Annotated in this window: 42 protein-coding genes and 1 pseudogene (2 of these 43 cut by a window edge); 24 read left to right on the top strand and 19 right to left on the bottom strand. The window is 40.2% G+C overall.

Going from position 1 to position 57,671, the window contains the following annotated elements:
• Positions 1–245 carry the 5' portion of a helix-turn-helix domain-containing protein gene (locus BLS35_RS07915; protein ID WP_090779551.1) on the bottom strand. The gene continues 1 nt to the left of window position 1, outside the view, so 245 of the gene's 246 nt are visible here — the first part of the coding sequence; the start codon lies at positions 243–245; its stop codon straddles the left edge of the window (only 2 of its three bases are visible, at positions 1–2).
• 127 nt (positions 246–372) lie between these two features.
• On the opposite strand from BLS35_RS07915, the gene BLS35_RS07910 reads away from it, so the two are divergent.
• The 3 genes from BLS35_RS07910 (at position 373) to BLS35_RS07900 (ending at position 2,932) form a co-directional block, all read left to right on the top strand.
• Entirely contained in the window at positions 373–681 is a 309-nt protein-coding gene (locus BLS35_RS07910) for a hypothetical protein (RefSeq protein WP_090779548.1), read from the top strand.
• A 262-nt stretch (positions 682–943) separates the two neighbouring features.
• The gene (purB, locus tag BLS35_RS07905; RefSeq protein ID WP_090779545.1) at positions 944–2,290 is read left to right on the top strand and encodes an adenylosuccinate lyase; all 1,347 of its coding nucleotides are present in this window, start codon (positions 944–946) and stop codon (positions 2,288–2,290) included.
• Positions 2,291–2,380: 90 nt separating this feature from the next.
• Entirely contained in the window at positions 2,381–2,932 is a 552-nt protein-coding gene (locus BLS35_RS07900) for a NifU family protein (RefSeq protein WP_090779542.1), read from the top strand.
• Between the two features lie 50 nt (positions 2,933–2,982).
• On the opposite strand, the gene BLS35_RS07895 is transcribed toward BLS35_RS07900, so the two are convergent.
• The 4 genes from BLS35_RS07895 to BLS35_RS07880 form a co-directional block, all read right to left on the bottom strand.
• The gene (locus BLS35_RS07895; RefSeq protein WP_090779540.1) at positions 2,983–3,777 is read right to left on the bottom strand and encodes an inositol monophosphatase family protein; all 795 of its coding nucleotides are present in this window, start codon (positions 3,775–3,777) and stop codon (positions 2,983–2,985) included.
• Positions 3,778–3,789: 12 nt separating this feature from the next.
• Complete coding sequence (locus BLS35_RS07890; RefSeq protein WP_090779537.1) at positions 3,790–4,944, bottom strand: prolipoprotein diacylglyceryl transferase; 1,155 nt, start codon at positions 4,942–4,944, stop codon at positions 3,790–3,792.
• Positions 4,945–4,976: 32 nt separating this feature from the next.
• Entirely contained in the window at positions 4,977–6,296 is a 1,320-nt protein-coding gene (gene mtaB, locus BLS35_RS07885) for a tRNA (N(6)-L-threonylcarbamoyladenosine(37)-C(2))-methylthiotransferase MtaB (protein ID WP_090779535.1), read from the bottom strand.
• Between the two features lie 67 nt (positions 6,297–6,363).
• Positions 6,364–6,930 carry a UbiX family flavin prenyltransferase gene (locus BLS35_RS07880; RefSeq protein WP_090779532.1) on the bottom strand — a complete coding sequence of 189 codons (567 nt, stop codon included), beginning with the start codon at positions 6,928–6,930 and terminating at the stop codon, positions 6,364–6,366.
• A gap of 342 nt (positions 6,931–7,272) precedes the next feature.
• Between BLS35_RS07880 and BLS35_RS07875 the strand changes: the two genes are divergently transcribed.
• Positions 7,273–8,142 (top strand): AraC family transcriptional regulator, encoded by an 870-nt coding sequence (locus BLS35_RS07875; protein WP_090779529.1) that lies wholly within the window; start codon positions 7,273–7,275, stop codon positions 8,140–8,142.
• Between the two features lie 3 nt (positions 8,143–8,145).
• Here BLS35_RS07875 and BLS35_RS07870 read toward each other — a convergent pair whose 3' ends face one another.
• The 5 genes from BLS35_RS07870 to BLS35_RS07850 form a co-directional block, all read right to left on the bottom strand.
• Positions 8,146–9,243, bottom strand: a complete 1,098-nt coding sequence (locus tag BLS35_RS07870) for an SGNH/GDSL hydrolase family protein (protein WP_090779527.1) — start codon at positions 9,241–9,243, stop codon at positions 8,146–8,148.
• 91 nt (positions 9,244–9,334) lie between these two features.
• A complete protein-coding gene (locus BLS35_RS07865; RefSeq protein ID WP_175459581.1) occupies positions 9,335–10,099 on the bottom strand; it encodes an SDR family NAD(P)-dependent oxidoreductase in 765 nt (254 codons plus the stop codon).
• 24 nt (positions 10,100–10,123) lie between these two features.
• On the bottom strand, positions 10,124–11,251 hold the full coding sequence (locus BLS35_RS07860) for a DUF4861 family protein (RefSeq protein WP_090779522.1): 1,128 nt from the start codon (positions 11,249–11,251) through the stop codon (positions 10,124–10,126).
• Between the two features lie 18 nt (positions 11,252–11,269).
• Entirely contained in the window at positions 11,270–12,112 is an 843-nt protein-coding gene (gene kduI, locus BLS35_RS07855; RefSeq protein WP_090779521.1) for a 5-dehydro-4-deoxy-D-glucuronate isomerase, read from the bottom strand.
• Between the two features lie 54 nt (positions 12,113–12,166).
• Positions 12,167–13,252 carry a LacI family DNA-binding transcriptional regulator gene (locus BLS35_RS07850; RefSeq protein ID WP_254778737.1) on the bottom strand — a complete coding sequence of 362 codons (1,086 nt, stop codon included), beginning with the start codon at positions 13,250–13,252 and terminating at the stop codon, positions 12,167–12,169.
• A 104-nt stretch (positions 13,253–13,356) separates the two neighbouring features.
• Between BLS35_RS07850 and BLS35_RS07845 the strand changes: the two genes are divergently transcribed.
• Genes BLS35_RS07845 through BLS35_RS07835 form a run of 3 tightly spaced genes read left to right on the top strand, consistent with a single transcriptional unit; the run spans position 13,357 to position 16,076 of the window.
• Positions 13,357–14,091 carry a (Fe-S)-binding protein gene (locus tag BLS35_RS07845; RefSeq protein ID WP_090779519.1) on the top strand — a complete coding sequence of 245 codons (735 nt, stop codon included), beginning with the start codon at positions 13,357–13,359 and terminating at the stop codon, positions 14,089–14,091.
• Between the two features lie 31 nt (positions 14,092–14,122).
• Positions 14,123–15,502 (top strand): lactate utilization protein B, encoded by a 1,380-nt coding sequence (locus tag BLS35_RS07840; RefSeq protein WP_090779518.1) that lies wholly within the window; start codon positions 14,123–14,125, stop codon positions 15,500–15,502.
• On the top strand, positions 15,495–16,076 hold the full coding sequence (locus BLS35_RS07835) for a LutC/YkgG family protein (protein ID WP_090779516.1): 582 nt from the start codon (positions 15,495–15,497) through the stop codon (positions 16,074–16,076). The genes BLS35_RS07840 and BLS35_RS07835 overlap by 8 nt, the downstream gene beginning before the upstream one ends.
• A 2-nt stretch (positions 16,077–16,078) precedes the next feature.
• Here the strand turns inward: BLS35_RS07835 and BLS35_RS07830 are convergent, their stop codons facing one another.
• On the bottom strand, positions 16,079–17,320 hold the full coding sequence (locus BLS35_RS07830; RefSeq protein ID WP_090779514.1) for an MFS transporter: 1,242 nt from the start codon (positions 17,318–17,320) through the stop codon (positions 16,079–16,081).
• A 205-nt stretch (positions 17,321–17,525) separates the two neighbouring features.
• Between BLS35_RS07830 and BLS35_RS07825 the strand changes: the two genes are divergently transcribed.
• Positions 17,526–19,055 (top strand): choice-of-anchor I family protein, encoded by a 1,530-nt coding sequence (locus BLS35_RS07825; protein WP_090779512.1) that lies wholly within the window; start codon positions 17,526–17,528, stop codon positions 19,053–19,055.
• 159 nt (positions 19,056–19,214) lie between these two features.
• Here BLS35_RS07825 and BLS35_RS07820 read toward each other — a convergent pair whose 3' ends face one another.
• The 3 genes from BLS35_RS07820 to budA form a co-directional block, all read right to left on the bottom strand.
• The gene (locus tag BLS35_RS07820) at positions 19,215–20,597 is read right to left on the bottom strand and encodes an amidohydrolase family protein (protein WP_090779510.1); all 1,383 of its coding nucleotides are present in this window, start codon (positions 20,595–20,597) and stop codon (positions 19,215–19,217) included.
• A gap of 75 nt (positions 20,598–20,672) precedes the next feature.
• Positions 20,673–21,212 carry a helix-turn-helix domain-containing protein gene (locus BLS35_RS07815; RefSeq protein WP_090779508.1) on the bottom strand — a complete coding sequence of 180 codons (540 nt, stop codon included), beginning with the start codon at positions 21,210–21,212 and terminating at the stop codon, positions 20,673–20,675.
• Between the two features lie 120 nt (positions 21,213–21,332).
• Complete coding sequence (gene budA, locus BLS35_RS07810) at positions 21,333–22,133, bottom strand: acetolactate decarboxylase (protein ID WP_090779506.1); 801 nt, start codon at positions 22,131–22,133, stop codon at positions 21,333–21,335.
• A 223-nt stretch (positions 22,134–22,356) separates the two neighbouring features.
• On the opposite strand from budA, the gene yiaK reads away from it, so the two are divergent.
• The 14 genes from yiaK to BLS35_RS07740 all read left to right on the top strand — a co-directional run bounded on the left by yiaK (position 22,357) and on the right by BLS35_RS07740 (position 43,804).
• Positions 22,357–23,340: a 3-dehydro-L-gulonate 2-dehydrogenase gene (gene yiaK / locus BLS35_RS07805; RefSeq protein WP_090779504.1), complete on the top strand. Its 984-nt coding sequence runs from the start codon at positions 22,357–22,359 to the stop codon at positions 23,338–23,340.
• 67 nt (positions 23,341–23,407) lie between these two features.
• Complete coding sequence (locus BLS35_RS07800; RefSeq protein ID WP_090779501.1) at positions 23,408–24,148, top strand: FadR/GntR family transcriptional regulator; 741 nt, start codon at positions 23,408–23,410, stop codon at positions 24,146–24,148.
• Between the two features lie 31 nt (positions 24,149–24,179).
• Entirely contained in the window at positions 24,180–26,315 is a 2,136-nt protein-coding gene (locus BLS35_RS07795) for a heparinase II/III domain-containing protein (RefSeq protein WP_090779500.1), read from the top strand.
• A 6-nt stretch (positions 26,316–26,321) separates the two neighbouring features.
• Entirely contained in the window at positions 26,322–26,657 is a 336-nt protein-coding gene (locus BLS35_RS07790; RefSeq protein WP_090779499.1) for a cupin domain-containing protein, read from the top strand.
• A gap of 25 nt (positions 26,658–26,682) precedes the next feature.
• Complete coding sequence (locus BLS35_RS07785) at positions 26,683–27,564, top strand: alpha/beta hydrolase (RefSeq protein ID WP_090779498.1); 882 nt, start codon at positions 26,683–26,685, stop codon at positions 27,562–27,564.
• Positions 27,565–27,577: 13 nt separating this feature from the next.
• Entirely contained in the window at positions 27,578–28,861 is a 1,284-nt protein-coding gene (locus tag BLS35_RS07780) for an MFS transporter (protein WP_090779497.1), read from the top strand.
• A gap of 13 nt (positions 28,862–28,874) precedes the next feature.
• Positions 28,875–29,627 (top strand): SDR family NAD(P)-dependent oxidoreductase, encoded by a 753-nt coding sequence (locus BLS35_RS07775; RefSeq protein WP_090779496.1) that lies wholly within the window; start codon positions 28,875–28,877, stop codon positions 29,625–29,627.
• Positions 29,628–29,782: 155 nt separating this feature from the next.
• Positions 29,783–32,830 (top strand): SusC/RagA family TonB-linked outer membrane protein, encoded by a 3,048-nt coding sequence (locus tag BLS35_RS07770; RefSeq protein ID WP_090779495.1) that lies wholly within the window; start codon positions 29,783–29,785, stop codon positions 32,828–32,830.
• Positions 32,831–32,840: 10 nt separating this feature from the next.
• On the top strand, positions 32,841–34,235 hold the full coding sequence (locus tag BLS35_RS07765; RefSeq protein ID WP_165973202.1) for a RagB/SusD family nutrient uptake outer membrane protein: 1,395 nt from the start codon (positions 32,841–32,843) through the stop codon (positions 34,233–34,235).
• Positions 34,236–34,277: 42 nt separating this feature from the next.
• Positions 34,278–37,481 (top strand): SusC/RagA family TonB-linked outer membrane protein, encoded by a 3,204-nt coding sequence (locus tag BLS35_RS07760; RefSeq protein ID WP_090779492.1) that lies wholly within the window; start codon positions 34,278–34,280, stop codon positions 37,479–37,481.
• A gap of 3 nt (positions 37,482–37,484) precedes the next feature.
• The gene (locus BLS35_RS07755; RefSeq protein ID WP_254778735.1) at positions 37,485–39,086 is read left to right on the top strand and encodes a RagB/SusD family nutrient uptake outer membrane protein; all 1,602 of its coding nucleotides are present in this window, start codon (positions 37,485–37,487) and stop codon (positions 39,084–39,086) included.
• A 24-nt stretch (positions 39,087–39,110) separates the two neighbouring features.
• Positions 39,111–40,694 (top strand): hypothetical protein, encoded by a 1,584-nt coding sequence (locus tag BLS35_RS07750; protein ID WP_090779490.1) that lies wholly within the window; start codon positions 39,111–39,113, stop codon positions 40,692–40,694.
• Between the two features lie 11 nt (positions 40,695–40,705).
• The gene (locus BLS35_RS07745) at positions 40,706–43,027 is read left to right on the top strand and encodes a chondroitinase-B domain-containing protein (protein ID WP_090779488.1); all 2,322 of its coding nucleotides are present in this window, start codon (positions 40,706–40,708) and stop codon (positions 43,025–43,027) included.
• A gap of 6 nt (positions 43,028–43,033) precedes the next feature.
• Complete coding sequence (locus tag BLS35_RS07740; RefSeq protein WP_090779486.1) at positions 43,034–43,804, top strand: polysaccharide lyase family 7 protein; 771 nt, start codon at positions 43,034–43,036, stop codon at positions 43,802–43,804.
• 3 nt (positions 43,805–43,807) lie between these two features.
• Here the strand turns inward: BLS35_RS07740 and BLS35_RS07735 are convergent, their stop codons facing one another.
• Positions 43,808–44,131 (bottom strand): hypothetical protein, encoded by a 324-nt coding sequence (locus BLS35_RS07735; protein ID WP_090779484.1) that lies wholly within the window; start codon positions 44,129–44,131, stop codon positions 43,808–43,810.
• 175 nt (positions 44,132–44,306) lie between these two features.
• Here BLS35_RS07735 and BLS35_RS07730 point away from each other — a divergent pair, with 175 nt between their 5' ends.
• Complete coding sequence (locus tag BLS35_RS07730) at positions 44,307–45,527, top strand: dicarboxylate/amino acid:cation symporter (protein WP_090779482.1); 1,221 nt, start codon at positions 44,307–44,309, stop codon at positions 45,525–45,527.
• Here BLS35_RS07730 and BLS35_RS07725 read toward each other — a convergent pair.
• Complete coding sequence (locus tag BLS35_RS07725; RefSeq protein ID WP_165973203.1) at positions 45,524–47,659, bottom strand: ATP-binding protein; 2,136 nt, start codon at positions 47,657–47,659, stop codon at positions 45,524–45,526. The two genes, BLS35_RS07730 and BLS35_RS07725, sit on opposite strands and share 4 nt — an antisense overlap.
• Positions 47,660–47,998: 339 nt before the next feature.
• On the opposite strand from BLS35_RS07725, the gene BLS35_RS07720 reads away from it, so the two are divergent.
• Positions 47,999–48,970, top strand: coding sequence for a c-type cytochrome (locus BLS35_RS07720; protein ID WP_090779476.1), 972 nt, complete (start codon positions 47,999–48,001; stop codon positions 48,968–48,970).
• A gap of 22 nt (positions 48,971–48,992) precedes the next feature.
• On the opposite strand, the gene BLS35_RS07715 is transcribed toward BLS35_RS07720, so the two are convergent.
• From BLS35_RS07715 to BLS35_RS07710, 3 genes and pseudogenes are all read right to left on the bottom strand, one after another.
• The gene (locus BLS35_RS07715) at positions 48,993–50,666 is read right to left on the bottom strand and encodes an MBG domain-containing protein (protein ID WP_090779474.1); all 1,674 of its coding nucleotides are present in this window, start codon (positions 50,664–50,666) and stop codon (positions 48,993–48,995) included.
• A 45-nt stretch (positions 50,667–50,711) separates the two neighbouring features.
• Positions 50,712–50,774: pseudogene (locus BLS35_RS28365) on the bottom strand (MBG domain-containing protein); the annotation flags it as partial.
• An 11-nt stretch (positions 50,775–50,785) separates the two neighbouring features.
• Positions 50,786–57,671, bottom strand: partial view of an MBG domain-containing protein gene (locus BLS35_RS07710; RefSeq protein WP_090779472.1) — the 3' portion only. 1,952 nt of this gene lie beyond the right edge of the window; 6,886 of the gene's 8,838 nt are visible here — the last part of the coding sequence; its start codon lies off the right edge, out of view; its stop codon occupies positions 50,786–50,788.

The following is a 57,671-nucleotide window of genomic DNA, read 5'->3' as shown; positions in this document are numbered from 1 at the left end:
TATTTTTTTGCATTTATTTCAGAAAAATCAAAAAGCCCCATCAAGTCCATACCAAAAGCTTTCGCTATTTTATTAAGCGTACTGAGCTTTAAATCAACTCTTCCCTTTTCAATATTGATAAGCTGAGGATGCTCTATGTCAGCAAGTAAAGCAAATTGTCTAATGCTCAATTCGCTTTTCTCACGTAATCCTTTAATTCGTTCACCAAGCTTGCCTTTCAATAATTCTAGATCACTCGTATTCATCGATGAAAGATCAGCTTTGTAAAAAACATTTATGGTATACTTGGATATACCACTTTAACTCGAGATATTGCGTCTGTGAATTGATTTATACATTATTAAAACACAACTAATTAAAGGAGATCGAAATATGGAACCGCAAATCTTATCATTAGAAAACGATAAAATCATGAAAAAATTAGATTACCAACCAACTGGTTTAACCAATGCTGACTTGGAAAATCCCTTTGGTTTAATTGCTGACTTTTATGACAACAACAAGCTACATGAGACTAGAGAAAAACTTTGGCAATTATACAGAAGCTGGGTCGGTCATTCTACAGGTTTCGCCGAGGGAGAAGAAAATGCAGATATGTTATACTTCTATACACAACTAATCGATCTGATGAACGCCTGTTATATCTACACCGAAAAGAAAAAACTGTCCCCTAACTTCTGAAAAGTTCCCTCATAGTTAACTATACGTTAACTGTTTGAAACCGCCATATTCCCGGACATTACCCCGAGGTTACTCGGACATTACTCGGACACTACCTGGCTGGAGCCGAGTAGTGTCCGGTTAATGTCCGTTAATACACTGTGAATTAAATTGCTTTATAATAGAGTCAGAGCAAACCCAACCCCTTTTATCGTATGCTAATGCCTTTGCATACGGAATAATAAATAATGTTACCTTTGTGCTCGTAAAAACAGTTACATTCATGAATTTATCTCCACTTCAAGCTATTTCTCCGGTTGATGGACGTTATAGAAATACAACCTACGGCCTTTCTAAATATTTTTCAGAATCTGCATTAATTAAATACAGAGTCTATGTAGAAATTGAATATTTCATTTCATTATGTGAAGCAGGATTACCTGGACTAGATCAGTTTGACAAAGCGAACTATCCTAAGCTTCGTTTAATTCACGAACAATTCAATGATGAACATGCGCAGGAAGTAAAAGAAACTGAAAAAGTGACTAATCATGATGTGAAAGCTGTCGAATATTTCATTAAAAAACAGTTTGACCAGCTTGGATTTGAAAACTACAAAGAGTTTATCCATTTTGGCTTAACTTCTCAGGACATCAACAATACAGCGATCCCTTATACTTTTAAATTAGCCCTAAACGAAGTTTATTACCCAAGTATTGGCCAATTAATTGGTAAAATAAAGGAATTGGCTGTCGAATGGAAAGAGGTACCATTGTTGGCGCATACGCACGGACAACCAGCCTCTCCTACTAAATTAGGTAAGGAATTCCTTGTTTTTGCTGAGCGTTTGGAAATTCAGTTGCATAACCTGAAAGCCATTCCAAACAGTGCTAAATTTGGCGGTGCAACTGGAAACTTCAATGCACACCACATTGCTTATCCGAAAATTGATTGGGTACATTTCTCTAATCGCTTTGTAAATGAAGCTTTAGGCTTAACCCGCGCACAACACACTACTCAAATTGAACATTACGATCAGTTTGCAGCACAATGTGATGCTTTGAAAAGGATCAACAACATCATTATTGATATGGACAGAGACATCTGGGCTTATATCTCTAAAAATTACTTTAAGCAAAAAATTAAAGAAGGTGAAGTCGGTTCATCGGCTATGCCACATAAGGTTAACCCAATTGATTTTGAAAATGCAGAAGGTAACGCAGGTATCGCTAATGCTTTATTTGAATTCTTTGCTTCAAAATTACCTATTTCCCGTCTACAGAGAGATCTAACAGACTCTACCGTACTTAGAAATATTGGTGTGCCTATGGCTCATACTGTAATCGCTATGGCCTCTACTTTAAAAGGCTTAAATAAGATTATTTTAAACAATGAAGCTATCGCTGCCGACCTTGAAAATAACTGGGCAGTAGTTGCTGAAGCCATCCAAACCGTACTTAGAAGAGAAGCTTATCCAAACCCTTACGAGGCCTTAAAAGATTTAACCCGTACCAACCAAAAAATCACTGCTACAACTATGGCTGACTTTATTGACGGCTTAAATGTAAGTGATGAATTAAAAGAAGAGTTAAAACAAATCACGCCATTTAACTACACAGGAGTGTTTTAAGGATGATTTAAGATATAATGACCTAAAACAGACACCTGCGAAGGGAATTGCATCTATGAATTATTTATTTTTGTATAAAAAATTAAGACAATGACTATCAACGTATATACAGAACAAACACCAAATCCTGCTACAATGAAATTCATGGTCAATAAATTATTGATCAATGGCAGCGAAGATTTTGCAACTAAAGAGAGTGCTGAGCATTCTCCTTTCGCAAAGGAACTGTTTAAATTCAATTTTGTGAATGGTGTTTTTTTTGCAAGTAACTTTGTAACGATCACCAAAACAGAAGATGCAGAATGGGGAGATATTGAGCCTATTTTGAAGGAATTTGTAAAAGGAGCAGTTGAATCTGAATACAAAATAAAAGAAGATGCTAATGCAGAAGCACCGGCTTTTGAGGGAACTGACCTGGAAATCAAAATTCAGCAAATCCTACACGATTATGTTCGCCCTGCGGTTGAACAGGATGGTGGAGCAATTAGCTATAAATCATTTGATGAAGGTGTAGTAACTGTAGAGCTGAGAGGTTCTTGCAGTGGATGCCCTTCTTCTACCATCACGTTAAAGTCTGGAATTCAGAACTTGTTACAACGTATGGTTCCTGAAGTAAAAGAAGTAGTTTCGGAAGCTTTGTAGAAAGCAATAACGCATAAAAAAAGCGGTTCATTTAGCATGAACCGCTTTTTTTATGCGTTAAAATGTTTATTCATCAGCTCCAACAGCTCTTCATCCAGAAAAGCATTGGTCGCCAAAATTTCTCGTTTCTCAATAAATTCATCACCCCCACTGAAGTTCATGATATGTCCACCAGCCTGCTGTACAAGGTACGCTCCGGCTGCAACGTCCCATGAGTTGAGGTTGTATTCAAAATAAGCATCAAAGCGACCACAGGCCAGGTAAGCAAGATCTACTGCCGCAGAACCAATTCTTCTTAAGCCATGACACCTACGCATCGTTTCGGCCAAAAGTTGCATATACTGCTCCTGCTTATCAAACTCATAATAAGGAAAACCTGTCGCCAGTAGACAGTCTGATAGTTTAGGTCGTGAAGAAACAGTGATAGGCTTGTTATTCAAATAAGCAACACCGCCTTTATAAGTATAAAACATCTCCCCTCTGGTAATTTCATAAACTACACCTATTACAGGCTGATCAGCTTCATATAAAGCGATACTGATGGAATAAGTCGGCAAGCCATGAATAAAGTTAGTGGTGCCATCCAATGGATCAATAATCCAATTGTATACCGCCCCCTTAGTGCTGGCTGTCTTTTCTTCGGTAGTAAAACCCGCCTCTGGAAGGATTTTAGCCAAATTCCTAACCAATTGCTTTTCTGCAGTCTTATCCACATAAGACACCAAATCATTCAGTCCCTTCAACTCGATAGCCTTAGCATCAAAGTTCATAGACTCTTTTCTAATGAAATTACCTGTAAGTCGGGCTATAGCAATAACCTTTGAGCACAATGTTTCGTAATCCAAATCGGGTAGATTTTAATAGTTGGCTAATTTATCCTTATTCTTTACTGCGTTTAGCACAAGAAGCAAGCCAGACAAGAACATAATACAAGATAAAAATTCCGCCTGTGTAAACTGAATACCCGCCACATTGTATTTAGTATTTACTCTGATCAATTCGATGAAGAAACGCTCTACACCATTCATCATCAGATAAATTCCAAACATCATGCCCGGCAATTTAATACGATCGCGAATTTTCCATAAGATCAGGAACAAGATAAAACAAACGATAACCTCATAAAGTGGTGTTGGGTATGCCGGTTGAGCCAGCTCGTGACAAAACTTACCAACGCATCCAGGGATAGGTATACCTTCGTTAGCTACGTTATTTGGATATTTGTAAGCCCATAACCAGTCTGGAAGCCATGAGAATGGCTTAGGGTTTAAATTAGTGATCCCCCAATCTCCATCGCCTGACATATGACAACCAATACGACCAACACTATAAGCAAGCATCATACCTGGCCCACCAATATCTAGCATATGCAGTACTTTAACACCGTTTTTACGGGCAATGTACAGTACCGCTGCACCACCACAAATCAATCCACCATAAAAAGTTAAGCCACTAAAAGAAAGCAGGCTATTTATAGGATCTGCGACAAACGAGTCCCAGTGCTCCAGGTTATCAAATATCTTAGCGCCTAAAAAGCCCCATACCGCAGCCCAAACAATCAATGAGCCCATTAGCTCGTAAGGATGCTGAGTTACTTCAACCGTTTTTGGCTTATCTAATTTTACTTTATTTTTTTCCTGGTAATCCCAGTAAGCAAACAAACCAGCAAAAAATAAACCTCCCAGAATATTTCCCTTGCTAGAAAGCAATACCGTTTGGGCATCGGCTACAAAAAGTTTATAGTTTAATAGTGCATAAACCAATTTATAGCCAATAAGAAAGCCAAAAATAGCATTCGAAGCCATTTCGATAGCACTGGCAGGTTTGCCAATCGTAACTAATTTTTTTATAGGATGCAGAATTCCAAGCGCTTCTTTGCGCTTAAATTCTTGAGTAAAAGCCCAGTAACCAGCAACAAATGCTAAGGCAACAAAAACGCCAAATGTATTAAAGGGAAGGGGAACCTGTATACCAAAAAGGTATTCTATAAAATGAGATACGGTTGGAAACATAAGCTACGAAAAAGTTTTATGCGAATATAAGATTAATGCGCTAATACTTCCTGTGTTTCTTCAACTTCCACCTCACCGTCAGCAGTAAGTTCTACGAGTTTAACCGTTTTGATTTCATTAACCATTACCGGATCGTACTTCGCTTTTACTTTCACATAGTTTTTGGTAAAACCATGCATAAATCCGTTCTTCTGATCGTCTTCAAACAACACTTCACCAATCGTATTTAACTGCGATTGATAGAAGGCTCTACGCTTTTTATCCGATAAGATGTGGAGCATTTTACTGCGATCCGCACGGGTGCTTCCTGCAACACGGCCTTTCATTTCTGCGGCTTCCGTTTGCTCACGTTCCGAGTAGGTAAATACGTGCAGGTACGAAATATCAAGCTCATTCAGGAACTGGTAGGTATCCAGAAAGTCTTCGTGTGTTTCACCAGGAAAGCCCACAATTACGTCAACACCAATACAACAGTTTGGCATTACGGCTTTTATTTTGGCAACGCGTTCGGTATACAATTCACGTTGGTAACGTCTTTTCATCAGTCCCAATATCTTATTGGAACCAGATTGCAATGGAATATGAAAATGAGGGACAAACCTTTTGGAGGTTGATACAAATTCAATGATTTCATTGCTCAACAAATTCGGTTCAATAGAAGAGATTCTGATCCTTTCAATACCTTCAACTTCATCCAGTGCTTTTACCAGGTCGAAAAACTTATCCTCCCGCTGTCCATCACGAATCCCAAAATCGCCAAGGTTTACACCTGTCAATACAATTTCTTTAACACCACTCTCTGCAATTTGCTTAGCGCGATTCACTACATTTTCGATGGTATCACTCCTACTGCCACCGCGGGCCAATGGGATGGTACAATAGGTGCAAGGATAATCACAACCATCCTGTACTTTTAAAAAAGTACGGGTCCGATCGCCAATAGAATAAGCGGCAATAAAATTATGATTTACTTTTTCTATGTTTTGTTGGTGGATGACCGCTTTTGGCTGCTTGGTTAGATCAGAGATAAATTCTACAATTCTAAATTTTTCTGCAGCGCCCAATACCATATCCACACCTTCAATCTCAGCAATCTCTGTTGGCTTTAGCTGTGCATAACAGCCAACAATGGTGATATAAGCATGAGGTGCATATTTTAAGGCTTCTTTTACAACCTTACGACATTTCTTATCTGCATGCTCTGTTACAGAACATGTATTGATTACATATACATCCGCCGCGTCTGTAAAATCTACTACAGCATATCCAGCGTCGGTAAATAAACGGCCTATTGTTGATGTTTCAGAGAAATTCAACTTACAGCCTAATGTATAAAATGCAACTTTCTTCATTCTTTTCTATTGTAACCCAACAGCAATCGGCCGTGTGAGAATTCGCAAAGGTAAGGTTTTAGATGATTTATTCCTCATTCCAACGGTAACTATCCTGCTCTAGCCCCGCCAGATCAATCACCCGGCTTACCACTGTTTGCGCCACCTCTTCGATGGTTTTGGGAAGGCTGTAAAAGGATGGGCTAGCGGGACAAATAATCGCACCCGCTTCAGTCACTGTTTTCATATTATTGATGTGAATGAGGCTAAAAGGCGTATCACGTACCACTGCGATCAGTTTTCTACGCTCTTTAAGGACCACATCAGCCGCTCTTGAAATCAAGTCGTTCGAAATTCCATGGGCAATTCGACCAAGGGTTCCCATCGAACAAGGAATAATAATCATCGTGTCATATTTTGCAGAGCCGGATGCAAAAGGGGCATTGAAATCCATTTTTGGGTAAAATGTAAAGGGATAAAGATCGTAGTCTTCGTTGCCCAATTCAAAGCGCCAAACCTCTTTTGCATTGTCGGACATTACCACGCCTACTCTCTCCACCTGATCAGATAGCTTCAACAAACTATCCAGCAGCAATTTAGCGTAAACAGAGCCACTGGCTCCGGTAATTGCGACAATTATTTTCTTCTTCCTCATATCGTTTGTAAAGATACGGAAGCAGGGCAAACAAAAAAGGGCCGAAAAATTAATTTCGACCCTACATCTACCTATGAAAAACATACCCTCGAAAGGGTAAGCTCAAATGTAATTATCTTTTTTAATAAATGAAAGTTTAAACACACTTTTTTCAACTCTTTTTCTTCACAACAAATTTTTGTAGCCTTCCCGAAAAAATTAACATCTCTCAAATTTTTGACAAAAAAATTTCTTTAAAAATAATTAAGTGATTTTAGCATAATCTATAGTAATATTGGCAATTAAGATGTATTTAATAAAGATTTTTATACATTTAAACCTAGTAAAGGCTAACCAAATGTCATGAAACCGCAACTGCTTAAAGTTTCCAATAACCTCGTCAACTCTTTTAGCGCAAGAAGAGATAAAGTACCCTACGTCAATAATCGCTGGCATTACCATGCCGAAGTGGAGTTAATTTACTTTAAAAAAGGAAACGGCACCCAATTTATTGGAGATAATATCAAACGTTTTAGCTCTGGCGACATTGTACTTGTTGGCGCTCATCTACCCCATTATTGGAAATTCGACGATAGCTATTTTAACAATGAAGAAACAAACAATGCAGACGTGGTGGTAGTTCATTTTTGCGAGAACTTTTGGGGCAATCACTTCCTTTCACTTCCAGAAAACAAAGGCATGAAATTAACGCTTGAAAAGGCCCAAAGGGGTATTCAGATCCTGGATAAAAGCAAAAAACATATTGGAGATCTGATGGAGGAAATTCTATTGGCTACTGGCCCAAGAAGGATTATCCTTTTGATGGAAGCTTTACTCGCTATAGAAAGCAGTGCGCAGGCTAAGCCCCTATCTTCGATGGGATTCCGCAATAATTTTGAAGAAACAGAAAACGACAGGATCAATGCGATTTATAATTATTCGCTTACCCATTTTAAAAGAAAGATCCAAATGGAAGAAATGGCTGCAGTGGCCAATATCAGTCCAAATTCCTTTTGCAGGTATTTTAAAACCAGAACACGAAAAACCTATACACAGTTTATCAGTGAAATACGGGTTGGCCATGCTTGCAAACTACTGATCGAAGACAGCATGAATGTAAAGCAAATATGCTATGAAAGCGGCTTTCATAATTTCGCCAGCTTTCATAAGCACTTTAAAGTTATCACCGGTCAAAGTCCTTTAAATTACCAAAAGTCTTACCTCAGTAAATAACCTTTATTTTATTTTCCGGATTGCTTTTTCGTAGGCATCGGCATAATGCATCATACCAATATCGTTCGGATGGGTACCATCCACCATACTCTCTATATCCTGGTTGATCGCATCTTTCGTCAGATAATAGATGTTCTTCAGTCCCTTTGCTTTAAGCTTATCAAAAGCTGTTTTTAAAGCAACGTTTGTAACCTCGTAAGCTTTTTTCCTGGAAGCATTTATACCATCATCAGTGTAGCCATCATGCTCCGTCAACAAAATAGGTACGCCTGGTTTTTTCGACTGTAAATAAGTAACCGTAGCCTCTACCCGCTTCGTAACCTCTTCTCCGGTTACTCCGGTTAAATTAGGCAGACAATCTAAAACGTATAAGCTTGCATCGATTTCAGGCAACAATTCATAAACTTCTTTTTCCAAACGACCGTTCCCGGAAAAAGCTAAATTAACAACAGGTCGGTTCAGTTTACGACTTAACATTGAAGTCCATGCCAAGCCTGGGCGACTTGCGCATCCACCTTGTGCGATGGAAGTACCATAAACTACAATTGGTTTTTCTTTAGAAACAGGTAGTGCTGTAAAAATACTTTGCTCAGGCACACTGATTTCCATCCATTTCACAGTGTTATACAAAGGCAGGTATAAAGTATATTCTCGCGCTTCTTTACTTATCGTATTCAGGTTTGTGAATTTGTATTCTATTGTATCTCCAAATTTATATTTACCAGCAGCCCAAATCCATTTACCTTTAGCATCTTGTGCATATAAATCAACTCCACTTACACCGGTAGCAGGCATATGATCCATTCGCAGATAACCCGACACACTATACTTAATGATAATTTCTGAGGCATCTGATTTAAAACGAAGGTTAAGTCCCGCGTTGTTTTTAGACAAATTCCAGACCTCTTTACGCACGGATGTTTCCGCTTTGGCAGGTAGCCGATCGTAAAAACTTTGTAATCCGCTATGCCAGCCTTGTCCGCCTACTACACTCGTCTGGTCCTTTGCAGGATCCCAGGTTTTGTAAGTTACTTTCTCTTGGGCAAAAGTGATATTGGTACCGATCAGCACAAAAAGGGTTAATAAAAGGTTTTGTTTCATGTGTTTACATTTGTTTGGTATTCGAATATATAAAAAAAGCAGACTATAGTTAGTCTGCTTTTTTAAATTATTTAAAATGCACACACAGATGTTACCTGCCCATCCATCCCCCATCTACTGTCATCACAGTACCATGCATATAGTTGGAAGCTTCTGAAGCAAGGAATAAAACCGGACCTTTAAAATCTTCTGCTTCACCCCATCTGCCAGCCGGAATACGCTCCATAATAGAACGACTACGGTTTTCATCAGCTCTTAATGCAGTAGTATTATCCGTTGAAATGTAACCAGGAGCAATTGCATTTACATTTACACCTTTTGAAGCCCATTCGTTAGCAAACGCTTTAGTTAACTGACCGATAGCACCTTTACTGGCCGCATAACCTGGAACGGTAATACCACCTTGGAAGGTTAATAAAGAGGCTGTAAAAATGATCTTTCCACTTCCTCTTGCAACCATATCGCGACCGATTTCTCTAGTCAGGATAAAAGGTGCAGTCTGGTTTACAGCAATCACCTCATCCCAGAATTCATCTGGATGCTCAGCGATTGGCTTTCTAAGGATGGTACCTGCGTTGTTTACCAAAATATCAATTACAGGATGATCAGCTTTTACCTTTTCGCAAAAAGATTTCAATGAATCACGGTCGTTAAAGTTACACTGGTAAGCATAGAAATTACGTCCTAATGCCTTAACAGTTCCTTCTACTTCGCTTCCGCTCAGTTCAAGATTAGCAGATACACCAATAATGTCTGCTCCTGCTTCAGCCAAAGCCTCTGCCATTGCTTTACCAATACCGCGTTTACAACCGGTAACCAAAGCTACTTTTCCTTTTAAATTGAATAAATCAAGTATTGCCATTTCTTTTATTTTTTAATATTAAAGAACACTAACCTTTAAAGGCTGTTCTAATTGTTTTTTAAAGTTATTCAGGTAATTAAACCATGATTGCGCATTGGTAATTTCATTGCCTTTGCTCCATGCAGAACCATTGTAATAAACCACTGGTTGATTACCTTTAGCTGAAGTACGTGTCAACAAATGTGTTTTATCAGTACCCATGCTTAATTGTCCGCCCAACACAATAGTCCCTACTCCTGTAGTCCCGTCAACACCATGTTGCGGCTCCCAGTAACCTACAATACCTTGCGTTTCGTCCATTAAAATGGTTCCAGCCTCTTTCCTTTTTACAATACCTACTACAACTGGTAAAGCATCACCACTATAAGTGTAAGCTGCTTCTACCCTGTTCATGTGCGATCCTGCATCCAAAGAAATGGTTTTAGTTACCCTAACAGACTTTCCTGCTACGTCCCAGGCATCATATCCCAGTTCAAACGTAGTACGTAATGGTCCATTGTCTAATACTTTCCAGTAGTGGTAGTTTTTAGCAAAGAAAATAGAGTCTTTTACAATTGGAGCAATGTCTCCAGCACCCAATGTAAAACCTACACTGTAATAATCCATTCCATCACCATGATCAGTATGGTAATCACCAGTTTTATACCACTCATTGATGATCAACTTGTTTGTTCTTTTCACCCATACATCCGTTCCAAAGGCATTGTCTTTTCTAGTTTCCAATGCTTTTCCATACATACGGAAAGCTACTTTATCGTTCTCCCATGCAAAATCGTCATAACGTTCTGGTACATAACGACCATAAGTTTTTTTGGCGATAGGAGCCGGTTTACCAGCAACAATTGACAGCTTAGCACTACCATTTGCTTTCAAGCTTACTTGAACCAATAAGTTTTGTACTTCCGCTTGTCCACGACGCTCCAACTGAAAAGGAACTTCCTTTTTGGTTGCTGAGTTTAGCACTTTAAAGTTAGCCGTATCCAAACGCGGATACTTAGCCACAATACTGCTCCAGCTTACCGGAACAACAGCATTTGTCCTGTCCAGTTTTGAAGGATTAGATACCGTAATGGTAGCTTTAGTTTGCGCAATTACCGGAGCATATAATCCCGGCAACAACAACAAAAGACCAATTATTTTCTTCATTCTATTATCGTTTAAACACTACTTTAAATCATTAATTGCACAATGGTCCATATCACCATAATCTAAGTTCTCACCTGCCATTCCCCAGATAAAAGTATAGTTACTAGTACCAGCTCCAGAGTGGATAGACCAGTTAGGTGAAATTACAGCTTGCTCATTTTGCATCCAGATGTGTCTGGTTTCCTGTGGTTCACCCATAAAATGACATACGCTTTGTCCTTGAGGCACTTCAAAATAGAAATACACTTCCATCCTTCTATCGTGTGTATGAGCTGGCATAGTATTCCATACGCTTCCGCTTTTCAATTCAGTCATCCCCATTTGCAACTGACAAGTAGGCAATACACTGTTTACCAATAATTTATTAATCACACGGTGATTTGCAGTCTCTGGCGTACCTAATTCAACGATTTCAGCTTCTGCTTTAGATACTTTTTTACTTGGATAAGTATGGTGAGCTGGTGCAGAATTGATGTAGAACTTTGCAGGATTGTTTTTATCATCAGAAGCAAAAGTTACTTCTTTAGTTCCTTTACCTAGGTATAAAGCTTCTTTAAATTCTAATTCGTAAGTAACCCCATCCGCAACGATTTTACCTTTTGCGCCAACGTTAATGATCCCCAATTCTCTTCTTTCCAGGAAATAAGCAGCTTTCAGGTTTTCAGGATTAGACAAGGCTACAGCCTCATTTACCGGCATTACACCTCCTGTGATATAACGGTCGAAATGAGATAAAGTAAGCTTAACAGCATCTGCTTCAAATAAGCTTTCCATTAAAAAATTCTTGCGTAAAGCAGCAGTATCAAATTGCTTTGCTTCACCTGGACTAACTGCATAGCGGCTTTCAAAAGATGTTTTCATTGTTTTTTTATTTATTTATTCATCCACCCCGATGGGATGTTATCGTGTTACTAATTAATTTGTACTAGTCGATTTTCTACTGATTAGCTCTACAGGAATCATGACCGGTTCTGTTTTATATGTCGGCCCGTCCTCATCATTACTCAATAGCTCAATCACGGTTTCCACAATTCTTCTACCCACCAGGTTTGGAAACTGCTCAACCGATGTAATCGCTGGCGTAATGATGGCCGTACGCGGATCATTTGAATATCCCGCAACTTTCAATGCATCCGGTATAACAATCCCCTTCTCTTTTGCGTATTCAATAGCGGCAATAGCACTCGTATCATTGTCGGCAAATAGACCATCTGGTCCCACTCCCATCGCAAACATTTTCTGCATGGCAAGGATTGCATTACTATGGGTTAGTTCCTGATGAAAAATCCAATCCGGATTTACCGGCAACTGATGTTCTTCCATTGCCTTTAAAAAACCTGCAGCTCTATCCTGATAAAGATTAGAAGTTAAAGGCCCAGAGATGTGTGCAATTCTTTTGCAACCAGCGGCAATCAAATGATTGGTAGCCAGATAAGCGCCTTTAAAATCATTACCTTTTATCAAGGTTGCTTTATAATCTCCTACTGGCACCCTATCGTAAAAAATCACAGGAGTACCATGTTCTATAAATTTATCGAAATGACTAAAATCTACGGTTTGTAATGTACAAGCTGCAATCAGTGCATCAACCCTTGATGAATATAAGGTTTCAGCCAATTCCCGTTCCATACTTACCGAATCATTAGACTGGCAGATGATCAGACTATAACCATGCTTATGCAGGTCATTTTGTATAGTAGTAATCACTTCGGCATGAAAAAACATTGAAACCCGCGGAATGATCAACCCTATTGTACGCGTCCTGTTGCTACGTAAGCCTGAAGCCATATGATTGCGCCGGTAGCCTAGCTTCGCAGCCATCTCTACCACGTCATTTCTGGTCTTTTCCTTTACATAAGGATGGTTATTTAAAGCACGGGAAATCGTTGCAGGTGAAAGCTTTAGTGCTTCCGCAATATCGAGTATGGTATTCTGGTAATTCTTTTTTCCGACAGCCATAAAACAATTAAAGATGGGCAAGCTAGCATTTTTTTTAATCATCTGAAAACGTTTGCATAAATTATCATAAATGTGAACATGGTATGACAGCACAGGACAGTGCGATTATTTAAAAATCCTATATTTAAACGCAAAACCCAGTATACATGAACGTAGGCCTATTTATACCTTGTTACATCGACCAATTTTATCCAAATGCGGCCATAGCTACTTTAAATTTATTAAGCGGACTTGGCATAACAGTAAAATATCCTGTCAACCAAACTTGTTGTGGACAACCAATGGCCAACTCTGGCTTTGAACATCTGACTCAAGGCTGCAACGACTTATTTATTGACAACTTTGCCGAATTTGATTACATCGTTTCTCCTTCGGGAAGCTGTGTGTTACATATAAAGGATCACTTACATTCGCCTACAGCAGAAGACAAGGCCTTAGGAATTAGAAAAAAAGTATACGAATTAACGGAGTTTTTAACGGACGTGCTTAAAGTAGAAAAACTATCGGCCCGTTTTCCACATAAGGTAGGCGTACACCAAAGCTGTCACGGTCAGCGTGGTTTAATGCTTGCGCAAATGTCTGAATTGGTAGATGCTCCTTTTTCGAAACCCCTGCATTTATTAAAAATGGTAGAAGGTTTGGAATTGGTGGAACTGAGCAGACCGGATGAATGTTGTGGTTTTGGCGGCACCTTTTGTGTAGCCGAAGAAGCCGTATCAGTAAAGATGGGCAAAGACCGCGTAGCGGATCACGTAAATCATGGCGCGGAATATATCACAGCGGCAGATATGTCTTGCTTAATGCACATGGAAGGTATCCTGCGTAGGCAAAACAGCAATGTTAAGGTGCTACACATTGCAGAAATATTAAGCGCACAATAGTTTTAACAGAAAAGTACAACAATAAAGACACATGAGTTCAGGAACAAAAGACCACGCAGCTTTATCAGATATATTTAATAAAGATGAGGAAAGGGTAGACTGGCACGACGAGACTTTATGGTTTGTTCGCGCAAAGCGTGATAAAGCCGCTCACAACATACCCGAATGGGAAGCATTAAGGGAATCCGCTTCCCTGATTAAAAACAATGTACTCTCTAACCTCCACAACTACTTAATTGAATTTGAGGAGCAAGCACAAAAAAATGGTGTTACCGTACATTGGGCAGTGGATGCAGCAGAGCACAATCAAATTGTACATGCTATATTAAAAGAACATGGTGTAAACCGCCTGATCAAAAGCAAATCCATGCTTACGGAGGAATGCCATTTGAATGAGTACCTGAAGCAAAATGACATTGAGGTAGTTGATACAGATTTGGGCGAACGCATTGTGCAACTGGCACAGGAGCCGCCAAGTCATATTGTGTTGCCCTGCATCCATAAAAAGAAAGAAGAAATAGGCGAATTGTTCCATGAACATCTGGGTACACCAGAAGGTATGTCTGACCCTGTATTCTTAACTGCTGCCGCCCGTGAACATTTACGTGAAACCTTTTTAACGCGCAAAGCCGCCATTACCGGGGTAAATTTTGCTGTGGCTGAAACAGGTGAATTTGTAGTTTGTACCAACGAAGGTAATGCAGATATGGGTGCACACCTTGCCGATGTACACATTGCTTGTATGGGCATCGAAAAGATCATCCCTAAACGCAAAAACCTGGGTGTATTTTTGAGATTATTAACCAGGAGTGCAACGGGACAACCGATTACAACTTATTCTAGTCATTTTAAAAAACCTAGACCAGGTCAGCAAATGCACCTGGTGTTGGTGGACAATGGCAGAACAACCCAACTGAGCCGTCCTGACTTCCGCAATTCACTAAAATGTATCCGTTGCGCAGCTTGTATGAACACTTGTCCGGTTTACCGTAGAAGTGGTGGGCATAGTTACCATACCGCAGTTGCAGGACCTATAGGTTCCATTTTGGCACCAAATCTGGATATGAAAGAATATTCTGATCTGCCTTTTGCCTCTACCCTATGTGGTTCATGCAGTAATGTATGCCCGGTTAAAATCAATATTCACGAACAACTTTATAAATGGAGACAGGTGATTGTTAAGGAAGGCTATGCCGACCCGACAAAGAAACTGGCCATGAAAGCAATGGAATTTACCTTATCTAGCCCTTTCGTTTACAAAAACGCAGGAAAAGTAGGACGTTGGTTTATGAAGCATGCGCCATTTACAGTAAACAATAAACTAAACCTTTGGTACCAACACCGCGAAATGCCTGCAGTGCCTAAAGAATCATTTGGAGAGTGGTACAAGAAAAATAAAAAGAATGACTAGCAGAGCAAAGATTTTAGAGAAAGTATTAAGCAATCAACCGGAAGCACAACCATTGCCAGCCGATTCATTCACCACATTTCCAGCTGCAGATCCTGTACAGGCATTTGCTACGGTACTCACTACCATCGGTGGTACTTTTATCCCGGTTTCAGATTATCAGTCTGTTCAAAAATACATCCTTGAACATTTTGCCGGTCAACGCATTGTTTCTACTTTACCCGAATTAGCTGAGGTATCAGAGCAAGGCTGGGAAAATCAAGATCCCCATAGTTATGCAAATGTAGACCTTGCAGTAATCAGCGCTCATTTTGGAGTTGCAGAGAATGCGGCATTATGGATTACCGAAGATTTAATGCATCAACGTGCAATACCCTTCATTTGTCAGCAGCTTGCTGTTGTGGTCAATAAAAAAGAGATTGTGCAAACCATGCACGATGCCTATTTAAAAATAGGCATCGCTGATTATGGTTTTGGAAGTTTTATTGCCGGGCCATCTAAAACAGCCGATATTGAACAGTCATTGGTACTTGGGGCTCATGGGCCAAAAGGAATGACTGTTTTTGTTATGGATTAATCTTAATCCTCAATAAAATCAAGGTCTTTGTGATGGGTTTCAGGAATGGTCCTGATGCAGTAAAAGCCTATGCCAAAACAAATCAGGCCTAGTAAAGCCGCAGCGTTTAGAGGCAATACAATAGGCTTTAAAGTCGTATAAAAGGTAGTCATCAGCACTACGGTTCCTCTTACCATATTTGGTATGGTAGTGGCTGCTGTAGCTCTTACATTGGTACCAAACTGCTCGGCTCCGATGGTTACAAACATGGCCCAGTAACCAATACCGAATCCTACCCAAAGACACATCCCGTATAGCCCAAATGCCGTATTTATACCGCCATAAAGATATACAATAGCCCCAATTGCTGTAAAGATCATCATATAGGTTACGGCGCGTATACGCGATTCTAGCCAATAGCTAACCATTCCGCTCACCAGATCTCCCGCCGAAAGACCGACATAACACCACATTACCGCAAGTCCGGGTTGTATGGCCTCAGTAATGCCCAGCGCCTTACCAAATTCATTACTAAAAGTGGCAAGAATACCAATCACATACCAGGTTGGCAAACCTATACCAATGCACTTCAAATACAAGATCAGCCTGCTTTTCTTAGTGAAAAAAGATAGAAAATTCCCCTTGGCTACATTGCTCTTTTCTTTCATCGTATGGAACATACCGGATTCGAATACGCCTATTCTTAAAAACAGTAACAAAATCCCCATTCCCCCACCTATGAAATAGGCGTTTCTCCAACTGAACATTTCTACCGTAAAATATCCGGCGACGGCCCCCATCAATCCAACTCCTGCAACAACTGAAGTGCCGATAGCCCTCAGTCTTTTAGGTAAGCTTTCCGACACAAGGGTAATTCCTGCGCCCAATTCCCCAGCGAGACCAATACCCGCTATAAAACGGAGCAGTTTATATAGGGTTACATCATGCACAAAACCACAAGCAAAGTTTGCTACAGAATAAGTAATGATGGAGCCAAAAAGCACAGAAAGACGGCCTTTCTTATCGCCCAAAACACCCCAAAGGATACCACCGAGCAGTAATCCTGTCATTTGCCAGTTTAAAATACTAGCACCTTCAATTGAAACCTGAGCCTCATTGAGACCAAGTTCTGTTAAGCTGGGTATCCGTACGATACCGAATAAAAGTAAGTCGTAAATATCTACAAAGTAGCCTAAAGAAGCTACAATAACAGGAGCGCTTAACAGGTAGGCTGCTGCGCTTTTCTCTTTGGTTAGGTTGGTCATTTAATATTAATGGTTTGGTTTTTACAGTACAATACTAAGATATTTATTTTTATAAAAAACTATCAATTCATTTTAAATTTATTTCATAATGATTCAAACAAGAGTCAGAAGCCCCATAAAACACTAAATAACAATACCTTAATATTAAGCTTAAATAGCGATCATGTTGCAATCATACTTTCGCAGATAAACTTAATAAATACATATGAGAAAATTTTTACTATTTGCCCTTCTTTTGACCATCGGTATAACCAGTTGTAAAAAAGACAAATCTCCGGAATCCATTGACAATGAAGATCCGACTACTTTTGCAGAGGTAGGTTCATTTGATGTCGGCGAGGTTGGCGCTGCTGAAATTTCAGCTTTCGATCCGTTAACCAAAAGGCTTTTTGTGGTTAAAAATGAAAACGAAGATGTTGCCGGAAAAACACCAGTAAATCAAATAGAGATTATCGATTTCGCAGATCCCTCTAACATGAAATCAATTGGGATGATTAGCATGACTCCTTTTGGCGGAGCGGTTAACAGTATTGCGGTACATGACGGTAAACTTGCAGCAGCTATACAGGATAAAACAAAGCAGGCAAATGGGAAAGTAGTGTTTTTTAAAACCAGCGACTACAGCAAAATCGCTGAAGTTACTGTAGGCGCATTGCCAGACATGGTAACCTTTTCACCAGATGGGAAATATGTTATGAGTGCAAATGAAGGTGAACCAAGTGCTGACTACACCAATGATCCTTCCGGTACAGTATCTATTATAGATGTAGGTAACAATTATGCGGTAACTACCATTGATTTTTCTTCAATGGAAGGACAAAAAAATGCACTAATGCAAAAGGGCTTCCGCATTTTCGGCCCAGGATTGAATTTTGTCAAAGATATAGAGCCAGAGTACATCACCATCTCAGATAATTCAAAAACTGCCTGGGTTACTTTACAGGAGAACAATGGAATTGCAAAAATTGATATCGCCTCTAAAACAATCACCGATATCTTTCCCCTAGGTTTTAAGGATTATAACCTAACAGGTAATGAGATAGACCCTAGCGATAAAGATTCCAAAATGGAACTAGCTAAATGGAACGTTAAGGGAATCTATATGCCCGATGCGATCGCCGTTCTCGAATCTTCAGGTATTCCTTACTTATTTACAGCCAATGAGGGTGATGCAAGAGAGTACGACCTATTCAAAGAGGCAAAAAGAGTTAAAGAAATCAATCTTGATCCAACTGCGTTTCCAACAGCTGCATTACTCCAGACAGAGGCACAACTCGGCAGATTAAATATCACCACCACAATGGGCGATGCGAACCTTGATGGACGTTTCGAGCAATTATATTCATTTGGCGCACGCTCATTTTCGGTATGGAACGGCAATACTGGTGCACAGGTATTTGATAGCAAGAATGAACTGGATGTCAAATGTATAGCCGAAAAAGTATATGATGATGGCAGAAGCGATGATAAAAGTGTTGAACCGGAAGGTATCACCATTGGCACAATGGGTAACAAAAAAGTAGCTTTTCTAGGTATGGAAAGAGCCGATGCCGTAGCCGTTTATGATGTTACCATTCCCGCTGCTCCAGTATTCTTAAAATTACTTAAATGTGGCGACGCTCCTGAAGGTGTTCTTTTTATCCCGGCAAAAAACAGCCCGACAAAAAAGAGCCTGCTGGTAGTCAGCAGTGAAGGAGATGGTGTACTGAAAGTTTACAGTCCAAAAACTATATAGAGACAATTTTAGGAAAAGCCCTGCAGATTGTACTGCCCCCAAAAGTTAGATACTATTTGGGGGCATTTTTATGAAAAAAAAAAGGAAGCATAATTCACGGCCGATACTGTGCTGAAGAACAACAAAACCTGGAAAGCACAAAAAAGCAGATGGGGATCATTATTTTTTATAAACAACGCCATCTTTAATGATCGTCTTGCTGGCCAAAAAGTTTTCATTGCTGTCAAATGGGCTTTTGTCCCAAATAAGCAAATCCGCTTTTTTACCTTTTTCAACTGAACCATATTTATCGTCCAGCCCCAGAGCTGTCGCCCCGTTAATAGTCGAAATTTGTAAAATTTCAGCGGTTGTAAATCCATAAGCTGATAAAAGCAGTTGTTCTGAGATAATCGCTTTACCACCATTGGGCCAGTCAGTGCCGATTCGGAGTTTTACACCCTGGTCAAACAATTGTTTGACGTAACCCATGAATATACTAAAGTTCGCTTTGCACCGGGCCAATTGCGACGCGGTTAAGGAGGTATCCATTTGGTTGGTAAAATAGGTTAATCCATACGGCTCGGCCATCAAGTGAATAGATGTAGACATTGAAGCCTTGCAATTTGCAAGTTTTTCGATCAAAGCATTTAACAATGCTTTTTTGTTGTCGTGGATAAAGCGAAACATTTCTAACCGCTCCAACTGGCCGTTTGCATGGCCCGAGCCATAGTAACTTTGCATATCCAAATCAAATTCCTTGTCGTCAGTTTGCGCATGCCAAACACTGTTGACTAAAGTTAAAATGTGCTCATAATTACGCAGGCCTATAGTTAATGCGGTATCTATATACATCACATTTTGGTCGACATGCCCGTAAACATTCATCCCCAGGCTGTCGGCAGTTTTAAACGCAGCTTCAAATTCAGGCTTGCGCAGCTTCCAATAAAGCTTAAGATGCCTAATACCCAAATTATGATATTCGATTACCTTTTGCTTTGCAGCTGAAGATGATTTGACTATAACGTGGTTAATATAAGGTTTACGGCTTTGTTCGGAAACCAATGCTCCGCCGACGGTGTAGATATCCAGCTCATTTGGCCGGGGATCATTTTGCCAGTTTAATATCGGCTGCAACCATTTTTCAGATTGCCCCATGATCATGGCAACTGTCACACCATAGGGCAAAAAACTATCGGAGATCCGCTTCCTATAAAGTTCCATTGAGTCTTTTAGCAAGTACTCTGGCAAGGGACCGTAAGCGCGATAAACATCAGTAGGATGAATATGGGTATCGACAAACCCCGGGGTGACTAACTTTCCCTTAGCATCTATCATATACAGAGCAGCGTAGCGCTTTTGATCTCCAGTTATCTGAGTGATGATACCGCCTTTGATCAGGATTGTTCGCTTAGATTTAAGGGTTCCTGTTTTGGTGTTAAAAACTTTCGCGTTTTTTATAACCAGATCATTTTTTTGTCCAAAACAGGTAAGTGTGACAAAAAAAAACAGTGTAAGCGTAATTAATTTCATTTGCATTGAAGCTAAGGCTGTTTTGGTTTTCATGCCCAAAGAAAAATAAAACTTTCAGGATACAGCATATTCATTAGCCGCCAATTTGGCGACAATTGCCCGACAAGGCTATATCAGGCTAAATTTTATATCAATACATAAGGTCTTGTTCTTAACTATTTCTGCAGCATTCCGAAGGATAATAAAAGCGTTGACGAGCAGCCATACAACAGGTACCAGCTTCATATAATTTCCTCTTATGCCAAACAGGTCATTTAATATCATAATGACTAAAATTAATATGCCGGCTATAAGTGACCATACAATTTGAATATTAACAATCTTTTTGGTAATTGGGCTGAACTGCTTTTTGACAAACATAATGAGCAGCGGGACGACAATATTTAATGGTGGAAATATGATAAATGGTAAAGCCGAAAAATTGATCAGCTTCAGCCATTTCATTTGCTCGGCGGTTATTGTTTCCTGTCTTCCGATCAATTCGCCTTCAGGGACATTTAATGCTTTTGCCAATGCCTTTAGTGTATAGCCTTGGGGCTGGGTACCCGCTTCTATACGCTGAATAGTGCGCACAGAAATACCCGATCTTTCATACAGCTCTTCCTGTGTTAAATTTTGTTGTTGTCTGATGGCCAGTAATCGTGACATATAGTTTTGCTTTGTTCCAGTAAAAAGTTGGCATCTGCTCCAGTGCTGCAACCTCAATCTGACCTTTCGAGCAATTGCCAATCTTCTTATTTTCAATCAATTGTTTAATATGCAAAAAAATCAATTAGATTTCCCGTTCTCAACCTGTCGAACTTCCTCACGCCGATCTTTTTTAAAATCAAAACTATTGAATTCTTTGGTTTGAGGAATCTCCACTGTAAAGCTATCCAACTCATCAATTTCAATAGTAACATTTCCTGTCAGGAGATCGATAATATGACCACCTCCTTTTTTATCATCTGATAAGAAGTGAAAATGATACCCGATAATATTGGATCCTTCCATGTATGCTGGAATACGATATCCAACTAAATCTCCACTAATATTGCTAAAGTTAAAAAACTGTTGCAAAGATAATAGATGTGCTAAAGGCGCGTATGGCTTACTCGTAACCGGCGGAAAGGCTCTGGTTTTTATACTATTAAATACGCCTTTGATGCGAATGGCATAAATACCATTTTGGTTAGGCATTACACTATCCAAATAAGCATAAAACTGCATTTTATCCATAGGAAGAGAAGCCTTTAGAACCTTGTCTGCACGAAAAAAATTAACCATCGAAAATGGTGTACTACCAGTATCAGGTATCTCGAAAGTTTTACCATTGGATTGTGTCTGATATATTTTCCCATGGAGAAGGAGTAACTCTCCATCTAGCTTATCAGGAGCACCCAAGCCAAAATCACCATGTTTCATTAATTTGTTGTAGGGAGCAAATGCATCATACAATCCCCCGATAAAAGCGCTAGCGTGACCGGCTGTATATAACGTATTATTTTTACGAGCAGATTTTAGCTGAGCATTTGCAGTCCAACTACTCAGGCAAATAAAACCCACCAGACAGTAATATATCTTATTCATTATTTAAACATATTTCCTTAAATATAAAATAAATAACTATTAATTTCTTAAAATGGGATTTTATCTCACCAGGTCTTATTACACATGATGATGATCTGTGGTCAATATTATTACGGAAAAGCCTAAAACCAAAAAAGCTCGTAGTTAGGAGGACATCTGCAGGCCTTTTCTTATTTACCAGTTATTCACACTTTAACTATATTTGAGCATAAACCTCATCATTATGCGTGTATCATTTGAAGAACTACAGGAAGAATTTAAAAGAGTACTCTTGAAACTGTCATTTCCAAATGAAACCGCCGACACTTGCGCTACAATATTTGCATCAAACAGTAGAGATGGCATATACTCGCATGGCTTAAACAGGTTTCCCGTATTTGTAAGACACATACAAGAAGGAGTTGTAAAGCCCAATGCAGTACCTACACTATTAGATAAAAATGGCGCTATCGAACGTTGGGATGGAAACTTTGCGCCTGGCATGGCCAATGCTACACATAGCATGAACCGCGCTATTGAACTCGCAAAAGAAAATGGCATCGGTTGTGTTGCCATCAAAAACACCACCCATTGGATGCGCGGGGGCACTTACGGTTGGCAAGCTGCAGATGCTGGCTGTATTGGCATTTGTTTTACCAATGCCACAGCAAACATGCCTGCCTGGGGAGGCAACAAGCCGGTCTTAGGCAATAATCCCCTTGTTATCGCCGTCCCTCGTGCCGAAGGACATGTAGTCCTTGATATGGCGATGTCTCAATTCTCCTACGGAAAAATGCAGGAGTATGAATTGAAAAAAGAGACACTTCCCTTTCCAGGTGGCTACGATGAGCACGATAATTTAAGTACCGACCCTGCTGCGATCCGGAAAACAAAACTGGCCCTACCTATTGGTTTCTGGAAAGGCTCTGGCCTTTCGCTAATGCTTGATATCCTTGCTGTAGCCCTTAGCGGCGGACAGTCTACCGCAAAAATAACTCAGGGTGAATACGAAACCGGGATCTCTCAGTGTTTCATTTGTATTCATCAACCTGATATGCACACTGCACTAATCGAAGAAATACTAGCCTTCACTAAAAGTAGCGCTCCAACATCATCCCCAAAAACGGTATGCTATCCCGGAGAGCGCACTTTACAAACCCGCCATGAAAATGAGAAAAATGGAATACCGGTTAATGAAGAAATCTGGCAACAGTTAAAAAGTATGTAAAAATTTGGATTGCATATTTTATTCTCTATATTTGGTTAACCAATAATTGGTAGACCAAATATATCGTATGAAATCATTTATAGAAACCATCAGGTCAATTGAAGTAGAATCCCCTGTTGATAAAATCATAGGACAACTTAAACAACTTATTACCTCCGGACAATTACAACCTGGAGACCGCTTACCTGCGGAAAGAATACTGGCTGAAAAATTTGGTGTAGGCCGTAGTTACGTTCGTGAAGCAATTCTAAAACTTGAATTTTACGGTTTACTCAGAACCAATCCACAGAGTGGAACTTATGTTGCTGGATTAAGTATCAAAGTTTTAGACAATATCATTACTGATATCATCAAATTTAATAAGGAAGATTTTAACGCGCTTTTAGAAGCTAGATACTATTTAGAACTGGATGCAGTAAAATTAGCAGCAGAAAGAAGAACAGCGCAAGACCTGGTCAACCTTAAGGAAGCGATGATTGATTACGAAAACAAGATCAACAGCAATCAGGATGCAATTGAAGAGGATATGCTTTTTCATATCGCCATTGCAAGAGCTACTAAAAACTCTGTAATAGAGTCTATGATTCTTATTCTGATCCCTGATCTGATCAAGAACATCGTAGAAAGCAAAATCTGTGGGGATAATCGTGGTAAACTGGCCATAGCCGAGCATAGAAATATATTAATGGCAATAGAAAACCAGGATATAGATGCTGCAGAAAATGCAGTTGCTGCTCACCTTAACGACATGTTTCAAATTAGCAAAGCCGGATTTTCCGCACAAAACATTATTAATGATAAAAACTAGGCACTAATAAATCCATTTCTTTAAAATGCGTATGAACTACTTAAAAAAGTTGGTAATGGCTATGCTTTGCCTGATGTGTACCCTGCCTGCAATAGCACAGGAACACCCCAGCATTATGCTTACCAAAAAAAATATTGAAGCAGTAAGAAAGGGAACAACGACTTATCCTTTGCTTAAAAAATCATATCAGAAAATAAAAGCTGATGCTGATAAAGCTATAGCAGAACCTATTAGTGTACCTACGCCTAAGGATGCAGGTGGTGGTGCAACGCATGAGCAGCATAAGAAAAACTATACCAATATGCTGAACTGCGGTATTGCTTATCAAATTTCGGGTGATAAAAAATATGCTACTTACGTTGAAAGTATGTTATTAAAATACGCTGCTGATTATAGCAAATGGCCATTACATCCGAAAAGAAAAGAGAATCATCAGGCCGGAAAAATATTCTGGCAGAGCCTAAATGATTTTGTATGGCAGGTTTATACTATACAAGGGTATGATATGGTTTACGATGCCATATCCCAAAAAAACAGAGCAACAATAAATGCTGGTCTATTTGAGCCTATGCTTAAATTCTTTACGATTGATTGCAAAGAAACTTTTGACAAAATCCATAACCATGGTACCTGGGATATTGCAGCCGTAGGCATGACTGGTTATGTACTTAACAAACCAGAGTATGTAGAAATGGCAATCAAAGGATCAGCAAAGGATGGCAAAACAGGCTACCTTGCCCAAATAGATCAATTGTTTTCTCCTGACGGATATTATACTGAAGGGCCTTATTACCAAAGATATGCCTTGCTCCCATTTATCATTTTTGCAAAGGCAATCAATAATTACCAGCCAGAGTTAAAAATCTTCCAATACCGCAATCAATTATTAGCCAATGCTATAAACACCTCTTTACAGCTCACTTATACTGATGGTACATTTTTCCCTATCAACGATGCCATAAAAGGTAAAACATACGAAACCGCCGAACTGGTTTATGGGGTGGATATTGCTTATGCGGATATCAAACCAATGGCCGATCTTTTGGACGTTGCCGGGAGACAGAATGAAGTCATCATTTCTGATGCTGGACTTAAGGTCGCTGCCGATCTATTTGCTGGCAAAGCCAAGCCTTTTGCTTACCAATCGCAACTGATAAAAGATGGTGCTTCAGGTAAAGAAGGTGGACTAGGGATCTTAAGATATGGCAATAATGACGATCAGCAAACCTTACTGATAAAAGCCGCCTCTCAAGGTATGGGACATGGGCATTTCGATCGGTTAAACTTATTATATTATGATAATGGTGTCGAAGTATTTCCTGATTACGGATCTGCTAGATTTATAAATATAGAATCGAAAAAAGGCGGAGATTACTTGCCAGAAAACAAGTCATGGGCAAAACAAACCGTTGCGCACAATACACTTGTTGTTGATCAGACTTCCAATTACAAAGGCAACCCTGATGTTGCTCAAAAAACCTACCCTGAGGTATTGTACTTCAAAAACGATAAAAACCTACAGGTAATCAGTGCTGCCGAACGCGATGCTTATCCCGGTGTACAAATGATCAGAACATCTGCCTTGCTTAAAGTTGCAGAATTAAGTAAACCACTGGTGATTGATGTTTTCCAGACCTTATCTGATAAACCACACCAATACGACCTCCCTTTTTGGTATAAAGGTTATGTTGTGGATGCTTCTGTGAAGATAAATGCTTTTACAGATCAGTTAAAGCCCCTAGGTGAGAAATATGGCTACCAACACATCTGGTTAAATGCTGATCAACCAGTTATAGATAAAACCGGATACCTGAGCATATTAAACAACAAACGTTTTTATACTGTCCATTTTGCTACCGACAACACTGTTAACTTAAAAATGCTGTCGCTAGGTGCGAATGATCCTGAAATGAATCTGGTAGAGGGTAAAGCTTTTATGCTTTCGTCTCCAAAATCTAGTAACCAAACGTTTTTTAACGTAATAGAAACTCATGGTAACAGCAATCCGGTTAGCGAAACAACCACCGGAGCAAGCAGCAAGGTTAGTGATTTAAAAATCCTAGGCAGCAACAAAGATCAGGTTACCGTCTCATTTAAGGTAAAAAACAAAGTTTACACCTATCAGATCAATTACAATAACAAAGAAAATTTTATAAAACTTAATTAATACGTCATGTTACAGAACAATTTATTTCAAATAGATGCAGAAACTCCCTGGCAAGATTTAGGAAATGGGATCAAGAGACAGATATATGGTTATGACGACAAAATTATGCTGGTAAAAGCAAAATTTGAAGCAGAAGCCGTGGGCGTATTACACGAACATCACCATTCACAGGTTACTTATGTAGACAGTGGCGTATTTGAAATGACCATTGGCGAGGAGAAAAAGCTCCTCAAAAAAGGTGATGGTTTCTACGCTCCACCTCATGTATGGCATGGCTGTGTATGCATTGAGCCCGGAATCCTTATTGATGTGTTTTCTCCACACCGCGAAGACTTCCTTTAAACCTAACCTCAAAATATAAACTAAGATGAAGAAGATAATTATGCTTTGTGGCCTACTCTTTACCTCTTGCGCTCTTAGCGCTCAGGATACTGTAGCCGTAAAAAAAGTAGCCTATCCAGCTGGCTTTACTGAGCAATTAAACGTGGTTTACACGAAAGTTAACGATTGGGAAGGCAAACTCGACCTATACCTCCCTCCTGTAAAGAATGGCCCTACTCCCATTGTGATTAATATCCATGGTGGTGGCTGGAATAAAGGAAACAAGGAATCGCAGTCAGGATTTAGCGGTTTCTTTAAAAGAGGTTATGCCGCAGCCAATATCGGTTATCGTCTTACTGGCGTGGCAACTGCCCCGGCAGCGGTTGAGGATACCCGTTGCGCTTTGATCTACCTGATCAACAATGCTAAAAAGCTGAATATTGATGTCAACAAAATTGTGATTATGGGCGGTTCTGCTGGTGGGCACCTTGCCTTAATGGGTGGACTGCTGGAAAACAACCACATTTTCGACACCAATTGCAAGACAACGGAAAAAATTAAAGTTGCAGCCATTATAGACAAATATGGCATTACAGATGTATGGGACTGGGGTTATGGACCCAACAAAACCAGCAAATCGGCCACTAGCTGGTTGGGTGCTAAAGCAAAAGATAAAGACTTCGCCATGTCGGTATCTCCATTATACCAGGTAAAGAAAACTAGTCCACCAGTATTTATTGTACATGGTGATGCAGACCCAATAGTACCTTATCAGCAGTCTGAAGCGCTTAAAGCAAAGTTGGATGAGCTAGGTGTAAAAAACGAATTTATTACCGTTAAAGGTGGTCTACATGGAAAATTCACACCGGAAGACAACAGCATGGTCAACGCAAAGATTATGGAATTTTTAAAGGGACTGGGACTATAACTGTAGGATAGAGATGAAAGTAAAAGGATTAAGATGGTACATTATTGCGCTGATTGCTTTTGCAACGGTGATCAACTATATTGACCGTAGTGCCATCAACATCATGTGGCCTTATATTTATAAGGAGTTTGGAATTGCTGATGTTGACAATAAAAGTGCGCTTGCGCTAATTACCACCTTCTTTATGATTGCCTATGCCCTTGGGCAAACTTTTACAGGCAAACTGATGGATGCAGTAGGCACAAGACTGGGTATGACTATTTCTATCATTGGATGGAGTGTTTCAATTGCGCTGCATTCTTTTGCCCGCTCATTAATGTCGTTCAATATCTTCAGATTTATGCTCGGCTTTTCTGAAGCAGGAAATTGGCCTGGTGCTACAAAAAGCAATGCGGAATGGTTTCCGGCAAAAGAGCGAGCTATTGCACAGGGTATTTTCGGCGCTGGTGCATCCTTAGGTTCAGTAGTTTCGGCCCCGATAATTGCGTTATTGTATATCGCATTTGGCTGGAAGATGACTTTCGTACTCATAGCAGCATTGGGATTGATCTGGGTTATTCCATGGCTCATCATTAACAAAGCGGCACCCGAAAAACATCCATGGCTAACAGAAAAAGAACGTAACTATATTCTGGATACTGATCCTGACGCCAACGCCTCCGTTGAGGTGGTACCGGTACTGACCTGGAGGGAACTCTTAAAATTCAGAAATACCTGGGGTATCATCATGAGCAGGTTCTTTATTGATCCGGTATGGTGGTTATTTGTAACCTGGTTACCTACCTTTTTAAAAGAGCAGTTTCTGTTCGACATTAAACAAATCGGTGCCTTTACCTGGTTGCCTTACCTTTTTGCAGCCATAGGCAGCTTAGCCGGTGGCTATCATTCTTCGTGGCAAATAAAACAAGGTACTAATGCTGTGAAAGCAAGAAAAAACTCAATTGCAATAGGCATTGGAGTTATGCTAGTCTCCCTCGTTGCGATCGTTTATTACCTGGATACGTTGAAAGACACACCTACCCTCGCCATGCTATTAATTGGCACTACATTATTTGGCTTTCAATTCCTTATCGGAAATATCCAAACTTTGCCAAGCGATTATTTTAATGGCAAAAACGTCGGTACAGTGGCCGGAATGGGTGGTACTGCAGCTGTAGCAGGAACATTATTAACTACATGGGCCGTACCAATCATTACACAAACAAGCTACGTTTCCTTTTTTGTACTGGCAGCCGTACTGGTTCCCATTTCATGGATCTGTATAAAATATATGACATCTAAAAAAATAACAAATTAATAAATCAAAGAATATGCGTTTAAAAAATAAAGTCGCAATTGTAACTGGTGGATCCAGAGATATCGGTAGAGCTGTTTCCTGTCAACTTGCACAGGAAGGTGCAAAAGTAGTAATCAACTATCACAGCAATTTAGCCAATGCGGAAGAAACCTTAAAACAAATCACTGATAATGGAGGCGAAGCCATCATTGTTAAGGGAGATGTAACTAAATCTGCTGAAGTAGCTGAGCTAATTGATAAAGCTAAGGCAGCATTTGGTGATGAAATTCACATCCTGGTTAATGTTGCCGGTGGTATGGTGGCCAGAAAACCAACCTTAGAACTAGACGAAGATTTTTGGGATGCAGTGATGGATCTGAACTTAAAAAGCGTGTATCTAGTGAGCAAAGCTACTATACCTTATATGAAATCAGGTGCTTCAATTGTAAACCTTTCTTCTCTTGCAGGAAGAGATGGCGGTGGTCCTGGTGCAAGTGCTTATGCGACAGCAAAGGGCGGTATCATGACTTATACCAGAGCATTAGCTAAAGAACTTGGACCTAAAAACATCCGTGTAAATGCGGTTTTGCCGGGAATGATTGCCACTACTTTTCACGATACCTTTAGTAAACCTGAGGTACGAGTTAATGTAGCCAATGCAACATTACTGAAAAGAGAAGGACAAGCTTCAGAGGTCGCAGACCTGGTTGTTTACCTGGCTACCGATCAATCGAGCTACGTTACCGGTACCAATATCGATATCAATGGTGGTTTAAACTTTTCATAACAAAATACAATAGGGTGTTTAAATACTGCGACTAAATTTAAACACCCTTTAAACACATTACCTGGCAGTAATTGAGGGAAGCTGTCCCTGTCAACGTAAAATGGGGATTTTACAAAGCAGGAATTATCTATAACCAAATATAAAACCAATAAGATATGAATTCGAAAGTTTACTTACGAGGTATACTCCTCATTGTATTTTCCTGTTTTCTGTTTTTGAAACCGGCCTTCTCTCAAACTAAAGTAACTATACAGGGTATTGTAAAAGACGAACAGGGTGGAATATTACCAGGTGCATCGGTAACAGTTCAGGATACCAAACAAGGCACTGTAACCAATGAAAAAGGAGAGTTCTCCTTAACCATGGATGCCGGAAAAAACCTGATGATCAATTACCTGGGCTTCCAGCCAAAAACTTACCCTGTTACAAAAAGCGAAACAATAACCATAAATTTAATCGCGCAGGACAACACGATGAATACGGTCGTGGTAATTGGATACGGTACGCAAAAGAAGTCTTCTGTTACCGGATCAGTGGCAAAACTAACCAATGACAATCTGAACCAGATCCCTGTTTCAAGAGCAGACCAGGCACTTGCAGGTAAACTCGCAGGTGTGCAGATTCAAACTACTGATGCGACAGCCGGTGCAGCACCTGTTATAAAAATCAGGGGTGCAGCTTCAATTACCGCAGGTACCAACCCACTTATCGTGATAGACGGTTACCCTGTACCTACAGATCTTTCGGCTGTAGACATGAACAACGTGGAGAGTATTGAAGTGTTAAAAGACGCCGCATCTGCCGCCATATATGGTTCAAGAGGAGCGAATGGTGTAATTCTCATTACTTCCAAATCAGGTAAAACTGGAAAAACAGTAGTAGGCCTAAATACCTCAGCCGGATTTAAAGATGTATATAGAAGGCTCGACTTCCCTACCCTTTCGCAATGGGCAGATCATGTGAAATCTGTCAACAATGGAAACTTAAGTCCCGAAATCATCGCCGCTCAACAATATGATGTACCACTTGATCCACAAGATATTGTTTTCAGACAGGGATCCTTCCAAAACGCACAAGTGAACGTTAGCGGGGGAAGCAATACTGTAAAATATTACGTTTCAGGTGAAGCGCTTTTTGATAAGGGAGTAATCGCAACAAATAACTATAAAAGATATGGCGGCCAGGCCAATATTGACATTACACCAAATAAGAAATGGAAAATTGGTATCAGCCTTACACCATCCTATACCGCACAACAGGTACCCAATTATAAAATACATGACTTGCTAAGAAGTTTTGCTACCTGGTTACCATTATATGCCACCGAAAGCATCTCGCAGGCTACAGGTCTACCTGTAGGCAATATGGTTCACCAAAGGGCATTTGATCCAGCCGCTAATACCAGGTATAAAGGCATTAACCTATCGGCTACCGCAAATAACAATGGTTACGCTAATTTATACGGAATTGACAATAAAACATTTACGGTTAAAACGCTGGCCAATGCAAATGTACAATACAACTTTTCAGAAGCATTATCTTTAAAAGTATCAGGCGGAGCTTTTATCAGCAACACACGAAATGAATTCTTTCAGAAATCATGGGCCACACGAGATCCTTTTTTACAGGGTGCGGCAGTAGCACAGGCCTCTACCAGAGGTACATTGGCTAATAGTCAGACCATCGACTTATTAAACGAAAATATTTTAAGCTATAACAAGAGCTTTAATAAACATGACCTGAGTGTAATCGCCGGTTTCACCGCACAGTCTACACAATTGACCAGTAGTAATTCAGCAGCCACAAACTTTGCTACAGATAACATCCCGACACTCAACGCCGGAACATTGAGCTCATTGAGTTCAACAGAAGAAAGAAGCGCATTGGCATCGGTACTTTTTAGAGCCAATTACGCATACGACAATAAATACCTGGTATCTATTGGCTCCCGATGGGATGGCAGCTCCAGATTCGGCGTAGATAACCGCTGGGGCTATTTCCCTTCCGCATCAGTAGGCTGGCGTGTAAACAATGAAAGCTTTTATCCTGAAAACGCATTCGTCAACGACTTGAAAATAAGAGCAAGTTATGGTGCTACCGGTAACAACAACATTGGCAACTACAGAGCATATGCCAATGTAAACACTGTAGGAGCCGTATTAGGCGATGCAACGAGCTTAGGCTTTAACTCCAGCTTCTATGACAATCCTGATCTCGGTTGGGAACGTAGTTTCAGTTTCAATACCGGTGTAGACATGGCATTTCTTAAAAACAGGCTCACACTTACAGTGGATGCCTATAGATCTACTACCAAAGATCTCCTCTTCTTCCTGCCCATTAATACCATAACCGGAAACAATGGCGTATGGACAAATGTAGGTGAAGTACAGAACCAGGGATTTGAAATTGAACTTGGTGCTAAAATCATTGACAAAGAAAACCTCAAATGGAGCTTAAGTGCTAACGGTGCAACCAATAAAAATACGGTAAAAGCACTGGGCAACAGCGACTTTATCATTGGCATTGGTGATCCGAAAAGATTAAACTACTTCCTGGCGAAAGTCGGACAGCCGCTTGTCCAGTTTTACGGTTATGAATACGATAGTGACATCGAAGTGGGCGGAAATTTTTGGCCAACAAATGTGCATTCAGATAGGGTGATTGCCAGAGACATCAACAACGATGGCGTCGTAAATGAGCAGGATCGTGTAGTACTAGGCCAGCCGACCCCTAAGTTTACCTGGGGACTAACCAGTAACCTCAAATACAAGGATTTTGATTTAAGCTTTGTATTACAAGGTTCAGAGGGAGCAAGTGTATTCAATGCCGACCCCAACTACTATGAAACACAGTTTTCCGCTACCGGCACCTCGGCATACCTTAGCCTTCCTGCAAATATCCAGGCTAAGACCAAATACAAAACAGAAAGCAGATATTCCATTGAAGATGCTTCATTTATCGCCCTGCGTAGTCTCAATGTAGGCTATACCTTAAACGCGAAATGGTTAAGTGCCATTAAAGCCAGCAACCTGCGTATATATGCATCCGCGGCAAATCTGTGGTACAAATTCGCTAAAGGTTACTCCAGTTATAACCCGGAAGGTGTAAACGAATACACTGACGATCCATTAAAAAATGGCTATCAAAGAGGATCAGCCCCGGTTACGAGAAACATCACTTTTGGTATCAATGCTAACTTTTAAACTTACTGCAATGAAACAGAAAATATTAACAGCAATTGTAATTGTATTGAGCTTTGCCAGCTGTAAAAAGTTTTTAGATGAAAAACCTATTTCAAATTTAATAGAACAAAGCTATTACCGAAACACTGAAGAAGTGGAAACTGGGGTAATTGCCTGTTATGACGGCCTGCAAAAAGTATATGACATAGAGTTCAAACTTACGGAGATCAGAGCAGATAATACATCGGGAGTTTCGCTTGAAGGCGATTGGGGTGCTATAAAGTTTTTCAGAGATGCTCCTTCAAACTTTTTCCTCGCAGATTACTGGCAGCGTGCCTTTAACACCATAGCCCGTTGCAACCTGGTATTAAAATATCTGGACAATGTAACCGATCCTGTGAAGAAAAAATATTTTGAAGGTGAAGTAAAATTTATCCGTTCCCTAATGTATTTCAACCTGGTTAGATTATATGGCGACGTACCTTTACTAACTGCGTCGATAAAATTTGATGATTTTGAGAAATTCAAACGCATCAGCAAAACAGAAGTTTACAACCAACTAAAAACCGACCTTTTAACTTCGGTTGAATTCTGTCCACCTTCATGGCCAACAGCACAGGTCGCGAGAGTAACAAAAGGAGCTTCACAAGCCTTACTGGCTAAAGTATACCTTACTTTAAAAGATTACCCTAATGTAATCACGCAGCTTACACCTCTCATTGGCACAAACTTTAAGGGTACAACCTATCAGCTCAATCCTAGTTATGCGGCAATATTTAGTACAGCATCTGAAATGAGCAAAGAAATACTCTTCGCCGTCCGTTATAAAGCGAGCGCAAATGGAGAAGGAAATTCATTCTCTTATGAGTACACCAATAATGGTGATGCCAGAAATGTAAAAGCATCGGCAGCCTACCAGGCCCTTTTTGAGACTTCCGACATCAGAAAAGCCACAACATTCAATGCGGCAAATGGATTATGCACCAAATTTCTAGACGCCACAGCTCCGCAAAGAGATGCAGGTAATGATTTCCCTGTACTACGGTTCGCTGATGTTTTGTTAATGTATGCAGAGGCTTCAAACGAACTGGCTCCGACACCTAACAGTGATGTGCTAAGCCCTTTAAATGAAGTAAGACTGAGAGCTGTTGCCAGTGTGTACAACAATACCGGATTAAATACAAAAGAACTGGCCAGAACCGCCATTTTCAAAGAACGAAAGCTTGAATTCGGCTTTGAAAATGAAAGATGGTACGACCTCGTAAGAATGGACCAAAATACAACCATTGCGATCCTTAATGCCTATCTGGCCGCTACAGGCAATCCTGGTATAACGGTTCCTGCATTCAGGCTCATCTATCCGATTCCTCAAACAGAAATTGATTTGAGTAAACAAAACCTGACACAAAACCCATTTTACAATTAAAATGCAATCGTCTTCTAAAACCAAATATAAAACCAAAAAGATATGAATTCGAAAGTTTACTTACGAGGCATGTTCCTCATTGTATTTTCCTGTTTTCTGTTTTTGACACCTGGGTTTTCACAAACCAAGGTAAAAATACAGGGTGTGGTGAAATCTGCTGCCGGAGAAACTTTGCCGGGCGCATCTGTTACCATCAAAGATTCAAAGCAAGGAACGGTGACCAATAACCAAGGTGAATTTACCATAACTGCCGAATCTGGCAAACTACTACTGATAAACTATTTAGGCTACGAATCACAAGCCTATTCAGTAAAAGGAGCAGCTAAGGTAACCATTACCTTACAAGAGGTAAAAAACAACATGAACGAAGTAGTGGTGATCGGTTATGGTACCCAGAAAAAATCTTCTGTAACCGGCGCTGTAAGTAAACTGAAAAATGAAAACCTCGATGAGATTCCTACATCAAGATTAGACAATGCCTTAATCGGAAAAATAGCAGGTGTTACGATTCAAAATGTAAGTTCTGAAGTGGGCGCAGATCCAATTGTAAGAGTTCGCGGGTTTAGCTCTATTAGCGCTAGCTCTCAACCTTTAGTGGTAGTAGATGGCTATCCGGTACCCGATGGTTTATCCTTTGTAAATCCTCAGGATGTAGAATCAATAGAGGTACTAAAAGATGCTGCATCAGCAGCGATATATGGTTCGAGAGCCGCAAACGGGGTGATCCTGATCACCACAAAAAGTGGCGTTTCCAATAAACCAAGGTATTCAGTTAAATCGTATTACGGCTTTAAAAAAGCTTATGCGCTTAACCCTATTATGAGTGTTACCGATTACACTAAAATGCTATTTGCCGAAGCTGCCTTAAGGCAAAATGATCCAACCGTACCTGCCAACGGCAAAAACCTAATTACGGGACCGGAACGTGCGGCCTACATCATCGAAGACCAAATCAGTGGTGTGCCTACCGATTGGCAACAAGAAGCCATGCAGGATGCATCGATTGCTAATATCCAATTGGGCATTTCGGGAGGTAGTAAAGATTTAAAATACTATATCTCTGCGAGTGGCCAGAAAGACCAGGCCATCTTAAAATATAGTGACAACGAACGCTTAAATGTAAAGGCAAAGATAGATGGGACATTAAGCAAAAAAGTTAGTTTCAGCTTTAACTTTAACCCTTCTTATATTAAAACACAAAGACCGGCAGTAAATTTTACCGACTATTTCAGATTCGGATCTTTCCTTCCGGTATACCATAATGACTTTACCGCAGCCTATGTGCATCAAAATTCGCAATGGGCAGATATTCTTCCCGGAGATTTTGTTCAGGCGCGTCATTTTAATGGCTTGCAGTACACAGGTACCATGCCAGATGGAACCTTGTGGAGTAGCGGAGGCCCGGTAGATCCTTTTGCAACCAGTAACAACACCCCACTTTCTATTGCAGCCAGAGAAACCAACAATCAACAAACTTATAGAATACTGGGCGGTGGAGATGTCAGCATTAAGTTTCTTCCCAATTTAATCTTTAAAAGTTCTGTGGGCGGCTATTATACGCAGCAAGAGAACAATACTTTCACCAAATCAAATGCAAGAAAAGACGGTGACGTAAATGCAGCCGTTGTCTACACAAAAAATTATCTAGACCTCCTATTTGAAAATACCTTAAATTACAACTTAACCAGAGGCAATCACAATTTTACAGGCTTGCTGGGTTTTACCACACAGCAAACCATGATCAAAGAATCTAATATCGTTGGCAGAAACTTCCCTACCGATGAATTTGAGACCCTTAATCAGGCTGCGCAAATAGATCAGGCATTAACCAAAACGCTGAAAGATCGCGTAGGTCTAATCTCTTACCTTGGTCGTTTCACTTACGATTACAAGAATAAATACCTCTTGGCGGTGAGTTACCGTACAGATGGAAGCTCTTATTTTTATAAAGGCAAAAAATATGGCTCATTCCCTGCTGTATCTGCAGGTTGGGGAATTGCAAAAGAAGACTTCATGAAAGATGTGACCTGGGTAAGCAATATGAAATTGAGGGCCAGTTATGGGGCTACGGGTAATAACAAAATCCCAAGTTTTTCTTTCCAAAACCTACTCTACCCAGGCAATTACTCTTTTGGAAACGGAAATGGCGATGTGAACCTTGGACTATCACCGAACTCGGATGTGCTAGCTAATCCCAACATCACCTGGGAACGGACTTATGAGTTCAATGCAGGATTGGATCTAGGCTTTATGGCTGACCGATTCGGTTTAACTTTAGAGTATTACAACTCAAAAACAGACAAGTTACTATACAAAAGATCTACCCAATCTTTTAGTGGATCATTTGAATATATCAACAACTCGGGTAAGATAAAAAACCAAGGGGTAGAAATAGAATTGACCTCTAACAACATCAAAAACGGGAAGTTTCAGTGGACTACAAATTTAAACTTCTCGGCCAACAGAAATAAGTTACTGGAGCTGGGCGGAGAACCTTTTCAATATAACTATGGTGAACGTTCTGAAATCTATGCCGCAATAGTCGGTCAGCCAGCTATACAGTTCTTCGGTTATAAAACCGATGGGGTTTGGACTTCACAGGCACAAATTGATGAGGCAAAAGCCAACGGACAGACTTCTACACTTGCCAAATATTTCGCACCTGGCGGATTAAAGTTTGTTGACGTGAATGGTGATAATAAAATCGATGTTGACGACCGTACGCCAATAGGCACTCCATTTCCGGACTTTACCTGGGGAATCAACAACTCCTTTAAATACAAAGGTTTTGACCTGAATATTTTGATACAAGGCGTTCAAGGAGTACAAGTGATCAATGGTGATGCGAATTACAATGAATCCAGAAGGTACAATGAGAATTTCAATAAAAACAGGTGGATCAGTGCTGCCAATCCTGGTGATGGTAAAACACCATACTATACCAATGGAGAGAACTGGATGTTAACTGATTATGTAATTGAAGATGGCTCTTATGCTGCACTTAGAAACGTCATCCTTGGTTATACACTTCCTTCTAAATTCACTAAAAAGGTTGGTGTAAAAGGTATAAGGGTTTACACCTCTGCTGATAACGTGGTTTATTTAATGGGCAGTTCGTACCGTGGGATTAACCCGGAGGCCAGAGCTACCTCATCTCAATACTCCTCACCTCTTATTGATGGATATCAGCGTGGCGCCTTTCCTATTGCCCGTACTTACACATTTGGTATAGATGTTAATTTTTAAATCATGACTCACTTAAAAATAGATAAGATGAAAAGCTTTAAGTACCTAACTGCAGGATTATTGCTTGCGATAAGCACTACTGCTTGCAACAAGATCATCGATATCGATCCCATTTCCAATATTGGGGTTGATGCCTCTTATAGAAATTATGAAGAAACCAAAGTTGCACTTACAGGTAGCTATAGCGGTCTGCAAAAACCTTTGGAATTTGAATGGATGCTTACGGATCTGCGAACTGATAATTCCAAACAGGGAGTAGCCAATAGTTCGGCAACCATTAACTTTGAATTTAACGACCTGGACATGTTTACCTTAAACTCGGCACATGATAAGGTTTATCAATATTGGCTGACAACCTACAAAAACCTCAGGTCGATCAACTATGTGTTGAAAAGTCTGGGTGTTAGCTATGCTGGTGGACAAACGGCTGTTGGCGAAGGAACTGCAAAAATGACCCAGCAGCAAAAGAATCAACTGGCTGGTGAAGCTTTGTTTTTACGCGCCTATCATTATTTTAACCTGGTAAGGTTATATGGCGATGTATTTTTAGTTACAGAACCCGTTGATCCTGAACAGTCCAAAAAAATCAACAGAACACCGATCTCGGAATGTTATCAACTCATCACTGCCGACCTCTTGGCGGCCAAAGACTTATTGTCTCCAGCACCATATTCGGCTGCAACCAATACCGAGGCAGGACATGCGACTTCCTGGGCGGCAAAAGCTTTATTGGCCAAAGTTTACTTAACTACTAACCGTGCGTCAAACGCCCTGCCCCTACTTAATGATGTAATCAACAATAGCGGTCATGGCATGTTACCTTCCTTTTCGGATGTCTTCTCTATCAACAACGAAATGAACAAAGAAATTCTCTTTACCGTAAGATTTAAGGCTGGCGGTTTTGGTTTGGGTAATTTAATGGGCAATAACTTTGCACCGACATCAAGCGGAAGCGCTGTAATAAATGGTGATGGAAGCGGATACAACTATCCTACCAACGATTTGGACCTAACCTATAAAACACCGGCAACAGGTGCTGCTGATGGAAGAAAAGCCGTAACCATGGCAAAATATAACTCCAAGCTATATGTTAAAAAATTCATATCACCAGTACTCGTTAAATTTGATGGAGAAAATGATTTCCCGATACTCCGTTTCTCTGACGTATTGTTGATGAAAGCAGAAGCTTTAGGTTTTGGAACTGAAAGCGTAAACCTAATTAACCAGGTAAGGACAAGAGCAGGTGCAGCAGACTATGTTACTGGCGATTTTAACGCTGGTTTCTATAAATATCCAACGGATGGAAGCGCTAACGCCATTGCTACGCCAGCCCAGTTTTTAACTGCATTATTAAACGAAAGAAGATTGGAATTTGCATTCGAAAACCAACGCTTCTTTGATTTGGTAAGAACAGGACAAGCTATTACTGTTATCAAAAACCATTTTGCTTTAGAATTTGACGCGCATTATAAAGCTTACAGACCTGCATTTACATTAGCAGACCTGCAAAGCCATTTAACAACTGAAAAATTGTTGTTACCTATTCCACAGCGTGAGCTCGATGCAAATGATCAGATAAAAATTATTCAAAACCCAGGTTACTAATTGCTCATTATAAATTTTAAAGAGATGACAAAATTTTTAAAAACAGGGTTGTTTATGCTGGCTTTTGTAGCCACAATAGCCTCCTGCAAAAAAGAAAAACTTTCAGATACCGGAGAAGGTTCAATTAAAGCCGAAACTTATACTTTTAACAAGGCCACAAAAAGTTTTGATCTGGGAAATGAGGTGAAAACTGAAATTGTTGCCACCAGTGGCATCAAATTAATTTATTCGTACCTCATAAGAAATAATGCTACAGATTCTCTGATTTATATCACTACTGATATAAAAAATAACCCGGAAAATTATACACTTACCATACCGCTTGCTTCCTTTCCGGCAAACAATATGAGCCAGGTAAAAGGTGTGAAAATAATGGTAAAACAAGGTAACAACAGTACTCTTGAAGGATTTATTCCTATTAAATTCTTCGATCCTGACCTACCTCAGTTTAACAGTTTCCCTACTCAAATTAATGTAGATCTTAATGGAGCAACTGCAATAGCAGGTAACCTGACCTCGGACTATGGGATCAAACAGGTTGATATATTCGATGATTTCCAAACCGAGAACACCTATGTACTGGCACACAGCATTAACACGATAAACGGTGCTAAACAATATGCTTTGAACTATGCATATACCTACCGTAAAGCAGCCCAACACATTAAAATACGGGTTACAGACATCTACAACCAGACCAATGAATTAATTATCAATATGCCTGTGGATGCTGCTGTTTTTAAACCAAAATTCATTGGTTTTCCAGCTAATATTACACCAATTACTACAGGAACTACACCGCTAACCGGCAATGTTACTTCTGTAACTGGTCTCAAGAAAATAGATATTTACGACGACCGAAATGGAGTCTATGAACTGGTTTCCACTTTAAGCAACCTGAATGGAGTTAAGACATATAATGTAAGTACTACTTACTTATATAAAAAACGAGCGTCAAACCTTAAACTCATTGCAGTTGACGCAGAAGATCTTCAAACTGAGCTGATCATTCCTTTAAATGTTAATTATGGCAGTGTGGTTTACAGAGACGTATTCATGACTGCACAAACATTGGGGACCAACACTGTTTTCCTTGAAAATGGAACTACGGCAGGCAACTGCAATCTGATAGCAAATGAAGCAAATATTCAGTTTGTATTTTTTGCTCCTAGCGCAGGTCCAACCTTATATAACCCATTTAGCGGTACAACAGGAACCTTCCCCGCAAATATGAAATGTAATGGAACGGGATGGACGATTGCGGATCCAGCTGCATTAAAAGATACCAAATTCAGGGTCTTGATCAATGGAGCAAGTACCGGACAAACTGACGTTTATAATCTGGTAGCCGCAAATGAAATAGACGATTTAAGTGATGCATTCTTCACTTCCAGAACATTATCGGCTCCATCAAGCAGTGGACCTAGATATGAAGCATCAGCAGCACCTTCGGCATCTTTGTTTAATCTGACCACAGCAAAAATCATTTATCTGCGGATTACAAACCGTACTACCACTGCCTATAAAAATGCCATTATGGTCATAAAAGAACTGAATTCAAGTGCTGGTAACTCGACCATGAAATTCGATATCTATATCCAGAAATAATTTATGACCATATGCTAAAGACCATATTATTTGTATCCTTATTACTCAGTAGCTTTTTTTCGATGGCCGAAACCGTCATTGTAGAAAATCCAGCAGCATTGAAAGCTAGTATAAGCAAAGCCAAACCAGGTACCATCCTTCTGTTGAAGGATGGTACCTGGAACAATGCCGCAATACAGTTACAAGGAAAGGGCACTGCTAAATCGCCCATTACCATTATGCCACAAACACCCGGTGGTGTTACCTTTAGCGGTCAATCCTACATCCAGATTGGCGGCGAATACCTGATCATCAAGGACTTTCATTTTAAAAATGGTTATAGCCCTAAAAGAGAAGTCATTTCCTTTCGCATCAATAACGATGTGCTAGCCAATAATTGTCGGGTTAGTAACATTGTAATTGAAAACTATAGTCAGCCGGAACGCTTTAAAGCCGATACCTGGATTACATTATACGGAAAAAACAACCGCATTGATCATTCTACATTTGTAAACAAGCTAAATTCAGGGCCACTGATCATTGCAGAATTAGATGATGAACGAAGCCAACAAAATAATCACAGCATAGACAGCAACTATTTCAAAGGCCGTCAGCGTTTCGGATCTAATGGTGGTGAAACCATTCGCATCGGAGTTTCCAGATATTCATTAACGGCCTCACGTACACAGATTATTCACAATTATTTCGAACGCTGTAACGGAGAAGTAGAGATTGTATCTATCAAATCAGGGGAAAATAATGTCAGCTACAACACCTTTTACGAATGCGAGGGTAGCCTTGTTTTAAGACATGGATCAGGCAACATAGTTGAAGGTAACTTTTTCATAGGCAACAACAAGCCCTTTACCGGGGGTGTAAGGGTAATTAATCCTCGTCAGCGTGTATTTAACAATGTTTTTTATCAACTGCAGGGCAGCAATTTCAGAGCCCCACTCGCTTTAGTGAATGGCGTGCCCAATTCACTCATCAACAGGTATTACCAGGTAAAGGATGCGGTTATAGAAAAAAACACTTTTATCAATAGTTCCGAGATTTTATTTGGGGCAGGTAAGGATGCCGAACGTACCCTTGGCCCAGAAAATGTTTCTTTCAAAAACAACCTTATCCTTACCAAAAAAAATGAAGTGTATACCGATGCCAATAACGATAAGGGTATTCTATTTGCTGATAACGGATTGGATGATGCTTTTAAAGGTGCGGTGCCTACGGGGTTTAAAAAAGTAAAGGTAAAAGAAATCCAGGTAAAAGGATATGCCCTACCCTATGATCCTCAATATGGAGCTGATGTAAAAAAGCTTCCCTTAATTAAAAAAGAGGCGACAGGAGCTTCATGGTATAAACCAATGGTAGAATCTCCTGCGAGACCAGCAAAAAGCTTTAAAGCGAAATCAGCACAAAGTGCAACTATAGCTAACCTTATTAAAGAGGCATTAGCTGGTGACACCATCATTTTAACAGATACAGGCCCGTACAAAATGACTGCAGAGCTTGTTGTTGACAAACCGCTAATCATCATGGCGGCCAAAAATTTAAATAGCAGACCCGTATTTGTGAATGCGTCCTTTAAATCACTACCCGCTTTTATCAGTATTGAAAACGGCGGCGACTTAATCGTTAAGGGCCTTGCTTTTAAAGGTACCTACGAGAGTTTTTCTGCAGCTGACGCCGGTATACGTTCTACTGACAAACCTATGAACAGACCTTATCTGTTGACCATAGATGATTGTGAGTTTTATGATTATAACGAAAGTACAAACAGTGGTTTTAAAGCTTCAAAAAGCACACTGGCTGACAGTCTGGTTGTGATCAATTCTATTTTCCATCACATGTCTGGGAATGGAATAGACCTTTCCTCAGAGAAAGACGATAAGGGAATGTACAATTCAGAATACACGGTGATCAGGAATTGTACTTTTACAAATTTATTGGGCAGTGCCATCAACATCTATCGCGGTGGAAATGACGAAAGTACTTTAGGGCCTTTTGTCAATATTGACCATTGCACTTTTAATGAAGTAGAAAACCGCGAACAGGGAACTGTAGTAAGACTAATCGGAGCACAACAGGCTGTGATCACCAACAGTAATTTTTCTTATAGCGGACAAGGTGGAAGATCAGTTCAATTCCAGGAATACCGTTGGGATAACATAGTTGTGGATGATTGTAACTTTTACGAATCTGGAAAGATTGAGTCATTTTACAACAAGGCTACGGGAAGTCATATTTACCATATTAAACCAAAATACACTGATCCCGAAAAACTTAATTTTCAATGGATAGATGACGCTCCTGCCGCAAACGACAAGTTGCCAATAGGCGTTATAAAACAATAGTATCAGATGAAAAATTTAACAAAAACCTTACTATCATTAGCCCTTTCAACAGGGCTAATGATAGTGCTTAGCTCAGCTATTTCGGCTCAGCAAAGCACAAAACTTCCTTCACAAATATTGGATCTAACCAACTGGAAATTAAATGTACCTGAAGGTATTAAAACTCCAGGTGGATCAGATGAATACAGACAACCTGAATTGCAGACTTATAGTAACGAGAATTGGTTTTTTGCCAACAAAGCAGGTAATGCAGTTGTATTCCGCGCAATAACAGGTGGAACAACAACTAAAGGGTCAGGCTATCCCCGCTCTGAGCTTAGAGAAATGATTGATAATGGAAAAAAGAATGCTTCATGGTCATCATCAACAGGTACGCATACCCTTTTTATTGATCAAAGTATCATTCACTTACCTGTTAAAAAACCACATATTGTTGTAGGCCAAATCCATGACGCCGATGATGATGTCATTGTTTTTAGGCTGGAAAAGAATAAACTTTTTATAAAAATGGATAATGATATAGGTCCCATATTGGATGAAAATTACCAATTGGGCACCCGTTTTACAGTGATGTTTAAAGTCGTCAACGACCAAACCGAATGCTATTACAACAACAAACTAATGTTTACTTATCCGAAGGCTTTTACAGGGGCTTATTTTAAAGCCGGAGCTTATGTACAGTCATCCTGCCAAGGGAAAAGAAAAGTTGAAGGAGAAGCTTGTGATGCTTATGGAGCGGTTGAAATCTATAAGGTTTGGACAAAGCATGAGCTTTAAATCTCAATGCTTAATTTCCACCAGGAGTTCCATATAAAGCCAATACAAACTCAACAAGCCTTTTTCTATAAACTCCAGCCTCTCTTTTTGCTTATTGTCAAACCCAACTTTTTCTATGGTTATTTTTGAAATGATCCGATAGACAATTAACTTTCGCTGAATCAGATAATATCCAGATTTATCCGGGTTCAACGCTGCAAATATTTCTGCGTCCTCCTGTAAATCTCTGCACTTGTCAAGAAAAAATGGATCTGATATTTCATCCTCGTAAGTACCATCCATGATGCTGGATACAATGTCTTCAAATACGTCTAAATCTGTCGTCATATGCGTTTGAGTTTATATTTCGGCTAAAACACAAAAGAGCCACACGACACAAAACTAGCCATTGTGTTGCTCTTTTAGGCACATACGTAAAAAAAAAGAAGACGGATTTCGGCTTTTTAAATAAATTTATCAATCATTAATATTTAATATATTTAGGTAACCAATACTAATTGTAATGAAAGGTTACTTAAAAAATTATAGTGGAATTATCTGGCTGTTGACTGGAATTATTGTTGGCAGCATTGCTGGATTGGTATTTGGTAAAAAGGTTGAGGTTTTAAAACCAATAGGTGACATCTTTTTAAATCTCTTATTTACGGCGGTAATACCGCTGGTTTTTTTCGCCATATCATCAGCTATTGCAAATATTAAGCCTTCCGAAAAATTAAGCAAAATGATGGGAATCACTGGCATCGTATTCCTTGCTACCGTCTTGATTTCTGCTATATTAACCATAGTTGCAGTTAAAATATTCCCAGTACATGAATCCTTAGGTACCGCTACACTTACTGAACAGGTTAATGAAAAGCCATTTGCAGATCAACTTGCCGGGCTCTTCACGACTTCAGAGTTTTTTGAACTACTCTCCCGTAAGAGTATGCTGGCCATGATTATCTTCGCCGTTATTATCGGCTTTGCTACCCAAAGATCAGGAAAAGAAGGTAGCGGATTTGCTTCATTTCTTCATTCAGGAAATGAAGTCTTTAAAAACGTATTCACTTTGATCATGAAAGTAGGTCCGGTTGGACTTGGTGCATACTTCGCCTACCAAGTTGGCGTATTTGGTCCACAATTATTTGGCACTTATGCCAAGTCACTAGGCCTCTATTATAGCTTTGGTGCATTTTATTTCGTAGCTATATTTAGCCTATATGCATTTGTAGCAGGAGGCATAAATGGCATAAAGCGTTATTGGAAAAACAACATTATTCCCTCCGCGACTGCCGTTGGCACCTGCAGCAGCATTGCTACTATTCCAGCCAATCTAGATGCCGCAAAGAAAATGGGAATTCCAGATTACATTGCCAATGTAACCATCCCACTTGGTGCAACCCTACACAAAGATGGTTCGAGTATCTCTTCAATTGTTAAAATGGCCGTTGTCTTTGCCCTCTTTGGAAAAGGCTTTGATACTGCCGATGCCATTGTGCTCGCATTGGGTATGACCGTATTGGTGAGTGTTGTAGAAGGCGGAATACCTAATGGCGGCTACGTTGGCGAGTTGTTGTTTATTTCTGCCTATGGACTCCCAATCGAAGCCTTACCGCCCGCAATGATTATCGGAACATTGGTAGATCCGATGGCAACTTTATTAAATGCTACCGGAGATACCGCAGCCTCGATGCTGGTCACCAGATTTACTGAAGGTAAACAATGGATAAAAAATAGTATCTAATCGATATAATCAAGGATTTTTTCGATCAATTCTATCTCTGTAAATGGTTTGATGATGTAATCATTTACTCCTGCAGAAAAATAAGTATCATGCACCTCAGCACTAATTTCACCTGTTAAAGCAATGATTGGAATGCCCGATTTCTTATGATCCTTGTTGGCTCTGATTATTTTGGCAAACTCTATTCCATCCACTTCTGGCATTTGAATGTCGGTTAACACCATATCGTATTTATTTTGCTTAATCAACTGAAGCGCCTCAGCCGCACTTGTTGCAGTATCAAAGCTAATTCCATGCTTTTTAAAAATCATTTTAATCACCAGCAGGTTCATATCAGAATCATCAACCACTAAAATGTGAATATTTTTAAAACGATCACTTTTGATAATCATTTGCTGTTGTTGTTCAAGATTTTCTTCTCCATCAAGGACAATGCGATAAGGCAACTCAACCGTAAAGGTTGTTCCCTTACCTGGCGTACTTTCAACACTTATTTTGCCCTTATGTAAATCCACCAGCTTTTTACTAATGGTTAGCCCAAGCCCTGAGCCTACTTGCCAATCATTACGTTTAGAATCTATCACCTGCGAAAACTCATTAAATATAACCGGAATATTTGCCGCCGATATACCAATACCGGTATCTATAACCTTAACAATCAGCAATACATTCTTTTCATCAGTTCGCTTTACATCTACCTTAATACTCACCTTTCCTTTATCTGTAAATTTAATGGCGTTTGCCGTTAAATTCATGATAATCTGTTTTAAACGATAAGGATCCCCATCTAGCAATAGGTCGGGAGCACCGTCCTGAAGCAGTTCGAGTTTTAACTTTTTCTGATCAGCCAACACTCTTGTTGTATCTGCTACTTCTTTTAAAATGCGTTGATATTTGAAAGGTGTTTTTGCAAGGGATAATTTTTTGGTTTCCAAGCGCGAAAAATCAAGTACTTCATTAACAGCAGAAAGTAGCATCGAAGAAGAAGTATCCAACAGTCTAGACATCACCTTTTGATCATCGTTTAAAGGCGTTGATTTGAGTTGCTCAGAGACACCAATAATCGCATTTAAAGGGGTTCGCATCTCGTGACTGATACTGGTGAAAAGTCTGGATTTACTGACCACCTGCTCAGCAGCCAACTTATTCGCTTTCATGGTCCTATTGTAAGCACTATAAAGCTTGTACAGCAAGAATATAATTCCCAAATAGGACAAGAAGCTGATTATAAAGTTTAGTTTACCCGACCAATCGATGCTATTCAAAGAGTGCTTTGCCTTATTTTTTAGCGCATTTTTTCTTGCAATCTCATTTAAATTGATATTGACTTTATATTCCTTAAATAGCAGCTTAATATTCTCAAATATCCGTTCATTTAAAGTTAAAATAGCTTGTTCCTTTTCTGTTAGCTTAACGTGGTTCTTTTTTTGATCTTCCAATAAGCCTTTATAATAATTCGTAATTCGCTCCAGTTGTTTTTTGTTGTAAGCTTCCACCCCATTTTCAACAGGCTCATAAGTGGTTTCGGTTTTTCTTATTTTAGAAGTGTCTGCCGGATCAGGTTTGTTTAAGATCGCACTTTTAATGCGCTGAAAAAACTTTTTCTTTTTCGCAGTCGGTTCAGTTTTTATTTCTTCTATCTCAACCACCTTCTTCACAGTCGCTTTTGGAAACTTTTTTGCCGACAACAAGCTTTTGCTGATCTTATCTACATTAAGCTGTAGGTTAATATTTGTAATGGAATCGGCCAGTTTCTTAATTTCTCCATAAAGCAACATTTGCTTCCGCTTATTGGTTAAGTCCCCCACAATGCTACCCGAAATATTTCTATTGTCTTCTAGAGATAGGCCAGCCAAAATGGCAGAAATTGATTTGATCTCACCTGTATACTTCACAAAATACTCGGGCTTCCATAATGCCGTATACATCCTAAAATCATTCTCGGCAACCTGCAAGCTTAAAGTAATGGTATCCAATTTAGAGAGCTGAAGATTATTTGTATCCAATTCCCTCAAGGTAGTAGTTAATGTCTTTTGTTCTGATTGCTGTGCAATAGAATTGCGAAACAGGAGCGTAATAAACACGATAATAACACCAAATATGACCAGAAAAGAACGTTGATTTTTTCTCATTAGATAATGCTTATTTGTTTGCCTTAGTTCCATCCCTTTGCCAATAAGTATGCCAAAATCAAAGGCTAAGAAGAGCCAAATCAGAATATTTTACATAAAATTCGTTACAAAATTAACATTTTATATATTTAAGAAACCAAACATACCTTAGAATAAACAAATACAATCCAAAAAACCCGACATAACTATATACCTTGCAGTTTTTTTGAAAAAAAAAGAACCTATGACGAACAAAATTGTTTTCCGTATTTCGTCGACGAAATGAATATTTATGTCTACGTTATTTTAATCAGTGAATAATACTATGGATTTTTAACCAAAAGAAAAACTACATATAGAATGAAAATTTTAAAAATACTCGGGATAGTGGTCGCTTTTGTGATCCTGCTTGCATTTGCTGGGGGTCTGTACATTAACATCGCCTTACCAGACACCGGAGCAACAACGGTGGTAAAAATAGAGCCGAGTCCAGTACGCTTAGAACGAGGGCGCTACCTGGCAAATCACGTGGCAGCTTGTATGGATTGCCACGGCACTCGCAACTGGGCTTTATTTTCGGGTCCCCCTGTAAGCGGATCTTTGGGTAAAGGGGGTGAGGTTTTTGATCAAAACATGGGATTTCCGGGGAAAATCCACGCAGCGAACATCACCCCACATGCTTTAGGAAATTGGACTGATGGAGAAATTTTAAAAGCCATTACTACGGGTGTTAATAAAAATGGAAAAGCATTATTTCCGTTGATGGGCTACCAAAGATTTGGAAGAATGGATAAAGAAGATATTTATAGCATCATTGCCTATATCCGCAGCTTAAAAGCAATACAAAATGAAGTGCCAACTACCGAATTAGATTTCCCGGTAAGCCTAATCAATAAAATGAGCCCTAAACCAGCGGATTTCCAGAAAATTCCTGATATACAAGATACCGTTAAATATGGAGCTTATTTAGTTAATGCAGCCGGCTGTGTGGATTGCCATAGTAAAATGGATAAAGGAGCCATTATTGCCGGCACTGAATTTGGTGGTGGAATGGAATTTAAACAGCCAGCAGGTACAATTAGATCGAGTAACATTACCATGCATAAGACCAATGGATTGGGCAACTGGACTAAAGAAATGTTCGTTCAGAAATTTAAGACCTATGCAGATAGTACCACTAAGCTACCAACTATAACCAAGACCGATTTAAATACGCCAATGCCCTGGACCATGTATGCAGGAATGACGAAAAATGATCTGGGCGCAATTTATACTTATTTAAAAAGCCTAAAACCACTTGACAATAAAGTTGAAATAAGAACCAATCTATAGATTGGTTCTTATTTCAACTACCTCATTGATTTCTAATAATGGTGATATACCCTTTTTTAAATTCTTTTCCATTACCAAAATCAATGTAGTAATAATAAGTCCCCTCTTCCAGCGCTGTACCATTTACAGTGCCATCCCAATCATTTTTATAATCCCTTAGCCACAATAGTACTCTACCTGCCCTATCAAATATTTTGATCTTATGGCCTGGAAACATATCAATGTTATTCACAAGCCAGTAATCGTTGATACCGTCACCATTTGGCGTAATTAAATTAGTGGAATTTACAGCCATCAAACTTTCAACAACTTCTATTTTAATGGTCTGCCTACTGCTACGCCCATATTGATTAGTCCCTGTCACCGTATAAGTAGCCGTAACTGAAGGACGTACACTAAGTATTGCAGTATTTTGCCCTATTATAGGGCCATTAACGTCCGACCATTGATAACTCACAGCCCCAGATGCAGTAAGAATGGTTGTCTCCCCCTTGTTAATGCTATTTCCTTTGCTGCTCACAATCGTAATTATAGGTGCAGGATTGTCCATTATTTTTAATACCTGTGTAATGGGTATCGCCGCAGCATAATTTACATTTCCAGCCTGACTAGCGGTAATGCTAACTGTTCCTGCCTTTAGTAGCTGTACTTCATTTCCATTGATGATCCTGGCAATAGTTGGATCACTGCTACTGTAAGTAACAATCAAACCTGAACTCGCTGTTGCATTTAGGGTAAATACAGGATCTGTCGACAACTTATCTGCAAGTGCAGCAAAGCTGATTGTTTGATTAATATTACCTATAATTAAAGTCCCTGATACGTTAGTTGCAATGTAATTCGCGTTTACTAAACTGGCTTCCACAGTATGTGCTCCCGCTGAAGTTGGAGGAACATTACCACCATTATAAGTTACAGTTACTCCCGTTAGATTTGCAGGATTAGTCGTTACAGTGATTGTTTTGGCTGTTCCATCATAATTTTGGGAGAGATTGCTCAGTGCAAGTGTGGCAACCGCTTTTCCAATTACCAGACTACCTGTTGTAGTGGTAAGCACATAATTAGAATTTGTTAAGCTAGCTACAACTGTATAGGTTCCAGCTAGGATTGGTAATGTAGCACTTCCATTGTAGGTAAATGTAACCCCAGACAAGCCTGAAGGATTAGTCACTGCGGTTGCAGATTTTGCAGTGCCGTCGTAAGTTTGAGATAGATTATTCAATGTAATCGTAGCCGTTGCTTTACCAATCACCAAGCTACCTGCTGCATTAATGGCTGTATAATTTGCATTTGTCAAACTAGCCACTACAGCATAAGTACCCGCAACAGTTGGCAAAGTTGCCGATCCATCATAAGTAATTGAAACTCCTGATAAGCCAACAGGATTGGTGGTTGCTGTTGCCGATTTTGCTGTACCATCGTAAGTAGCGGTCAGGTTGCTAAGAGAAAGAATAGCCGTTCCTTTACCAATCACTAAACTGCCCGTTGCATCCGTTGCGGTATAATTGGCATTGTTTAAACTAGCAACTACAGCATAAGTGCCCGCGGCTGTTGGTAAAGTTGCGGATCCATCATAAGTAATGGAGACACCAGTTAGGCCAACAGGATTAGTGGTTGCTGTTGCCGATTTTGCTGTACCATCGTAAGTAGCGGTCAGGTTGCTAAGAGAAAGAATAGCCGTTCCTTTACCAATCACTAAACTGCCCGTTGCATCCGTTGCGGTATAATTGGCATTGTTTAAACTAGCAACTACAGCATAAGTGCCCGCGGCTGTTGGTAAAGTTGCGGATCCATCATAAGTAATGGAGACACCAGTTAGGCCAACAGGATTAGCAGCTGCTGTGCTGATTTTGCTGTACCATCGTAAGTAGCGGTCAGGTTGCTAAGAGAAAGAATAGCCGTTCCTTTACCAATCACTAAACTGCCTGTTACATCAGCAGCTGCATAATTCGCATTTGTCAAACTAGCCACTATAGCATAAGTACCCGCGGCTGTTGGTAAAGTTGCGGATCCATCATAAGTAATGGAGACACCAGTTAGCCCAACAGGATTAGTGGTCACTGTTGCCGATTTTCCGGTACCATCGTAAGTTTGAGATGAATTGCTAAGTGCAAGTGTCGCTGTCCCTTTGCCAATCACTAAACTACCTGTTGCATCGGTTGCCATATAATTCGCATTGTTTAAACTAGCAATTACCGCATAAGTACCCGCAGCTGTTGGTAAAGTTGCCGATCCATCATAAGTAATCGAGACACCAGATAACCCAACTGGATTAGTAGTTGCTGTTGCAGATTTTGCAGTACCATCATAAGCTTGAGTCAAATTGCTCAATGCAAGCGTAGCAGTTCCTTTAGCGATTACCAAACTACCTGTTGCATCAACCGCTGTATAATTTGCATTAGTCAAACTAGCCACTACAGCATAAGTACCCGCGGCTGTTGGTAAAGTTGCCGATCCATCATAAGTAATCGAGACACCGGATAACCCAACTGGATTAGCAGTTGCTGTCGCAGATTTCCCCGTACCATCGTAAGTTTGAGACAAATTGCTTAGTGAAATCGTAGCAATTCCTTTGCCGATCACTAAATTACCTGTTACATCCGTTGCGGTATAATTGGCATTGTTTAAACTAGCAACTACAGCATAAGTACCTGCAGCTGTTGGTAAAGTTGCCGATCCATCATAAGTAATCGAGACACCGGATAACCCAACTGGATTGGTTGTCGCTGTTACAGATTTTGCTGTACCATCATAAGTCTGAGTCAAATTGCTCAGCGTAAGAGTGGCCGTTCCTTTGCCAATTACTAAACTACCTGTTGCATCAGCGGCTGTGTAATTTGCATTACTCAAACTGGCCACTACGTCATAGGTACCCGTAGCTGTTGGCAAAGTTGCAGATCCATCATAAGTAATCGAAACACCCGATAATCCTACAGGATTAGTCGTCACCGTTGTCGATTTTGCTGTGCCATCATAAGCTTGAGACAAATTGCTCAGTGTAAGAGTAGCCGTACCTTTACCGATTACCAAACTCCCTGTTGCACCAGCTGCTGTATAATTTGCATTAGTCAAACTAGCCACTACGGCATAAGTGCCCGCGGCTGTTGGCAAAGTTGCCGATCCATCATAGGTAATTGAAACGCCAGACAAACCAGCAGGACTAGTCGTAACCGTAACAGATTTTGCAGTCCCATCGTAAGTCTGAGACAAATTGCTTAATGAAATCGTAGCAATTCCTTTGCCGATCACTAAATTACCTGTTACATCCACTGCAGTATAATTGGCATTGTTTAAACTAGCCACTACAGCATAACTACCCGCAGCTGTTGGCAAAGGTGCTAATCCGTCATAGGTAATAGAGACACCAGATAATCCAGCAGGATTAGTTGTCGCTGTTGCAGATTTCCCTGTACCATCGTAAGTAGCAGTCAAACCACTTAAAGTTAGTGTAGCCGTCCCTTTGCCAATCACTAAATTGCCCGTTACATCAGCTGCTGTATAATTCGCATTACTCAAACTAGCCACTACAGCATAAGTACCCCCAGCGGTTGGTATAGTAGTGGAACCATCATAGGTAATTGAAACGCCAGACAAACCTGCAGGACTAGTTGTTACTGTTGCCGATTTTGCAGTACCATCATAAGCTTGAGACAAATTACTAAGTGTAAGTATCGCAGTTCCTTTGCCGATCACTAAATTACCTGTTACATCCGTTGCGGTATAATTGGCATTGTTTAAACTAGCCACTACAGCATAAGTACCCGCAGCTGTTGGCAAAGTTGCCGATCCATCATAAGTAATCGAGACACCAGATAATCCTACAGGATTAGTCGTCACCGTTGCCGATTTCGCTGTGCCATCATAAGCTTGAGACAAATTGCTCAGTGTAAGAGTAGCCGTTCCTTTACCGATTACCAAACTCCCTGTTGCACCAGTTGCTGTATAATTTGCATTAGTCAAACTAGCCACCACGGCATAAGTACCCGGAGCTGTTGGTAAAGTTGCCGATCCATCATAAGTAATCGAGACACCAGATAACCCAATTGGATTAGTAGTTGCTGTTGCAGATTTTCCCGTACCATCGTAAGTTTGAGACAAATTACTAAGTGTAAGTGTCGCTGTTCCTTTACCAATCACCAAACTACCTGTTGCGTCAGCGGCCGTATAGTTTGCGTTAGTCAAACTAGCCACTACGGCATAAATACCCGCAGCTGTTGGTAAAGTTGCCGATCCATCATAAGTAATGGAGACACCGGATAACCCAACAGGATTAGTGGCAACCGTCGCCGATTTTGCGGTGCCATCGTAAGTGGCAGTTAAACCACTTAAGGTTAACGTAGCTGTTCCTTTACCAATCACTAAACTACCTGTTACATCAGAAGCTGCATAATTCGCATTAGTCAAACTAGCCACTACCGCATAAGTACCCGTAGCTATTGGCAAAGTTGCCGATCCATCATAAGTAATGGAGACACCAGATAATCCAACAGGATTAGTCGTCACTGTGGCAGATTTCGCACTTCCATCATAAGCTTGAGACAAATTGCTCAATGCAAGTGTGGCTGTCCCTTTACCAATCACTAAATTGCCCGTTGCATCAGCTGCTGTATAATCCGCATTAGTCAAACTGGCCACTACAGCATAAGTCCCCACAGCAGTTGGTATAGTAGTAGAGCCATCATAGGTAATCGAAATACCAGATAAGCCAACAGGATTAGTCGTCACTGTGGCAGATTTCACACTTCCATCATAAGCTTGAGACAAATTGCCCAGGGTAAGAGAGGCCGTTCCTTTACCAATCACCAAATTACCTATTACATCAGCTGCCGTATAATTTGCATGAGTCAAACTGGCAACTACGACATACGTACCCGCGGCTGTTGGCAACGTTGTCGATCCGTCATAGGTAATAGAGACTCCAGATAATCCAGCTGGATTAGTCGTCACTGTTGCAGATTTTGCGGTACCATCATAAGTCTGAGTCAAGCCACCTAAGGTAAGTGTAGCTGTTCCTTTACCAATCACTAAACCAGCCGTCACATTAGCGGCCGTGTAGTTCGCATTGTTTAAACTAGCCACTACGGCATAGGTACCCGCAGCTATAGGCAGGGTTGTTGATCCATTATAAGTAATCGAAACACCAGATAAACCGGCAGGATTGGTTGTTGCTGTTGCAGATTTTGCTGTACCATCGTAAGTAGCGGTCAGGTTGCTAAGAGAAAGCGTAGCTGTTCCTTTGCCAATTACCAAACTGCCTGTTACATCAGCGGCTGTGTAGTCTGCATTGCTTAAACTGGCAACTACAGCGTAAGTTCCAACTGCAATTGGTGCAATGGTTGAACCATCATAGGTAATGGAAACACCCGATAAACCAACAGGATTAGTAGTTACGGTTGCAGATTTTTGCGTGCCATCGTAAACCGCAGTTAAGTTGCTTAAACTAAGTGTAGCCGTACCTTTTCCTACAGTTAATAAACGGGGTACATTAGGGGCTGCATTATAAGCAGCATTACCGGCTTGTGAAGCCGTTATCATAGTCGTTCCCACGCCAACAATGGTTACCGCATTTCCGCTTACGGTAGCAACCGTATGGTTTGAACTGGTATAAGTTACCGGATTCCCGGATCCGCCACCCGTTGCCGTTAAGTTAAAATCTGGATCACCTAAGTTTTTAGCTATCAGTGCCGCAAAAATGATGACCTGATCTTCAAGTGCCCTTGTAACAGTAATTGTATATTCCTTAACGGTAATTCCGAGTTCATCAGTCACTTTCACAATAATGGTATTGCTTCCTACATTTAAAGACAAGGGATCTGAAACTGCGCCACTAACAACAGCTTGTGCTGCGCTTCCATTAACGCTAACCTCAATACTAGAATTAACAAAAGCAGCTGTAGGAGTTATAGTTAAGGAGCTTGTTTCGAACGGAACAGCAGCGGTATAATTTAAAACAGCAGATGAAAAAGCCGGAGACAGCGTCCCCTCACTTAACAACAATGCGGAAAGATTCGCATTAATTAAGGTAACAGTTGTGGTAGGCGTATATGCACCATGACCTGTTAAACTATTCTTATCAGCCCTTAGCCGATAATAGTAACTGTCAGTTTGAGATAAACCAGTAATACTCTGTGAAAGTCCTGTTACAGTAAATGGAGACCCTATCACCGGCGAAACAAAGTTTTTGTCTGTTGCTACGTCAAGTATATAATTATCTACCGTCCCCACTGCCGGGCTTGTCCAGTTTGCTGTAAATCCAGTCGCAGACACAGCTGTCTGGCTTGTTGGTACAGGTAAAACCATAGCATAACTTTCTACCCAATTGCTTTGTGGCCCTATCAGGGAGAAATCAGACAAGGTACCGTTGTATCCAAAAGTTCCCTGATCAGTAAGAACGGTACTTTGACTTGTAATACCTTGATCAAAATTATAATGAGCGACTAGTGTGGATGGTTGAACAGGGTTGGTGTTCAACATATCTGTTTGTATATTTAATGCCGACAAAGCAGAACTGTAAATCTTCACTTCATCTATATCACCCTGAAAAAAAGTACTCTCATTTGTACTCTTACCAATCGTAAGATAATGTGTCGCATCCAGAAGCAAAGGATTACCACTTAAACTTCCACTTCCAACTTCTATTCCATTTGCATAAACTCTAAAGCTTGTAGGCGTAACCACATAAGCCACATGCAACCAGTGGTTTACTTCATACTTATAATTGGCATCTGCGGTATTGGTCATCCATGAACTGCCGGTTCCTATATCCGCATGTATTTTATTACCCCCAACCAATTGTATATCAAAAGAGTTGTCACCACTTTCTCTGGTACTGATAATATGCATAGTTTTAGTTGCATTTGTGGGCCTTACCCAAGCCATTACAGTAAAATTCCCTGAAACAACTCTTGCCTGCGGCAGCACACTTACATAATCCTTGGAACCGTCAAAATTTAGTGCATTACCAGGTGGTGTGTAGCTCTGCATGGTAGCTACCATGGTTTTGGAAAAAGCGCCTGTTCCTGTAACACTCAATTTATCTGCACTTACCCTATAATAATAATTTGTACCTAATGCTAAACCAGTAAAGGTATGTGAGGCGCCTGAAACCGTAAAAGGAGAACCGATAACTGGCATAGTAAAATTGGCATCAGTAGCCATCTGTAACACATAGCCATTGTCTACCTTACCTATTTCTGGCGAAAGCCATTTTGCTTCAAAGCTAGATTCAGATAAACTCAAGGCTGGAGCTGTGCCTGGTACAACCATTGCGTAACTCTCTACCCAATTGCTAGTTACTCCTGTTGCAGCAAAACTATTCAGCGTCCCATCATAAACCTTGGCACTTTTATCTTTTAAGGTAACAATGCCTATATTGTTTCCCTGTACTTGTCCCTCATCAAAATCAAACCAGGCTACTAAATCTGAATACATAGGCGGATAGGTACTCACCATATCTGCTTGAATATTGGCCTGACTCATAGCCTTATTATAAATCCTAACTTCATCAAGATCGCCTTTAAAATAAGTGTTCTCCGTATCGTTGTTACCCAATTGTAAAATATGGTTGGCATCCATTAACAGGGGTATCCCTGAGAAAGTTCCATTACCAGCCAGCTCTCCATTGATATAAATTTGATATCCTGTAGGTGATACGATATAAGCAATATGCATCCAACGGCCAGTACTATAATCAAAAGTAGCATCCGCAGCATTGGAAAGCCAGCCCCCACTGCTACCGATATTGCTATGAATGGTATTTCCATTTTTAAGTTGAATATCAAAGCCAAACCCACCTGTTGATTTGGTACTGAGGATATGCATAGTTTTACTGACATCAGTTGGACGTACCCAAGCCTGTACCGTAAAACTGCCACTTATAGTCGCGGCCGGAGCTGCGAAAGTTACTTTATCGTCAACCCCGTCGAAATTTAAAGCTGCCGAAAGTATTTGTGTCTCATAAGCCCCCATATCGATTGTTCCGTCTGCTTTTCTGGGGTTCCCTTTCACATCGGTCATAATTGCTGAAAGATCCGGACTCTGGCCTGAGTTGAAAAAAGTATTGTTACCTGCGTTAATGGCAGGACTACCCAGCTGTATACGATAATCACCTTTAAGGACATCTCTAAAAAGCGGATCTACACTGAGATTTCCCGTTCCTGGAGCGGCTTCCTGCAATAAACTGTAACTGATAGTTGGAGAACTGGTACGATTGTAAATCTTTGCATCCGGACCACTGTTGCTCCAAATGATACTGTTACGGATCACAACATCATTTGTAAAAAAATTTTCCATTGCCCCGCCACGTATACTTGCATAGTTTCCGGCAATGGTTACATTGGTTAAAATTGGAGACATTTCAGAAATAAATAAACCACCGCCCCGCTCACTTTTATTATTAATAATGGATACGTTAGTCAGTTGAGGAGAAGAAGCCATGCGGTAAGAGATCCCACCACCAAAACGAAGCGCCTCATTTTCCGAAACGATAGAATTAATAATTATCGGAGATGCAGATTCAGAATATACTGCACCCCCATATTGCGTGCTATAGTTTCTAGTCATCAAAACATTCTTAAATACAGGGGCTCCGACTCTTATGGATACAGCACCACCACTACCACCACCAGGTCCGTAGATTGCGGCATTGTCACTTATGCTTGAGTTGGTAAGGGTAAATGAAGAAGTTTTACTTTCTATGCCC

This window comes from Pedobacter sp. ok626 (genome assembly GCF_900100435.1).
Classification (GTDB): Bacteria; Bacteroidota; Bacteroidia; order Sphingobacteriales; family Sphingobacteriaceae; genus Pedobacter.
The sequence above is the reverse complement of the archived record's forward strand: the minus strand, read 5'-3'. Positions and strand labels throughout refer to the sequence as shown.

Bases quoted from the DNA above. Each gene is read 5' to 3' on its own strand.
- BLS35_RS07835 (WP_090779516.1), top strand. From the start codon at position 15,495: ATGACTAGCAGAGCAAAGATTTTAGAGAAAGTATTAAGCAATCAACCG.
- BLS35_RS07820 (WP_090779510.1), bottom strand. From the start codon at position 20,597: ATGAAAACCAAAACAGCCTTAGCTTCAATGCAAATGAAATTAATTACG.
- mtaB (WP_090779535.1), bottom strand. From the start codon at position 6,296: ATGAAGAAAGTTGCATTTTATACATTAGGCTGTAAGTTGAATTTCTCT.
- BLS35_RS07785 (WP_090779498.1), top strand. From the start codon at position 26,683: ATGAAGAAGATAATTATGCTTTGTGGCCTACTCTTTACCTCTTGCGCT.
- purB (WP_090779545.1), top strand. From the start codon at position 944: ATGAATTTATCTCCACTTCAAGCTATTTCTCCGGTTGATGGACGTTAT.
- BLS35_RS07750 (WP_090779490.1), top strand. From the start codon at position 39,111: ATGACAAAATTTTTAAAAACAGGGTTGTTTATGCTGGCTTTTGTAGCC.
- BLS35_RS07830 (WP_090779514.1), bottom strand. From the start codon at position 17,320: ATGACCAACCTAACCAAAGAGAAAAGCGCAGCAGCCTACCTGTTAAGC.
- BLS35_RS07790 (WP_090779499.1), top strand. From the start codon at position 26,322: ATGTTACAGAACAATTTATTTCAAATAGATGCAGAAACTCCCTGGCAA.
- BLS35_RS07880 (WP_090779532.1), bottom strand. From the start codon at position 6,930: ATGAGGAAGAAGAAAATAATTGTCGCAATTACCGGAGCCAGTGGCTCT.
- BLS35_RS07815 (WP_090779508.1), bottom strand. From the start codon at position 21,212: ATGTCACGATTACTGGCCATCAGACAACAACAAAATTTAACACAGGAA.
- BLS35_RS07735 (WP_090779484.1), bottom strand. From the start codon at position 44,131: ATGACGACAGATTTAGACGTATTTGAAGACATTGTATCCAGCATCATG.
- BLS35_RS07745 (WP_090779488.1), top strand. From the start codon at position 40,706: ATGCTAAAGACCATATTATTTGTATCCTTATTACTCAGTAGCTTTTTT.
- BLS35_RS07740 (WP_090779486.1), top strand. From the start codon at position 43,034: ATGAAAAATTTAACAAAAACCTTACTATCATTAGCCCTTTCAACAGGG.
- yiaK (WP_090779504.1), top strand. From the start codon at position 22,357: ATGCGTGTATCATTTGAAGAACTACAGGAAGAATTTAAAAGAGTACTC.
- kduI (WP_090779521.1), bottom strand. From the start codon at position 12,112: ATGAAAACATCTTTTGAAAGCCGCTATGCAGTTAGTCCAGGTGAAGCA.
- BLS35_RS07770 (WP_090779495.1), top strand. From the start codon at position 29,783: ATGAATTCGAAAGTTTACTTACGAGGTATACTCCTCATTGTATTTTCC.
- BLS35_RS07780 (WP_090779497.1), top strand. From the start codon at position 27,578: ATGAAAGTAAAAGGATTAAGATGGTACATTATTGCGCTGATTGCTTTT.
- BLS35_RS07850 (WP_254778737.1), bottom strand. From the start codon at position 13,252: ATGATTAAAAAAAATGCTAGCTTGCCCATCTTTAATTGTTTTATGGCT.
- BLS35_RS07890 (WP_090779537.1), bottom strand. From the start codon at position 4,944: ATGTTTCCAACCGTATCTCATTTTATAGAATACCTTTTTGGTATACAG.
- BLS35_RS07720 (WP_090779476.1), top strand. From the start codon at position 47,999: ATGAAAATTTTAAAAATACTCGGGATAGTGGTCGCTTTTGTGATCCTG.
- BLS35_RS07775 (WP_090779496.1), top strand. From the start codon at position 28,875: ATGCGTTTAAAAAATAAAGTCGCAATTGTAACTGGTGGATCCAGAGAT.
- BLS35_RS07760 (WP_090779492.1), top strand. From the start codon at position 34,278: ATGAATTCGAAAGTTTACTTACGAGGCATGTTCCTCATTGTATTTTCC.
- BLS35_RS07765 (WP_165973202.1), top strand. From the start codon at position 32,841: ATGAAACAGAAAATATTAACAGCAATTGTAATTGTATTGAGCTTTGCC.
- BLS35_RS07795 (WP_090779500.1), top strand. From the start codon at position 24,180: ATGAACTACTTAAAAAAGTTGGTAATGGCTATGCTTTGCCTGATGTGT.
- BLS35_RS07860 (WP_090779522.1), bottom strand. From the start codon at position 11,251: ATGAAGAAAATAATTGGTCTTTTGTTGTTGTTGCCGGGATTATATGCT.
- BLS35_RS07870 (WP_090779527.1), bottom strand. From the start codon at position 9,243: ATGAAACAAAACCTTTTATTAACCCTTTTTGTGCTGATCGGTACCAAT.
- budA (WP_090779506.1), bottom strand. From the start codon at position 22,133: ATGAATAAGATATATTACTGTCTGGTGGGTTTTATTTGCCTGAGTAGT.
- BLS35_RS07875 (WP_090779529.1), top strand. From the start codon at position 7,273: ATGAAACCGCAACTGCTTAAAGTTTCCAATAACCTCGTCAACTCTTTT.
- BLS35_RS07755 (WP_254778735.1), top strand. From the start codon at position 37,485: ATGACTCACTTAAAAATAGATAAGATGAAAAGCTTTAAGTACCTAACT.
- BLS35_RS07910 (WP_090779548.1), top strand. From the start codon at position 373: ATGGAACCGCAAATCTTATCATTAGAAAACGATAAAATCATGAAAAAA.
- BLS35_RS07900 (WP_090779542.1), top strand. From the start codon at position 2,381: ATGACTATCAACGTATATACAGAACAAACACCAAATCCTGCTACAATG.
- BLS35_RS07825 (WP_090779512.1), top strand. From the start codon at position 17,526: ATGAGAAAATTTTTACTATTTGCCCTTCTTTTGACCATCGGTATAACC.
- BLS35_RS07800 (WP_090779501.1), top strand. From the start codon at position 23,408: ATGAAATCATTTATAGAAACCATCAGGTCAATTGAAGTAGAATCCCCT.
- BLS35_RS07845 (WP_090779519.1), top strand. From the start codon at position 13,357: ATGAACGTAGGCCTATTTATACCTTGTTACATCGACCAATTTTATCCA.
- BLS35_RS07730 (WP_090779482.1), top strand. From the start codon at position 44,307: ATGAAAGGTTACTTAAAAAATTATAGTGGAATTATCTGGCTGTTGACT.
- BLS35_RS07840 (WP_090779518.1), top strand. From the start codon at position 14,123: ATGAGTTCAGGAACAAAAGACCACGCAGCTTTATCAGATATATTTAAT.
- BLS35_RS07725 (WP_165973203.1), bottom strand. From the start codon at position 47,659: ATGAGAAAAAATCAACGTTCTTTTCTGGTCATATTTGGTGTTATTATC.